The organism is Burkholderia sp. 4NA327C6, from assembly GCF_005502655.1.
GTDB lineage: Bacteria > Pseudomonadota > Gammaproteobacteria > Burkholderiales > Burkholderiaceae > Burkholderia > Burkholderia contaminans.
Genome location: NZ_SCNZ01000006.1, coordinates 57,672 through 113,604, shown reverse-complemented (window position 1 = coordinate 113,604; position 55,933 = coordinate 57,672). Strand labels below are relative to the sequence as shown.

General features: G+C 66.2%; 54 protein-coding genes and 3 tRNA genes (2 of these 57 only partly in view). 24 read left to right on the top strand and 33 right to left on the bottom strand.

What is annotated here, in order from left to right; translation table 11 throughout:
• From FFS49_RS08365 to ssuD, 5 genes are all read right to left on the bottom strand, one after another.
• On the bottom strand, positions 1–153 hold the 5' portion of the coding sequence (locus FFS49_RS08365; RefSeq protein ID WP_027787628.1) for a hypothetical protein. It extends 45 nt beyond the left edge of the window; the window shows 153 of its 198 coding nt (coding positions 1–153); the start codon lies at positions 151–153; the stop codon falls past the left edge of the window.
• Positions 154–295: 142 nt separating this feature from the next.
• Positions 296–511: a TOBE domain-containing protein gene (locus FFS49_RS08360; RefSeq protein WP_006476104.1), complete on the bottom strand. Its 216-nt coding sequence runs from the start codon at positions 509–511 to the stop codon at positions 296–298.
• 57 nt (positions 512–568) lie between these two features.
• Positions 569–1,528 carry an ATP-binding cassette domain-containing protein gene (locus FFS49_RS08355; RefSeq protein WP_105816347.1) on the bottom strand — a complete coding sequence of 320 codons (960 nt, stop codon included), beginning with the start codon at positions 1,526–1,528 and terminating at the stop codon, positions 569–571.
• Positions 1,525–2,337: an aliphatic sulfonate ABC transporter permease SsuC gene (ssuC, locus tag FFS49_RS08350; protein WP_046545546.1), complete on the bottom strand. Its 813-nt coding sequence runs from the start codon at positions 2,335–2,337 to the stop codon at positions 1,525–1,527. Before ssuC ends, FFS49_RS08355 begins: the two co-directional genes overlap by 4 nt.
• 17 nt (positions 2,338–2,354) lie before the next feature.
• Complete coding sequence (gene ssuD / locus FFS49_RS08345) at positions 2,355–3,512, bottom strand: FMNH2-dependent alkanesulfonate monooxygenase (protein ID WP_105816346.1); 1,158 nt, start codon at positions 3,510–3,512, stop codon at positions 2,355–2,357.
• Positions 3,513–3,853: 341 nt separating this feature from the next.
• Here ssuD and FFS49_RS08340 point away from each other — a divergent pair, with 341 nt between their 5' ends.
• Positions 3,854–4,282, top strand: a complete 429-nt coding sequence (locus FFS49_RS08340; RefSeq protein ID WP_105816345.1) for a hypothetical protein — start codon at positions 3,854–3,856, stop codon at positions 4,280–4,282.
• Between the two features lie 119 nt (positions 4,283–4,401).
• On the opposite strand, the gene FFS49_RS08335 is transcribed toward FFS49_RS08340, so the two are convergent.
• The 3 genes from FFS49_RS08335 to FFS49_RS08325 are packed head-to-tail and all read right to left on the bottom strand — an operon-like array spanning position 4,402 to position 6,427.
• On the bottom strand, positions 4,402–5,556 hold the full coding sequence (locus FFS49_RS08335) for an enoyl-CoA hydratase/isomerase family protein (RefSeq protein ID WP_105816344.1): 1,155 nt from the start codon (positions 5,554–5,556) through the stop codon (positions 4,402–4,404).
• 31 nt (positions 5,557–5,587) lie between these two features.
• Positions 5,588–5,926: a multidrug efflux SMR transporter gene (locus FFS49_RS08330; RefSeq protein WP_039358831.1), complete on the bottom strand. Its 339-nt coding sequence runs from the start codon at positions 5,924–5,926 to the stop codon at positions 5,588–5,590.
• 3 nt (positions 5,927–5,929) lie between these two features.
• Positions 5,930–6,427, bottom strand: a complete 498-nt coding sequence (locus FFS49_RS08325) for a heme-degrading domain-containing protein (RefSeq protein ID WP_011351856.1) — start codon at positions 6,425–6,427, stop codon at positions 5,930–5,932.
• 197 nt (positions 6,428–6,624) lie between these two features.
• On the opposite strand from FFS49_RS08325, the gene FFS49_RS08320 reads away from it, so the two are divergent.
• From FFS49_RS08320 to FFS49_RS08290, 7 genes are all read left to right on the top strand, one after another.
• Positions 6,625–6,701: transfer RNA gene (locus FFS49_RS08320), tRNA-Met, on the top strand.
• 161 nt (positions 6,702–6,862) lie between these two features.
• Positions 6,863–7,408 (top strand): NUDIX hydrolase, encoded by a 546-nt coding sequence (locus FFS49_RS08315; protein ID WP_071334400.1) that lies wholly within the window; start codon positions 6,863–6,865, stop codon positions 7,406–7,408.
• Between the two features lie 11 nt (positions 7,409–7,419).
• The gene (aat, locus tag FFS49_RS08310; RefSeq protein WP_046545543.1) at positions 7,420–8,184 is read left to right on the top strand and encodes a leucyl/phenylalanyl-tRNA--protein transferase; all 765 of its coding nucleotides are present in this window, start codon (positions 7,420–7,422) and stop codon (positions 8,182–8,184) included.
• A 33-nt stretch (positions 8,185–8,217) separates the two neighbouring features.
• Positions 8,218–9,048, top strand: coding sequence for an arginyltransferase (locus FFS49_RS08305; RefSeq protein ID WP_039358841.1), 831 nt, complete (start codon positions 8,218–8,220; stop codon positions 9,046–9,048).
• A 98-nt stretch (positions 9,049–9,146) separates the two neighbouring features.
• Positions 9,147–10,184, top strand: coding sequence for a quinone-dependent dihydroorotate dehydrogenase (locus tag FFS49_RS08300; RefSeq protein WP_039358844.1), 1,038 nt, complete (start codon positions 9,147–9,149; stop codon positions 10,182–10,184).
• Positions 10,185–10,283: 99 nt separating this feature from the next.
• Entirely contained in the window at positions 10,284–11,078 is a 795-nt protein-coding gene (locus FFS49_RS08295) for a cystine ABC transporter substrate-binding protein (protein ID WP_105816343.1), read from the top strand.
• Positions 11,079–11,200: 122 nt separating this feature from the next.
• On the top strand, positions 11,201–11,893 hold the full coding sequence (locus FFS49_RS08290) for an amino acid ABC transporter permease (RefSeq protein WP_039358850.1): 693 nt from the start codon (positions 11,201–11,203) through the stop codon (positions 11,891–11,893).
• Positions 11,894–11,944: 51 nt separating this feature from the next.
• Here FFS49_RS08290 and FFS49_RS08285 read toward each other — a convergent pair whose 3' ends face one another.
• The 6 genes from FFS49_RS08285 to rnr all read right to left on the bottom strand — a co-directional run bounded on the left by FFS49_RS08285 (position 11,945) and on the right by rnr (position 19,146).
• The gene (locus tag FFS49_RS08285) at positions 11,945–12,931 is read right to left on the bottom strand and encodes a Gfo/Idh/MocA family oxidoreductase (RefSeq protein ID WP_105816342.1); all 987 of its coding nucleotides are present in this window, start codon (positions 12,929–12,931) and stop codon (positions 11,945–11,947) included.
• Between the two features lie 101 nt (positions 12,932–13,032).
• Positions 13,033–13,749, bottom strand: a complete 717-nt coding sequence (locus FFS49_RS08280; protein WP_039358856.1) for an FCD domain-containing protein — start codon at positions 13,747–13,749, stop codon at positions 13,033–13,035.
• A 279-nt stretch (positions 13,750–14,028) separates the two neighbouring features.
• Positions 14,029–14,724 carry a ribose-5-phosphate isomerase RpiA gene (gene rpiA / locus FFS49_RS08275; protein ID WP_105816341.1) on the bottom strand — a complete coding sequence of 232 codons (696 nt, stop codon included), beginning with the start codon at positions 14,722–14,724 and terminating at the stop codon, positions 14,029–14,031.
• A 91-nt stretch (positions 14,725–14,815) separates the two neighbouring features.
• Positions 14,816–15,688 (bottom strand): N-acetylmuramoyl-L-alanine amidase, encoded by an 873-nt coding sequence (locus FFS49_RS08270; protein WP_105816340.1) that lies wholly within the window; start codon positions 15,686–15,688, stop codon positions 14,816–14,818.
• Positions 15,689–15,785: 97 nt separating this feature from the next.
• The gene (gene rlmB / locus FFS49_RS08265) at positions 15,786–16,529 is read right to left on the bottom strand and encodes a 23S rRNA (guanosine(2251)-2'-O)-methyltransferase RlmB (protein ID WP_039358863.1); all 744 of its coding nucleotides are present in this window, start codon (positions 16,527–16,529) and stop codon (positions 15,786–15,788) included.
• A 148-nt stretch (positions 16,530–16,677) separates the two neighbouring features.
• The gene (gene rnr / locus FFS49_RS08260) at positions 16,678–19,146 is read right to left on the bottom strand and encodes a ribonuclease R (protein WP_039358866.1); all 2,469 of its coding nucleotides are present in this window, start codon (positions 19,144–19,146) and stop codon (positions 16,678–16,680) included.
• 249 nt (positions 19,147–19,395) lie between these two features.
• On the opposite strand from rnr, the gene FFS49_RS08255 reads away from it, so the two are divergent.
• The 3 genes from FFS49_RS08255 to FFS49_RS08245 all read left to right on the top strand — a co-directional run bounded on the left by FFS49_RS08255 (position 19,396) and on the right by FFS49_RS08245 (position 20,874).
• Positions 19,396–19,482 (top strand) — tRNA-Leu (locus tag FFS49_RS08255).
• A 205-nt stretch (positions 19,483–19,687) separates the two neighbouring features.
• Positions 19,688–20,677, top strand: a complete 990-nt coding sequence (locus tag FFS49_RS08250; protein WP_071334395.1) for an aliphatic sulfonate ABC transporter substrate-binding protein — start codon at positions 19,688–19,690, stop codon at positions 20,675–20,677.
• 110 nt (positions 20,678–20,787) lie between these two features.
• Positions 20,788–20,874: transfer RNA gene (locus tag FFS49_RS08245), tRNA-Leu, on the top strand.
• 64 nt (positions 20,875–20,938) lie between these two features.
• Here FFS49_RS08245 and FFS49_RS08240 read toward each other — a convergent pair.
• Positions 20,939–21,442 carry an Ohr family peroxiredoxin gene (locus FFS49_RS08240; RefSeq protein ID WP_071334394.1) on the bottom strand — a complete coding sequence of 168 codons (504 nt, stop codon included), beginning with the start codon at positions 21,440–21,442 and terminating at the stop codon, positions 20,939–20,941.
• A 358-nt stretch (positions 21,443–21,800) separates the two neighbouring features.
• Here FFS49_RS08240 and FFS49_RS08235 point away from each other — a divergent pair, with 358 nt between their 5' ends.
• The 5 genes from FFS49_RS08235 to FFS49_RS08215 all read left to right on the top strand — a co-directional run bounded on the left by FFS49_RS08235 (position 21,801) and on the right by FFS49_RS08215 (position 27,756).
• Positions 21,801–23,048 (top strand): ROK family protein, encoded by a 1,248-nt coding sequence (locus FFS49_RS08235; protein ID WP_105816339.1) that lies wholly within the window; start codon positions 21,801–21,803, stop codon positions 23,046–23,048.
• Positions 23,035–24,588: a sugar ABC transporter ATP-binding protein gene (locus FFS49_RS08230; RefSeq protein WP_039358896.1), complete on the top strand. Its 1,554-nt coding sequence runs from the start codon at positions 23,035–23,037 to the stop codon at positions 24,586–24,588. The genes FFS49_RS08235 and FFS49_RS08230 overlap by 14 nt, the downstream gene beginning before the upstream one ends.
• Before the next feature lie 43 nt (positions 24,589–24,631).
• Positions 24,632–25,669, top strand: coding sequence for a ribose ABC transporter permease (locus FFS49_RS08225; RefSeq protein WP_039358899.1), 1,038 nt, complete (start codon positions 24,632–24,634; stop codon positions 25,667–25,669).
• An 82-nt stretch (positions 25,670–25,751) separates the two neighbouring features.
• Entirely contained in the window at positions 25,752–26,696 is a 945-nt protein-coding gene (locus FFS49_RS08220) for an ABC transporter substrate-binding protein (RefSeq protein ID WP_071334393.1), read from the top strand.
• A gap of 124 nt (positions 26,697–26,820) precedes the next feature.
• On the top strand, positions 26,821–27,756 hold the full coding sequence (locus tag FFS49_RS08215; protein ID WP_039359040.1) for a carbohydrate kinase: 936 nt from the start codon (positions 26,821–26,823) through the stop codon (positions 27,754–27,756).
• Between the two features lie 22 nt (positions 27,757–27,778).
• On the opposite strand, the gene FFS49_RS08210 is transcribed toward FFS49_RS08215, so the two are convergent.
• The 3 genes from FFS49_RS08210 to FFS49_RS08200 all read right to left on the bottom strand — a co-directional run bounded on the left by FFS49_RS08210 (position 27,779) and on the right by FFS49_RS08200 (position 30,822).
• A complete protein-coding gene (locus FFS49_RS08210; RefSeq protein ID WP_105816338.1) occupies positions 27,779–29,509 on the bottom strand; it encodes a SulP family inorganic anion transporter in 1,731 nt (576 codons plus the stop codon).
• 7 nt (positions 29,510–29,516) lie between these two features.
• Entirely contained in the window at positions 29,517–30,143 is a 627-nt protein-coding gene (locus tag FFS49_RS08205) for a ParB-like protein (RefSeq protein ID WP_039358907.1), read from the bottom strand.
• Between the two features lie 136 nt (positions 30,144–30,279).
• Complete coding sequence (locus FFS49_RS08200) at positions 30,280–30,822, bottom strand: GNAT family N-acetyltransferase (protein WP_105816386.1); 543 nt, start codon at positions 30,820–30,822, stop codon at positions 30,280–30,282.
• Positions 30,823–31,103: 281 nt separating this feature from the next.
• Between FFS49_RS08200 and FFS49_RS08195 the strand changes: the two genes are divergently transcribed.
• The 4 genes from FFS49_RS08195 (at position 31,104) to FFS49_RS08180 (ending at position 36,219) form a co-directional block, all read left to right on the top strand.
• Positions 31,104–32,324, top strand: coding sequence for an MFS transporter (locus FFS49_RS08195; RefSeq protein WP_039359046.1), 1,221 nt, complete (start codon positions 31,104–31,106; stop codon positions 32,322–32,324).
• A gap of 215 nt (positions 32,325–32,539) precedes the next feature.
• Positions 32,540–33,361, top strand: coding sequence for a TetR/AcrR family transcriptional regulator (locus tag FFS49_RS08190; RefSeq protein WP_039358910.1), 822 nt, complete (start codon positions 32,540–32,542; stop codon positions 33,359–33,361).
• 156 nt (positions 33,362–33,517) lie between these two features.
• A complete protein-coding gene (locus tag FFS49_RS08185; protein WP_039358913.1) occupies positions 33,518–35,272 on the top strand; it encodes an AMP-binding protein in 1,755 nt (584 codons plus the stop codon).
• Between the two features lie 29 nt (positions 35,273–35,301).
• Positions 35,302–36,219, top strand: a complete 918-nt coding sequence (locus FFS49_RS08180; RefSeq protein WP_105816337.1) for a DUF1571 domain-containing protein — start codon at positions 35,302–35,304, stop codon at positions 36,217–36,219.
• 27 nt (positions 36,220–36,246) lie between these two features.
• Here the strand turns inward: FFS49_RS08180 and FFS49_RS08175 are convergent, their stop codons facing one another.
• Complete coding sequence (locus tag FFS49_RS08175; protein ID WP_105816336.1) at positions 36,247–36,531, bottom strand: PXPV repeat protein; 285 nt, start codon at positions 36,529–36,531, stop codon at positions 36,247–36,249.
• A 295-nt stretch (positions 36,532–36,826) separates the two neighbouring features.
• On the opposite strand from FFS49_RS08175, the gene hfq reads away from it, so the two are divergent.
• Positions 36,827–37,378, top strand: coding sequence for an RNA chaperone Hfq (gene hfq, locus FFS49_RS08170; protein ID WP_046545522.1), 552 nt, complete (start codon positions 36,827–36,829; stop codon positions 37,376–37,378).
• 77 nt (positions 37,379–37,455) lie between these two features.
• On the opposite strand, the gene FFS49_RS08165 is transcribed toward hfq, so the two are convergent.
• From FFS49_RS08165 to FFS49_RS08100, 14 genes are all read right to left on the bottom strand, one after another.
• Complete coding sequence (locus FFS49_RS08165) at positions 37,456–38,157, bottom strand: DUF2968 domain-containing protein (protein WP_071334389.1); 702 nt, start codon at positions 38,155–38,157, stop codon at positions 37,456–37,458.
• A 54-nt stretch (positions 38,158–38,211) separates the two neighbouring features.
• Positions 38,212–39,603 carry a sigma-54 dependent transcriptional regulator gene (locus FFS49_RS08160; RefSeq protein ID WP_105816335.1) on the bottom strand — a complete coding sequence of 464 codons (1,392 nt, stop codon included), beginning with the start codon at positions 39,601–39,603 and terminating at the stop codon, positions 38,212–38,214.
• Positions 39,604–39,620: 17 nt separating this feature from the next.
• Positions 39,621–41,495 (bottom strand): TadG family pilus assembly protein, encoded by a 1,875-nt coding sequence (locus tag FFS49_RS08155; protein ID WP_105816334.1) that lies wholly within the window; start codon positions 41,493–41,495, stop codon positions 39,621–39,623.
• Between the two features lie 11 nt (positions 41,496–41,506).
• Positions 41,507–41,836: a DUF3613 domain-containing protein gene (locus FFS49_RS08150; RefSeq protein WP_047850983.1), complete on the bottom strand. Its 330-nt coding sequence runs from the start codon at positions 41,834–41,836 to the stop codon at positions 41,507–41,509.
• A gap of 23 nt (positions 41,837–41,859) precedes the next feature.
• Complete coding sequence (locus tag FFS49_RS08145; protein WP_105816333.1) at positions 41,860–42,741, bottom strand: pilus assembly protein; 882 nt, start codon at positions 42,739–42,741, stop codon at positions 41,860–41,862.
• A gap of 23 nt (positions 42,742–42,764) precedes the next feature.
• On the bottom strand, positions 42,765–43,775 hold the full coding sequence (locus FFS49_RS08140) for a type II secretion system F family protein (protein WP_105816332.1): 1,011 nt from the start codon (positions 43,773–43,775) through the stop codon (positions 42,765–42,767).
• A 4-nt stretch (positions 43,776–43,779) separates the two neighbouring features.
• Positions 43,780–44,775: a type II secretion system F family protein gene (locus FFS49_RS08135; protein ID WP_171026739.1), complete on the bottom strand. Its 996-nt coding sequence runs from the start codon at positions 44,773–44,775 to the stop codon at positions 43,780–43,782.
• Positions 44,768–46,135: a CpaF family protein gene (locus FFS49_RS08130; protein ID WP_105816331.1), complete on the bottom strand. Its 1,368-nt coding sequence runs from the start codon at positions 46,133–46,135 to the stop codon at positions 44,768–44,770. Before FFS49_RS08130 ends, FFS49_RS08135 begins: the two co-directional genes overlap by 8 nt.
• 3 nt (positions 46,136–46,138) lie before the next feature.
• Positions 46,139–47,419 (bottom strand): fimbrial protein, encoded by a 1,281-nt coding sequence (locus FFS49_RS08125; RefSeq protein ID WP_105816330.1) that lies wholly within the window; start codon positions 47,417–47,419, stop codon positions 46,139–46,141.
• A 45-nt stretch (positions 47,420–47,464) separates the two neighbouring features.
• Positions 47,465–48,799: a type II and III secretion system protein family protein gene (locus FFS49_RS08120; protein WP_105816384.1), complete on the bottom strand. Its 1,335-nt coding sequence runs from the start codon at positions 48,797–48,799 to the stop codon at positions 47,465–47,467.
• 66 nt (positions 48,800–48,865) lie between these two features.
• Positions 48,866–49,780 (bottom strand): Flp pilus assembly protein CpaB, encoded by a 915-nt coding sequence (gene cpaB, locus FFS49_RS08115; RefSeq protein ID WP_105816329.1) that lies wholly within the window; start codon positions 49,778–49,780, stop codon positions 48,866–48,868.
• 85 nt (positions 49,781–49,865) lie between these two features.
• On the bottom strand, positions 49,866–50,336 hold the full coding sequence (locus tag FFS49_RS08110; protein ID WP_105816328.1) for a TadE/TadG family type IV pilus assembly protein: 471 nt from the start codon (positions 50,334–50,336) through the stop codon (positions 49,866–49,868).
• The gene (locus tag FFS49_RS08105; RefSeq protein WP_105816327.1) at positions 50,333–50,833 is read right to left on the bottom strand and encodes a prepilin peptidase; all 501 of its coding nucleotides are present in this window, start codon (positions 50,831–50,833) and stop codon (positions 50,333–50,335) included. The genes FFS49_RS08110 and FFS49_RS08105 overlap by 4 nt, the downstream gene beginning before the upstream one ends.
• A gap of 82 nt (positions 50,834–50,915) precedes the next feature.
• Entirely contained in the window at positions 50,916–51,086 is a 171-nt protein-coding gene (locus tag FFS49_RS08100) for a Flp family type IVb pilin (RefSeq protein WP_046545508.1), read from the bottom strand.
• Positions 51,087–51,763: 677 nt separating this feature from the next.
• Between FFS49_RS08100 and FFS49_RS08090 the strand changes: the two genes are divergently transcribed.
• The 3 genes from FFS49_RS08090 to FFS49_RS08080 all read left to right on the top strand — a co-directional run.
• The gene (locus FFS49_RS08090; protein WP_137910194.1) at positions 51,764–53,431 is read left to right on the top strand and encodes a collagen-like triple helix repeat-containing protein; all 1,668 of its coding nucleotides are present in this window, start codon (positions 51,764–51,766) and stop codon (positions 53,429–53,431) included.
• A 40-nt stretch (positions 53,432–53,471) separates the two neighbouring features.
• Positions 53,472–54,896: a collagen-like triple helix repeat-containing protein gene (locus FFS49_RS08085; protein WP_105816324.1), complete on the top strand. Its 1,425-nt coding sequence runs from the start codon at positions 53,472–53,474 to the stop codon at positions 54,894–54,896.
• Positions 54,897–55,040: 144 nt separating this feature from the next.
• Positions 55,041–55,933, top strand: partial view of a ShlB/FhaC/HecB family hemolysin secretion/activation protein gene (locus tag FFS49_RS08080; protein ID WP_105816323.1) — the 5' portion only. Its footprint extends 793 nt past the window's final position; only the first 893 of its 1,686 coding nucleotides appear in the window; the start codon lies at positions 55,041–55,043; its stop codon lies beyond the right edge, outside the window.

Genomic DNA, 55,933 nt, shown 5'->3' with positions numbered 1-55,933 from the left:
GTCGACCCGGTCTGCCGCCGCCTGGTAGATCAGCCCCTCGTTCAGCAACGCGTAGACGACGTCGTCGAACGCAGCGGGAACCGGCCGGCTTTCACCGAACTGGTCGATCCATTTCAGCGCCTCGATGGCTTCGGGGGAAAGGATGGGAGTCATGCGTTGCCCTCCGGCATCGGTGTCGCTCCATCCTAGCACTTCGTCCCGACGTCGAATACCAAGGCAAACGCGCTGCGCAAATGCCAAGCGGCGCCAACGGGCAGGTTGCCCGCGGCGCCGCGCCGGTTCAGGACACGCGGGCTCAGAGGCGCGCGATCGATACTTCGGTCGATTTCACGAGCGCGACGACTTCCGCGCCCACCTTCAGTTCGAGTTCGTCAACCGAACGGGTCGTGATCACCGACGTGACGATGCCGAACGGCGTCTCGACGTCGACCTCGGAGACCACCGATCCGCGAATGATCTCCTTGACCTTGCCCTTGAACTGGTTACGTACGTTGATTGCGGTGATGCTCATCAGGTTGATCGCTCCGAAGAAAAGGATCTCAGAACGGGCGGCTGCTGCCGCCCGGATTTAAACGGCCCAGCGGATCTGCCCGACCGGTCGAACGTTGTCTGCCTCATGCGGTGCGTCGTGGTCGGCCGCACCGGGCCCGCCGGCGAGTACGCGTTTCAGCACGCGATCCTCGAGCGCCGCAAACGCGGCCGACGCGCGGGCGCGCGGTCGGTCGAGCGGCACCGGCTGATCCAGCGCCACCCGCCCCTGCTCGATGAGCAGGATGCGATCGCCGAGCGCGACGGCCTCCTGCACGTCGTGCGTGACGAGGAGCGCGGTGAATCGATGCTCGCGCCACAACCGCTCGATCAGCGCGTGCATCTCGATGCGGGTCAGCGCGTCGAGCGCGCCGAGCGGCTCGTCGAGCAACAGCAGTTGGGGCCGGTGCACGAGCGCACGGGCCAGTGCGACACGCTGCCGCTGGCCGCCCGACAGTTGCGCGGGCCAGTCGTTCGCGCGTTCCAGCAGGCCGACTTCATCGAGAACCGCGCGTGCCTGGTCGCGCGCGCCGCGCCCGAGGCCCAGCATCACGTTCTGCAGCACGGTTTTCCACGGCAGCAGGCGCGCATCCTGGTACATGATTCGCGTATCGAGTTCGCCGCCGCCCTCGCCGCGCGCCTGAAGCATGCCGCTGCTCGGCTGCTCGAGTCCCGCAACGAGACGCAGCAGCGTCGATTTCCCGCAACCGCTGCGGCCGACGATCGCGACGAAACTGCCGCGCGCGATGCCGAGCTCGACGTTGTCGAGCACCGTGCGTGCCCCGAAGCGCTTGCTGACGCCCGACAGCGTCACGGCATCGTCGGGAGCCGGGCTGCCTGGCCGTCGCCGCGCGAGCGGAACGATGGATGCACTGCCGTCACGTTCAAGAACCGCTGCGTCACGCGCGTCGCCGTCCGCGACACGCGCCTGCGCCAGTTCGGCCTCGAGGTCTGCGCCGGCGAGCGGGCCGTAGGCGGCCGCCGAAGTCGTCGCATTCATGCCTTTGCTCCTGATTGATAAGCGGGGTGCCAGCGCAGCGTCACGCGTTCGAGCCATTTCGCCAGCACGTCGGCCAGCTTGCCGAGCACCGCGTACAGCAGGATGCCGACCACCACCACGTCGGTCTGCAGGAATTCACGCGCGTTCATCGTCATGTAGCCGATACCCGACTGCGCGGAGATCGTTTCCGCGACGATCAGCATCACCCACATCAGCCCGAGCGCAAAGCGCACACCGACGAGAATCGATGGCAACGCACCGGGCAGGATCACGTCGCGGTACAGCGCGAAGCCGCGTACGCCGTAGCTCTTCGCCATCTCGATCAGGTTCGCGTCGACCGAGCGGATCCCGTGATACGTGTTGATGTAGACCGGGAAGAACACCCCGAGCGCAACGAGGAACAGCTTCGCCTTCTCGTCGATGCCGAACCACAGGATCACGAGCGGAATCATCGCGAGCGCCGGGATGTTGCGGATCATCTGGATCGTCGAATCGAGCGCGACCTCGGCCGCCTTCGACAAGCCGGTCGCGAGCCCCAGCGCGAGGCCGACGCCGCCACCGATCGCGAAACCGAACAGCGCGCGCCAGGTGCTGACCTTAACGTTCGCCCACATTTCACCCGACGTCACGAGCGACCAGGCCGCGCGCACGACCGCCACGGGCTCGGGCAGCACGCGGGTCGACAGCCAGCCGATCCGCGCGCCGACTTCCCATGCCGCCAGCAGCGCGAGCGGCACGAGCCATGGCGCGACGCCGCGCCATGCGCGGGCGGCCAGGGCAGCGCCCGTCGCGGACGTTTTCGTTGTCATCGCAGGCCTCCTGTCGCTCAGCTCTGGGCCGCTTTCGGCAGATAGCTGTTGCCGACGATCTCGCCGAACGGGCCCGACAGCGGGCCGGTGGCCTTCGTCGCGCCGGTGCCCTTGATCAGCGGGAATACGAGTTCCGCGAAACGATACGACTCCTCCAGGTGCGGATAGCCGGACAGGATGAAGGTCTCGATGCCGAGATCCGCGTATTCGCGCATGCGCTCGGCGACCTGCTCCGGATTGCCGACGAGTGCGGTGCCCGCGCCGCCGCGCACGAGGCCGACGCCGGCCCACAGGTTCGGGTACACCTCGAGCGCCTCGCGGCCCCCACGCTTGCCGCCGTGCAGCGCGGCCATCCGGCGCTGGCCCTCGGAATCCATGTTCGCGAACGCCTTCTGCGCACGTGCGATGGTTTCGTCGTCGAGGCGGCTGATCAGGCGCTCGGCGTCGCGCCATGCTTCGTCCTCGGTCTCGCGCACGATCACGTGCAGACGAATGCCGAACTTGATCTTGCGGCCGCGCGCCGCGGCACGTGCGCGAATATCGGCGATCTTCTTCGCGACGGCCTCGGGCGGTTCGCCCCAGGTCAAGTAGGTGTCGATGTGGTCGGCCGCGATCTCGTGCGCAGCCGGTGACGAGCCGCCGAACCACAGCGGCGGATGCGGACGCTGCACGGGCGGATACAGTGCCTTGCCGCCCTTCGACTGCAGATGCTTGCCGATGTAGTCGAAACCGCCATTGTCGTGCGACGCGGACAGCAGCCCGCGCCAGATGTTCAGGAAGTCGTCGGTGATTTCATAACGCGTGTCGTGATCCGCGAACAGGCCGTCGCCTTCGAGCTCGGCGGCATCGCCGCCCGTCACGACGTTGATCAGCAGGCGGCCGCCCGACAGGCGGTCGAACGTCGCGGCCATCCGCGCCGACAGCCCCGGCGATGCGATGCCGGGACGGATCGCGACCAGGAATTTCAGGCGCTGCGTCGCCGGGATGAGGCTCGACGCAACGACCCACGCATCCTCGCAGGAACGACCGGTCGGCAGCAGCACGCCCTCGTAGCCGAGCGTGTCGGCGGCCACTGCGACCTGCTTGAAGTAGTCGTAATCCGCGGCGCGCGCACCTTCGGCCGTACCGAGATAGCGGCTATCGCCATGCGTGGGGATAAACCAGAACACATTCATCTGCTGCTCCTGCTTGACTGTCCTTGCCGGAATTTGGAAAAAACATCGCCCTGCTCGCGTCGCGGATGCGCGGCGCATGCATGGTGTGCGTTCGAATCGGGATGGTTCGCCGGTCAGGCCGTGCAGCGGGCGAGGACGCGATTGCACGGCTGTTTCTGGGAAATCAGTCTAGGGATCGGTGCAGGGCTTTGGAACGATTTTTTTTAGCTTAGGTTTTCCGCTTTCGTGATTAGCACGACGCTGGAGCGAATATCGCGGCGGGCGGGCCCTATAATGGCGCACCTATCCGAATAACTCCGCGCGCGCGGCCTCGGCCGTGCGCGCCTGCGGTGCACTCATCGATGCAGAAAGTCATCCTGCCATTCCTGTCCGGCTTCCTGGCCGCCCTGTTCTTCCGCGAAGCCACGCTCGCACTCCTTCATACGGCCGACCTGATCGCCGCAACCGGCTTCTCCACGCAGCCGTTCGCGCCGCTCGGCATTCCTGAATTTGTCGCGAATGCGCTGATCAGCGCGTGCTGCGCGATCCCGATGGCGTGGCTGCTGCGCGTGTCGCCGGAACGCGAGGCCTCGTGGATCGGCGCGCTGGTATTTGGCGGCATCGTGCTGACGGCCGCCCGCGTGTTCGCGATCGATCCGCTGCGCGGCATCTGGCCGACGGGCAACATGATGCCCGTGCTCGCGGCCGGCTTCGCGGCAAACGCGGTATGGGGCTTCGGCGCACTCGTGGTCATGCGCGCGTTCATGTCGGACAACGCAGGCGACGAATAACGCGTAGACAAGCGCTACGCCCTTCGACCACGAACCGGTCGACACCCATGAAAAAGGCCGCCTGCACATGCAGGCGGCCTTTTCGTTTCCAGCGCGCGCTTCGGTCAGTCCGACTGACGTCAGTCCTGCAGTTTCCGCAGCGGATGCGTGTCCGGCGTCCACGGGCTGTCGAACATCGCGAGCACGTCCGCGCGGTCGATATCGGCGGACGACTTGAAGCGCCAGGCCGGCTGGTGGTCCTTGTCGACGATCAGCGCGCGCACGCCTTCGATCACGTCGCCGCGCGCGAACGTCGAGCGCGTGAGATCGAGATCGCGCCGCAGGCAATCGGCCATCGTTGCGCCACGTGCACGTTCGACGACTTCCAGCGATACGGCCATCGACAGCGGCGACAGTTGTTCACGCATCGCATGGGTCGTCTTCTCGACCCATCCGTCGACGGCCGCGCAATCCGGCTCGGCGTCGAGCGACGCGAGGATCGCGCCGATGTCCGGGTGTGCGAAATGCCGGTCGATCCCTGCACGCGCGTCGGCCAGCGCCGACGTGTCAGGCGTCGGCACGACCTTGTGTGCGGCCGCCGCATCGGCCACGCACGCGACCGCCTGCTCGCCGCTGTCGATGTGCGCGGTACGCAGCGTGTCGAGCAGCGCCGGCAGCGCGGCATCAGGCAGATAGACGTCGGCGAGCTGCGCGTACAGCGCGCCGGCCGCGTCGAGCGTCGCGCCGGTCACGGCGAGATAGCGGCCGATCGCGCCGGGCGTGCGCGCGAGGAACCAGCTCATCCCGACGTCCGGGAACAGGCCGATACGCGTTTCCGGCATCGCCATCTTCGTCGAGTCGGTCACGACACGCAGGCCGCCCGTGTGCCGCGCCGCCTGCGAAATTCCCATGCCGCCCCCCATCACGACACCGTGCATCAGCGCGATATAGGGCTTCGGATACGTGAAGATCGTGTGGTTGAGCGTGTATTCCTCGACGAAGAACGTGTCGACCGCATCGCGGTCGCCGCGCTGCCACGCTTCGTGGAAGAAACGCACATCGCCGCCCGCGCAGAATGCGCGCGGATGCGGGCTGTGCACGACGATCGCGACGACTTCGGGATCGTCGCGCCACGCGTCGAGCGCCTGCTGCATCAGCCGGATCATGCCGACCGACAGCGCGTTCAGCGCCTTCGGCCGGTTCAGTTCGAGAAAGCCGATGCGGTTCGCGACAGTCGCGCGCACGTCGGGCTGAGTGGATTCGGCGGAAACGGCCGCGGAAGTCGATTCGGTCATGAGGGTCATCCGGCAAATGGCAGTCGCACGCTCAGTGCGCCTGCATCTTCGAGAACAGGTTCAACACCACGACGCCGGCGATGATCAGGCCAAGGCCGATCACGGCCGGCAGGTCCGGCACCTGGCGATAGAGCAGCATCGCAACGAGCGTGATCAGCACGATGCCGGCGCCCGACCAGACTGCATAGATGATGCCGACGGGCATCGTGCGCAACGTGATCGACAGGCAGTAGAACGCGATACCGTAGCCGGCGACGACCAGCAACGACGGCCAGAGGCGCGTGAAACCGTCCGCCGCGCGCAGCGCCGACGTGCCGATCACTTCCGCGACGATCGCGATCGCGAGCCATGCGTAACCGGGCAGTTGCATCGCTCAGCTCCTGGCGAGGGCCAGCACGGCGTAGTCGTGGCCGAGCTCGGCACACAGCGCCTCGACGACGAATTCGTGGTCCGCGCGCTGCGGCAGCCCCGACGCAGTGATCGAGCCGATCACGCCGGCACCGGCGACGGTCAGCGGAAACGAGCCGCCGTGCGGCGAATATTCGGCGATCGGCAGCCCGTGCTTGTCGGCGAGCGTCGCGCCGGCCTGCTGCATGCGCAGGCCGATGGCGTACGAGCTGCGGCGGAAATGCGCGACGACGTTGCGCTTGCGGCGTACCCAGTCGGCATTGTCGGGCGTGGCGCCAGCAAGCGCCGCATAGAACAGCGGCTGGCCGAACGTGACGATGTCGATCGCGATCGCATGGCCGCGCGACGTCGCGAGCGCGTGCATCCGGTTCCCGAGTGCCCACGCACGGGCCGGGTCGAAATGGGGAAATACAAGCGCCTGTTCCTGCGCGCCGATCGATTGCAGATCGTGAGCGATGTCCATGAATCCGTCGATACAGTAATGAGAGCGGCAACAGCGCCGAAGCGATCCCGCACGGCCCCGCTGGCGAAGAAACGAAAAAAACCGCTCGATTCTAGCGCACGCACCTGCCGTACCGGCCCCACAAGCAGCGACAAGAAATTGTCAGAAAACGCTTGCACGCATTCGGGTTACTCCTTATAATTCATTTCTTCGACGGACGCGGGGTGGAGCAGTCTGGCAGCTCGTCGGGCTCATAACCCGAAGGTCGTAGGTTCAAATCCTACCCCCGCAACCAACGTCCAGAATGATGCAAAAAGCCCGGCCCAGCGCCGGGCTTTTTGTTTTTCCGCCGCACACCCCTCCCTGCTTCGCGCGACACGCGGCCTGCACGCGCAGGCGTTCAAGAATGCCGCGCCCCGGTGATACACTCGCATCACCTCGTCCCTTCCACTCGACATGAAATTCTGCTCCGTCTGCGGTCACGAAGTCATCGCGCGCATTCCTCAGGGCGACAACCGCGAGCGCTTCGTCTGCGATCACTGCGGCACGATCCACTACCAGAATCCGCGCAACGTCGTCGGCACGGTCCCGGTCTGGGGCGACCAGATCCTGCTGTGCCGCCGCGCGATCGAACCGCGCTACGGGTTCTGGACGCTGCCCGCCGGCTTCATGGAAATGGGCGAGACGACGGCTGAAGCCGCCGCACGCGAGACGCTCGAGGAAGCCGGCGCGCGCGTCGAGGTGCAGAACCTGTTCACGCTGCTCAACGTGCCGCACGTGCACCAGGTCCACCTGTTCTACCTCGCGCGGCTCACCGATCCGGCGTTCGAGGCCGGCGAGGAAAGCCTCGAAGTGAAGCTGTTCGACGAAGCCGACATCCCGTGGGACGAAATCGCGTTCCCGACCGTCAGCCAGACCCTGCGATTCTTCTTCGCCGATCGCGCCGCGGGCGACTACGGCGTGCACACCGGCGATATCTTCCGCTCGCTGCGCAACGGCTGAGCCCCCGCCCCATGGTCCCCTGGCTCGGCCCGGACGATCCGTTTCCGCCCATCGAGCGCGCGCTCGGTCCCGCGACCGGCGCGCCGGGGCTGCTCGCCGCGAGTGCCGACCTGCTGCCCTCGCGCCTCATCGACGCGTACCTGCGCGGCATCTTCCCGTGGTATTCGGACGGCCAGCCCGTGCTGTGGTGGAGCCCCGACCCGCGCATGATCCTCGTGCCGGCCGAATTCAAGGTATCGCCTTCGCTGCGCAAGACGCTGAAGCGCGTGCTGCGCGAGCCCGAATGGGAAGTGCGCGTCGACCACGACTTTCCGGGTGTCATGCGCGCGTGCGCGCAGGCGCCGCGGCGCGGGCAGCGCGGCACGTGGATCACGGCCGAAATCATCGACGCGTACACGTCGCTCTACCGCTCCGGCAACGCGCACAGCATCGAGACGTGGCACGACGGGCGGCGCGTCGGCGGCCTGTACGGCGTGTCGTTCGGGCGGATGTTTTTCGGCGAATCGATGTATGCGGACGCGACCGATGCGTCGAAAATCGCGCTGGCCACGCTCGTCGCGCACCTTCGCGAGCAGGGGCTGGAAATGATAGACTGCCAGCAGAATACGTCGCATCTAGCGTCGCTCGGCGGCCGCGAGATCGCACGCAAGGCCTTTGTCGCTCACGTGCGCAGCGCGGTAGCCGAACCGCCGATTCCGTGGCAGTTCGACAAGCGCGTGCTCGCCGCGCTGACGGGCCGCGCCGGAACGGCGGCCCCCTCCGGAATCGAGCGCTAGCGCGGCACTCCCTCCCTGCAACGAGAGCTGCCCATGACTCACCCGACTGAGCTGCCGCTTTCACCGCTTTCGGCGCTGCAATTCTATGCAACGGCGCCCTATCCGTGCAGCTATCTGGACGGCCGCGTCGCGCGCTCGCAAGTCGCGACGCCGAGCCACCTGATCAACTCCGACATCTACACCGAGCTCGTGAAGGCCGGCTTCCGGCGCTCGGGCGTCTTCACGTATCGCCCGTACTGCGACGGCTGCCGAGCCTGCGTGCCGGTGCGCGTCCCCGTCGACGCATTCGCGCCGTCGCGCACGCAGCGCCGGATGTGGAAGCGGCACCGCTCGCTCGTCGCGACGGTTTCGCCGCTGCACTACGACGAAGAGCACTACGCGCTCTACATGCGCTACCAGTCCGCGCGCCACGCGGGCGGCGGCATGGATCGCGACAGCCGCGACCAGTACGAGCAATTCCTGCTGCAGAGCCGGATCAACTCGCGCCTCGTCGAATTCCGCGACCTCGACGCCCCGGGCGGCGAGCCCGGGAAGCTGCGCATGGTCAGCATGATCGACATCCTCGGCGACGGGCTGTCGTCCGTCTATACGTTCTTCGAGCCCGACGACCAGCACACAAGCTACGGCACCTACAACATCCTTTGGCAGATCGAGCAGGCGAAAAGCCTCGGCCTGCCCTACGTGTACCTCGGCTACTGGATCCGCGAGAGCCCGAAGATGGCCTACAAGGCGAACTTCCACCCGCTCGAAGGGCTGATCGACGGCCGCTGGAAGATACTCGATCCGGAACGGATCGACCTGCCGCCCGTCGACGCGGCGCTAGCCCGTGCGCCGTTGCCGGGCGGGCATTCCGGCTCGGGCTGACGCACGCCGCGGGGGTGACGAAGCGAAGCGCGCCCCTGCCGCCCAACTCCCGGTAAAATAGCGGGTTGTCATTCATTCCGGCTGTCCGCCCTATTCCCGTGTTCAGTTCCCTCTATCCGCTGGCCCGCGCATCCCTGTTCAAGATGGATGCGGAAGACGCTCACCACCTCACGCTGCGCGCGCTCGGCGCGGCCGGCCGCACGGGCCTTGCCTGCGCGCTGTCGGCCCGCGTGCCCGACGCACCGCGCACCGTGATGGGGCTCACGTTCCGCAACCCGGTCGGCCTCGCGGCCGGCCTCGACAAGGACGGCGCGGCCATCGACGGCCTTGCGGCGCTCGGCTTCGGCTTCATCGAGGTCGGTACGGTCACGCCGCGCCCGCAGCCCGGCAACCCGCGCCCGCGCATGTTCCGCCTGCCGCAGGCCGAAGCACTGATCAACCGGATGGGCTTCAACAACCACGGCGTCGACCAGTTCGTGAAGAACGTCCAGGCTGCCCGCTATCGCGGCATCCTCGGCCTGAATATCGGCAAGAACGCCGATACGCCGATCGAGCGCGCCGCCGAGGATTACCTGTACTGCCTCGAACGCGTGTACCCGTTCGCGAGCTACGTGACGATCAACATCTCGTCGCCGAACACGAAGAACCTGCGCCAGCTGCAGGGTGCGGGCGAGCTCGACGCGCTGCTCGCGGCGCTGAAGGACAAGCAGCAACGCCTCGCCGACCTGCACGGCAAGCTCGTGCCGCTCGCGCTGAAAATCGCACCCGATCTCGACGACGAACAGGTCAAGGAAATCGGCGACACGCTGCTGCGCCACAAGATCGAGGCGGTCATTGCCACCAACACGACGCTGTCGCGCGCGGCCGTCCAGGGACTGCCGCATGCCGACGAAGCCGGCGGCCTCTCCGGCCGCCCCGTGTTCGATGCGTCGAACGAAGTGATCCGCAAGCTGCACGCCGAAGTCGGCAGCGAAGTGCCGATCATCGGCGTCGGCGGCATTTTCTCGGGCGAGGATGCCCGGGCGAAGCTCGCGGCCGGCGCGGCGCTGGTGCAGCTCTACACGGGGTTCATCTACCGCGGCCCCGCGCTCGTCGCAGAATGCGTGAAGGCCGTCGCCCGCGACCGCACCGCGTAATATAGGCATAAACAAACGATATTTAGTGGTCGATTGCATTTTTGCTATCATCGGCCCGTTATCAGAATCAATGACCCGGACAGGGCAAGGAAACACACGATGAAGATTGCGCTGTTGAAGAAGCTGCTGGTTGCCGGCCTGATCGGCACGTCGTTCGCCGCCGCCACCGCGCATGCGGCCGACCTCCTCGACCAGGTGAAACAACGCGGCACGCTGCGAGTCGGCCTCGAAGGCACGTTCCCGCCGTTCAACTCGAAGAACCCGCAAGGCGAACTCGTCGGCTTCGACGTCGACATCGCGAAGGCCGTGGCCGCGAAGCTCGGCGTGAAGGCCGAATTCGTGACGACCGAATGGAGCGGCATCATCGCGGGCCTGCAGGCCGGCAAGTTCGACGTGATCGCCAACCAGGTCGGCATCACCGACAAGCGCAAGGAAACGCTCGACTTCTCGCCGGCGTACACGTACTCGTCCGCGCAACTGATCCAGCGCAAGGATGACACGCGTGACTTCAAGTCGCTTGAAGACCTGAAAGGCAAGAAGCTCGGCGTCGCGCTCGGCACGAACTACATGGACATGGCGAAGTCGGTGCCGGGCATCGACGTGAAGACGTACCCGGGCGCGCCCGAGTACCTGCGCGATCTCGCGGCCGGCCGTCTCGACGCGGCGCTCAACGACCGCCTGATGCTCGCGTACCTGACGAAGCACTCGCAACTGCCGCTGCGCCCGGGCGCGAACGTCGGTTCGGCGAACCCGTCGGGCATCCCGTTCAAGAAGGGCAACCCGAAGTTCCAGAAAGCGATCGACGATGCGATGGCGCAACTCGAGGCCGACGGCACCTTCACGAAGATCTCCGACAAGTGGTTCGGCATCGACGTGACGAAGCCGATCAAGTAAGCACGCCTGCATTTCCCGCCTGACGGCGGGCCGGAAAGGGCGGCATCCGTAACGATGCCGCCCTTTGTTTTATCGGTCCGGTTTATGATTGCGCTTTCGCGCACGCATTCGCTTCGTATTCCATGTCGACAACGTCCCTGCTCGTCCAATCGCTGCCGGTGCTCGCCCAGGGTGCCGTACTGACCGTCAAGTTCGCCGTGCTGTCGATGGTGTTCGGCCTGCTTGGCGCCGTCGTGCTCGCGATGATGGGCATCCGGCAAAGCGAAGCGCTCGACGGCTTCGAACGCATCTGGGTCAACGCGCTCGCGTGGCTGGCACGCGCGTACGTGAGCCTGATGCGCGGCACGCCGCTGCTCGTGCAGATCTTCGTCATCTACTACGGGCTGCCGAGCCTCGGCATCTCGCTCGATCCGACGCCCGCCGGCGTCATCGCGCTGTCTGCGAACGTCGCGGCTTACATGTCGGAAAGCATGCGCGGCGCGATCAACGGGATCGCGCGCGGCCAGTGGCTCGCCGCGTACAGCCTCGGGCTGTCGTGGGGGCAGACGCTGCGCTACGTGATCGGCCCGCAGGCGCTGCGCATCGCGGTGCCCAGCCTGTCGAACAGCCTGATCAGCCTGATCAAGGACACGTCGCTCGTGTCCGTGATCACCGTGACCGAACTGCTGCGCAGCGCGCAGGAAGTGATCGCGGCGACCTATCAGCCGCTGCCGCTCTACCTGGCCGCCGCCGCCGTGTACTGGATCCTGTGCCAGGTCCTCGAATGGGTGCAGCGCTGGTACGAAAAACGCCTGTCGCTGCCCACGCGGCACTGAGCGCACCCGTCCGCGGGGCCGCTCGCGCGTGTCCGGCTCCCGCCCTCCCGCTTACTCGCCCGAATAACGCACGCCGAGCGCCGCTCGCGCGGCATCGGTCATCGCGATCATCTGCCGCGAATGGTCGTGCGTCATGATCGGGCTTTCGGTCTTGCCCGAGCGCAGCAGGTCGCAGAAGTGAGCGGTCTCGTAGTTCAGCCCGCCGCCGTCGACCGGTGCGTCGAGTTCGACGGTGCGCCCATCCGCATACCGGATCGTCGCGCGCGCCGGGTTCCACCACTTCTCGTGAATCGTCACGTGGCCGCCGGGCGCGGCGATCAACGCGTCGCCGCGGCCCATCACGTCGAGCCCGCAAAAAATCTGCGCGATCCCGCCGTTCGCGTGCACGCTGTTCAGGCTCGCGAACAGGTCGACACCCGTTGCCCCGACTCGGCCGAGCGTCTGCACGTCGAGCGCCGCGCCGAGCCAGTCGACCGCGAGAAACGCCTCGTAGATCCCGATATCGAGCAGAGCGCCGCCCGCGCGATCGAGGCGATAGACGGAATGGTCGTCCGGTACCGACGACGACGCGCACCCTGCCCGCACGAGCCGGATCTCGCCGATCGGATCGTCATGCAGATGCGCGCGCAACTGACGGTACAGCGGGAAGAACGGCGGCTTCATCGCCTCCATGAAAAGCCGCCCGGCGTCGCGTGCCGCACGCAGCACGGTGTCGAGTTGCGCCGTGTTCAGCGTCGCGGGCTTTTCGCACAGCACGGCCTTGCCGGCAGCAAGCGCGGCCAGCGTGTACTGCGCGTGACTGTCATGGAGCGTCGCGATGTAGATCGCGTCGATATCGCTCGCGAGGAGTGCGTCGAGGCTTGCGGCAGGCGTACCGCCGTACGCTTCGCAAAAGTCTGCCGCGGCATCGGCGCGGCGGGCCCAGGCACCGGCGAGCGTGGCGCCCGGCACATGCGCGAGGCTTTGTGCGAAACGGCGCGCGATGCTGCCTGCGCCAATGATGCCGAAGCGCACCGTGCGTTGGTCGTTGTCGTTCATCCTGATCGTCCGTGTCGGTCGTATGACGGTAGCCGGCACGCTGCCGGCCGGCCGTCATGATAAACGGCCCGGCGGCACACGGATGAGCGACTCGCGCAGCGTCAGGCGCGCATGGGCACGTCGACGGAGAAATCGCGCGAGATCTCGTCGGCGCTGAAATCGATCAGCGCGAGCGAAGCGGCTTCGGCTTCGCGCGGATCGCGACGCTCGATCGCGTCGACCACACGTGCATGCGCCTTCACGACGATGTCGTGTGCACCTTCCTTCTGCACGACACGCGGATTCACGAGACGCACCGCACCGCGCACGATCGCCGCCATCTGCTGGAAGAACTGGTTGCCGCTCGCCTGCACGATCCGCGTATGCAGCAACTCGTCCGCCGTGTCGTAGCCGGCGTCGCCCGGCTGCAGCACCTTGAACGCATCGAACGCTTCGCGGATGCCCGCGATGTCGGCAGCCGTCGCACGCACCGCCGCCTGCGCGGTCGCACGCGGTTCGATCAGCATCCGGAATTCGATGACGTCGCGCATGAACTGCGGATCGGGTTTCGCCCGGAATCGCCAGCTCACCACGTCTTCGTCGATCATCCGCCAGTCGCGCATCGGCCGCACCCGCGTGCCGACTTTCGGACGCACGTCGAGCATGTCGCGTGCAAGCAACATCGATAGCGCTTCCCGCATCACGGTGCGACTCACATCGAACTCTTTCGACAGCACGTCCTGCGGCGGCAAGATGCCGCCGTACTTATCCTCGACGATACCCGAGACAAGCCCATCCATCACTTTGGCGACCAGTGACCGGTCTTTGCCCTGCTCCATGACACCTCCCCGTGCGTCGATTTGCGAACACCTGCTCCGCAGTTCCGCCGGCCCTGGTTACGACTGTTCTTATGATCTATAAGTTGATGAGTTCGAGGATATTTCGCTATCTGGTAAACACCTGACAGGGTTATCCCTCTTTTTGACGGGGTGATTTATACGGCTAAAAATAAGGCCCGGGAAGCGCATTGCGCCTACCGGGCCCCGATTTCCACAAGATTTAAACATTCAGTCCATTACGACGTGCGGCATTTCATTACGGACTGCTTGTCTTATCTTTCAATTAGCCGAATATACGATCGTTTCAACGCCGTTTTCCGTGCCAAGCAAGCACAGATTCGCACCGCGCTCGGCGAACAGGCCGACCGTCACGACGCCCGGCCATGCGTTCACCTGCGCTTCGAAACCGCGCGGATCGGCGATCTGCAGGCCCTTTACGTCGATGATCTCGTTGCCGTTGTCCGTGATGTACGGTGCACCGTCCTTCGTCACGCGCAGCACCGGCACGCCGCCGAGCGCGGTCACGCGCCGGCCGATCGCCGTGCGCGCCATCGGCACGACTTCGATCGGCAGCGGGAACGCGCCGAGCACCGGCACGCGCTTGCTGGCGTCCGCGATGCAGACGAACGTATCGGCCACCGACGCGACGATCTTCTCGCGCGTCAGCGCGCCGCCGCCGCCCTTGATCATCGCGCCGCTCGCGTCGATCTCGTCGGCGCCGTCGACGTACACCTGCAGCGAGTCGACCTCGTTCAGGTCGAACACCTTGATGCCGTGCGACTTCAGGCGTTCGGTCGTGGCGATGGAGCTCGACACGGCGCCGCGATAGCGCGCCTTGACGACGGCGAGCGCGTCGATGAAGCAGTTGGCGGTCGAGCCGGTGCCGACACCGATCACGGCGCCTTCCGGCACGTTCTGGATCACGTAATCAGCGGCGGCCTGGCCGACGAGGCGTTTGAGTTCGTCTTGAGTCATGGAGTGGTAATGCTGCGGAATTGCGGAAAACCGCCAGTTTACCGGACTCGGATGACGGCCCGCTCATTTCGGCGTGCCGGGCACCGCGGATTCAGGGCGCGCCCGCTGCGGACGCGTTGTCCGCCGGTTGCGTGCCGGCGAAGTACTTGTCGAGCAATGCCTGCGCAATCGCATCGGTTTCGGCATCCGGGTTGCCCGCATAGTCGGACGGCCTGAAATGCATCTGGAACGCCGCGAACACGCGTCGCGTGCGTGCGTCGAGCACGCCATCGGTGGCCACGTCGTAGCCGTAGCGCGCGAGCTTGAGCTGCAGTTCGCGCACGTCGACCGGCGCATGCGGATCACGACCGCCGAGCCGCGCAGTCACGGTCGCCTCGTCCGGCCACGCGCCGACGCCGGCCTCGGCCAGCGCATGCCACGGAAACAGCGGCCCCGGATCGATCTTGCGTTGCGGCGCGATGTCGCTGTGCCCGACCACGCGCGTCGGCGGAATCCCGTAGCGCGCGACGATATCCTTCGACAGCCGGGTCAGCGCCGCGACCTGTTCGGGCGGATAGGGCTGCCAGGTGCGGTTTTGCGGATCGAGCGGCCCGCGGTTCACGTTCTCGATGCCGATCGACACCGCATTCAGCTCGGTCGTGCCCTGCCACGCGCTGACGCCCGCGTGCCATGCGCGATTCGATTCCGGAACGAGCTGGTAGACCACCGGCATCCCGCGCTCGATGCGCGGCTGCGGCGGGATGACGTAATGCACGCTGACCGCATCGCCCGTCAGCGTGCGCAGCGATTTCGCCTCGTCGCTTTCGGTGTAATGCATCACGAGAAAGCGGACCCGCGCATCGGCGCCGCGCGCGTGCAGGCTCGTGTCGGCATAGTAGGTACCGCGTTCGACGAGCGACGGCGACGTACAGGCCGCCACCAGGCACAGCGCGGCGCAGGATACACCAATGCGTAACAGGGTCATCGGTCGCGAGCTCCGGAGAGCCGCGTGCCGCATCGGATCGCGGCACGCGTCGTTCGGGTCATTCAAGGCCCGCGCAGGGCGCGCGGGACGGGCTGCGTCAGCCCTTCACGCGCCGCTGGCGCACGGCTTCGTACAGGCACACGCCGCTTGCGACCGACACGTTCAGGCTTTCCACGCTGCCGGCCATCGGAATGCTCATCACTTCGTCGCAGGTGTCGCGCGTCAGCCGGCGCATGCCTTCGCCTTCCGCGCCCATCACGAGCGCGACGGGGCCGTCGAGCTTCGTTTCGTAGAGCGTCGCCGATGCCTCGTCCGACGTGCCGATGATCCACACGCCGGCGTCCTTCAGCTCGCGCAGCGCACGGGCGAGGTTCGTCACTGTGATGTACGGCACCGTATCCGCCGCGCCGCTCGCCACCTTGGCCGCAGTGGCGTTCAGGCCGACCGCACGGTCGCGCGGCGCGATCACCGCGTGCGCGCCGGCCGAATCGGCGACACGCAGGCACGCGCCGAGGTTGTGCGGATCGGTGACACCGTCGAGCACCAGCAGCAGCGCGGGGCCCTGGATGCCGTCGAGCAGCTCGGACAGGTTCTGCGCGAGCGGGATGTCCTCGACACGCGCCACGACGCCCTGGTGACGCTCGGTATGCGCGAGGCCCCACAGGCGCGTTTCATCGGCCGCGATCAGCCGCACGCCCGCTTCCTTCGCGGTGTGCAGGAAGTCCTGCATGCGGCGGTCGCGGCGCGTCTGGTCGTACAGCACCTCCGCAACCGTCGATGCATCGTGCCGCAAACGTGCGGTCACCGCATGAAAACCGTAAAGAACCTTCAGACGTGACATGACTGGAACAACCTTCGATCAAACGTGCGGCCGCGCGACGCGCGCAGCCGCGATCCATGGAAAAGGAAAGCGCCGCGTTGCCGGCGGATGACCGGTCACGCGGCGTCTCTCGATACTGCGGGGCGGGCGCTGGCGCCACCCCGAACGCTCAATACTTCTTGCGGGCGCGTGTCTTCTTCGCGGTCGGCTTCGCCGCCGCACCGCCACCGCTGCCACCCTTCTTACGCGCGGCGCGCACTTCCTTCACCGCGACACTCGGCGCACTCGCAGCCTTCTTGCGGCGCGGCGCCGGCTCCTCCACCTGCGGCAGCGTGCGTACACGCGGGCCGTTGCCGCGATCGACACCGCCGCCGGCGGAAGCCGGCGCGGGCGACGGACGCGGCGCCTTCACCGGCGTATCGCGCACGAGGCGGAAGTCGATCTTGCGTGCATCGAGATCGACGCGGCTCACCTGCACGCGCACGCGATCCGACAGGCGATAGCGGATGCCCGTGCGCTCACCGCGCAGCTCGTTCTTGATCTCGTCGTACTGGAAGTAGTCCGAGCCGAGTTCCGTGACGTGCACGAGCCCTTCGATGAAGAGCGTGTCGAGCTGCACGAAGATGCCGAACGACGTGACGCCGTTCACCATCCCGCCGTACTCCTCGCCGAGCTTGTCTCGCATGAAGTAGCACTTGAGCCAGGCCTCGACGTCACGCGAAGCTTCATCCGCGCGGCGCTCGTTCGCCGAGCAGTGCAGGCCGAGTTCTTCCCAGATCGCCGTGTTCGAGCGCGAGCGGCCGCGGGATTCGTCGTCGGCCTGCTGCATCGCGCGGGCGCGCGGCGACAGCGCGGTGTTCAGCTCGAAGCCTTCCGGCGCCTTCGGCACGTATTTCTTGCCGGACAGGATCGCGTAGATCGCGCGGTGCGTGAGCAAGTCCGGATAACGGCGGATCGGGCTCGTGAAGTGCGCGTATGCCTCGTAGGCGAGGCCGAAGTGACCAATGTTGTCCGGGCTGTAGACGGCCTGCTGCATCGAGCGCAGCAGCATCGGCTGCAGCATCTGCGCATCGGGCCGGTCGCGGATCTGCGCCATCAGCGCCGCGTAGTCGCTCGCATGCGGCTTGTCGCCGCCGCCGAGCGACAGGCCCATGCCGCGCAGGAACGCACGCAGGTTCTCGAGCTTCTCCGGCGTCGGCCCCGCGTGCACGCGGTACAGGCCCGGATGCTTGTTGCGCTTCAGGAAATCGGCCGCGCAGACGTTCGCGGCCAGCATGCATTCCTCGATCAGCTTGTGCGCATCGTTACGCTGACGCGGCACGATCTGCTCGATCTTGCCCTGCGAGTTGCAGACGATGTAGGTCTCGGTCGTGTCGAAGTCGATCGCGCCACGCTTCTGCCGTGCGGCGAACAGCGACTTGTAGACGCCGTACAGATCCTGCAGGTGCGGCAGCAGGTCCGCGCGGCGCGCAGCCTCCGGCCCCTTCGTGTTCGACAATACGGCGGCGACTTCGGTGTACGTCAGGCGCGCTGCCGAATGGATGACCGCCGGATAGAACTGGTACGCCTTGATTTCGCCGCGCGCGGTAATCACCATGTCGCATGCGAGCACGCAGCGGTCGACCTGCGGATTCAACGAGCAGAGGCCGTTCGACAGCTTCTCCGGCAGCATCGGAATCACGCGGCGCGGGAAGTAGACCGACGTGCTGCGCTCGAGCGCGTCGGCATCGAGCCCGCTGCCCGGCTGTACGTAGTGCGACACGTCGGCGATCGCGACGATCAGGCGGTAGCCGTCGCCGCGGCCGACCTTGACCGGCTCGCAGTAGACGGCGTCGTCGAAGTCGCGGGCATCCTCGCCGTCGATCGTCACGAGCGGCACGTCGCGCAGGTCGACGCGGAAACGCAGGTCGGTCGGCCGCACCTTGTCGGGCAGCGCGGCGGCTTCGTCGAGCGCCGGCTGGCTGAACTCGTGCGGCACGCCGTACTTGCGCACCGCGATTTCGATTTCCATGCCCGGATCGTCGATGTCGCCGAGCACCTCGACGACACGGCCGAGCGGCTGCGAATGGCGACTCGGGAAATCGGTCAGCTCGACGACGACGACCTGCCCGACCTTCGCCTTCTTCACGTTCTGCGTGATCAGGATGTCGTGGCCGATGCGCTTGTCTTCCGGTGCGACGATCAGCGCGCCGTTCTCGTTGAGCAGGCGGCCGATCACGCGCTTGTTCGCACGCTCGGTGACTTCGACGACATGCCCTTCCGGACGGCCGCGGCGATCGTAGCCGACGATCCGTGCGAGCACGCGATCGTTGTGCATCACCTTCTGCATTTCGCCGTTCGGCAAAAACAGGTCGTCCTGGCCGTCGTCGCGAATCACGAACCCGTAGCCGTCGCGATGGCCCTGCACGCGCCCGGCGACGAAGTTCGACGGATGGGTCAACTGGTAATGGCCGCGCTTGTCGAGGCGGATCTGGCCGTCGCGTTCCATCGCGGCGACACGCCGGAAGAACCCCTCGCGCTCCTGACGCTTGATCGACAGTGCTTCTGCGATGTCGTTGGCGGCCAGCGGCGCGTCGCTCGTACGCAGCACGCCGAGAATTTCTTCACGGCTCGGAATGGGGTACGGATATTTGCTCAAGGGTTTGTCGATGGTTGTTCTCGTTGCGTTGATTGATGGTGCACGGCATCAACATAGAGGTGTCCGTCAGACAGTTCTATATTGACGGCGGCGGGTCATTCTATCACCCGCCTGTGTCACCAAAAGACCGGAATGCCGCCAGCAGGCGCGGCGAAGCCCGGTTTGCGATGCATCGCAAAAAAGTGTTGACACGAATAATTGGGGCGCTATAATTTCGCTTCTTTGCAGCAAGCAGCTACTGCAAAACGTGCCCAGGTGGCGGAATTGGTAGACGCACTAGGTTCAGGTCCTAGCGGTGGCAACATCGTGGAGGTTCGAGTCCTCTCCTGGGCACCATCTGTTTTATAAAAAGGTCGGCTTCTAGCCGGCCTTTTTCATTTTCAGCGCCGCACATATTTTCAGCGCCGCACATCGCGGCGCCGGCCGTCGGCCCTTATGTCGGCCATTCCGATCGATAGCAGAATTAATCGTTTATCAATCGCCCTCCCCGTTGCTACGTTAGCCGCCTTGCTTTCAACGCATCCAACGAGGAGCACCACTCATGACGTCGATGAACCGCCGCGCGTTCGCGCGCGCGATACTGGCCGCAGGCCTCTCTGTCGCGGGCGTACGGGCACACGCGGAGAACGCGCCAGCCACGCTGCGCATCGGTTACCAGAAGTCGTCGACGCTCATCACGCTACTGAAGACGCGCGGCACGCTCGAGCAGGCGCTGACACCGCTCGGCCTGCGCGTGTCGTGGCATGAATTCGCGAGCGGATTGCCTCTGACCGAAGCGCTCAACGTGGGTGCCGTCGATTTCAGCGCCGACGTGGCCGACACGGTTCCGGTCTTCGCGCAGGCCGCGCATGCGCGTTTCGTGTACGTCGCGCAGGAAGCTCCTTCGCCGAAAGCGCAGGCGATCGTCGTGAAGCAGGACAGCGCGCTGCGCACGCTCGCCGACCTCAAAGGCAAGCGCATCGCGGTCACGAAGGCGGCTGGCAGCCACTACCTGCTGCTTGCCGCACTCGCACGCGCGAAGCTCACGCCCGCCGATGTGGCGATCCATTACCTGACGCCGGCGGACGGCCGTGCTGCATTCGAGCGCGGCAGCGTGGACACATGGATCACGTGGGATCCCTATGTCGCATCGGTCGACCGGAATCCCGACGTGCGAATTCTGGCCGACGGCGACGGACTCGCGTCGTACCAGCGCTACTACCTCGCCTCGAGCAGCTTCGCCGTCGCGCGACCCGACGTCGTTCAGATCCTGTTCGACCAGTTGTCTCAAGCCGGCACGTGGCTGCGCGACCACCCGCAGGAAGCCGCGAACACGCTCGCGCCCATCTGGGGACTCGACGCGGCAACGATCGCACGCGCGAATGCGCGACGCAGCTATCTCGTCCGCGCCGTGGTCGCGCAAAACTTCGGCGAACAACAGAAGATCGCCGACACCTTCCTCGCGGCCGGACTGCTGCCCGCTCGCGTCGATACGGGACAGGCTCAGCGCTGGAATTTCACGGCAAGGCGCGCGGAGCCGGTCGGCGCGTGAGGGCCTGCCACGCGAGGGGCGAATATTTTTATCACTTCGGATGAAATTGTGTTGACAGACTCCGCCGACACGCTACAATAGCGGTCTTCGCACTGCAGCAAGCGAAACGTGCCCAGGTGGCGGAATTGGTAGACGCACTAGGTTCAGGTCCTAGCGGTGGCAACATCGTGGAGGTTCGAGTCCTCTCCTGGGCACCATCTGTTTTATAAAAAGGTCGGCTTCTAGCCGGCCTTTTTTCATTTCCGGTTCCGGAAGCGCAACTCACCCTGCTCCCATCACGCGCACCGAGTGCCGAATGCCATCTCTTGCCATCTTCGCGTACGGACATACCGCTTCGGTTTCCGCGACCAATATGCGCACGTCATCGAGATCGACACCCGGCATGCGGACCTCGACCTCCAGTTCGAGCGCAAACAGGCCATCCGACGGATCGCGCTGAAACGTCGCGCTCGCCGAGATCGCCAGGTCCGTCGGCAAGCGAACCCGGCGCCTCATCGCAACCAGCGTCAGCGCACCGTGAAAACACGCCGCGAACCCGGCGGCAAACAACTGCTCCGGATTCGTTCCACCACCCGCGCCACCCAGTTCCACCGGCAAGCGCAACGGCAGATCAAGTTCGCCGGTTGCCGAGCGCGCATGCCCGGACGATCGGCCGTGCGCCGATTCGCCGCCGGTGACGACCACGGTCGTCGTGTAAAGCGGCAGCGGCTCGCTGCCGGTATATGGGTCGAGCAGCGACACCGAAGGCCGCGTCGTGCGTTGCATACATTTCTCCCGAAAGAAGACACGGCGCCAGACCGATTGCGCCATGCCGGATGTCCAATGAGCGATTCCGTGCCGTGCGAAGGAGCACCGTCGGGCTTCACCTCGTGCGGGCTACGCCGACACGTGCAATCCCGCGGGCAATCGTGACGCGTATGCGCATCCCGGTCCATCAGACGAATTCCAAATTTCCCGATTTCAGCGTGTTCGCGATTGGCCCCCGATTCTCCTGGCGACACCAAGTCCTCGTCACCCTCAACCGGGATTTCCCTAGGCTGACAGGGCGCCGCTCACGCGGTTAAATAAATCAACGTGATTTATTTAATGCGCCACCGAATGGCGCACCATGGAAGGAGACGCCATGAGAAGCCCGCACTTCGGCCAGGGAAGCAACTCGGCCAACGTGCGCCGTTACAACGAGCGCCTGCTGCTGAAGACGCTGCGCCGCGTGGGCAGCGCGTCGAAGGCCGACCTCGCGCGCCTCGCGAACATGACGGGCACGGCGGTCGGCAGCATCATCGATTCGCTCGCCGATGCGAAGCTGATCGAATTCGCGGGCCGCACCGAAGGCCAGCGCGGCCAGCCGGCGTCACTGATCCGCCTCGACCCGAGCGGCGCGTTCGGCATCGGCGTCCATCTGGACCGCATGCGCATCGAAACGGCACTCGTCAACTTCGCCGGCGACGTGCTCGGCCGCCGCTCGCACGACACGCTGCTGCCGCCGCCCGCCGACGTGCTCGAAATCGTCCGCCACGACATCGACGCGATGCAGGCGCTGCTCCCCGACCACGAGCGCGCCCGCCTGACCGGCGTCGGCGTCGCCCAGCCTTACAACCTCGGCGCGTGGATGCGCGAGCTCGGCCTCGCACCCGACACGTTCCGCGCGTGGGAGGACGTCGATTTCGCGGCCGACCTCGGCCGCACGCTGTCGCTTCCGGTATTCGGCGAAAACGATGGCAACGCGGCCGCGATCGCCGAACTGTTCTACGGATACGGCCGGCAGTGCGACGACTTCGTCTACCTGTTCATCGGGCCGGCGATCGGCGGCGGCATCGCGATCGACGGCGATTGCCTGCGCGGCGTGACCGGCAATGCGGGCGACATCGCGGTCATCCCCGTGCCGCCGAGCCGGCTGGCCTCCGCGCCGCCGCCGCGCGGCCCGTGGGACATCCTGCTCGCGCGTGCATCGCTGCATGCGCTCGTACGCCATCTGCGCCATCACGGCGAGACGGTCGACAACCGGGCCGATCTCGAAGCGTGCATCGCTCGCGGCCTGCCCGCCGTCGACGAATGGATCGACGATTGCGTCGACGCGCTGGCGCCGGCATTGCGCGCGGTGCTGTGCGTGGTCGATGCGCCGGTGGTCGTGCTCGACGCCGATACCGACGCGGGCCTGCTCGACGCGGTCACGACGCGCCTGCGCGCGGCGCTCGTGGCCACCGCGCCCGAAGCGCGCGGCACGCCGGTGCTCGTACGCGGCACGTTCGGCGCCGATGCCGGTGCGATCGGTGCGGCCACGCTGCCGATGTTCTTCAACTTCTCCCCGCGGGCCGGCATCCTCAAGGGCGCCCGCACCGACTCGCAGGAGGTCAACCATGTCGCGATCTGAGTCGCCCCGCCCGTTGCTCGAGATGCGCGGGATCAGCAAGACGTTCCCGGCCGTGCGCGCGCTCGACAACGTCAGCCTGACCGTCTATCCCGGCGAGATCCACTCGCTGATGGGCGAAAACGGCGCCGGCAAATCGACGCTGATGAAAATCCTGTCGGGCGCATACCGCGCCGACGCCGGCGGCGAGATCCTGATCGACGGCGCCCGCATCGACATCGACGGCCCGCTTGCCGCGCGCGATGCGGGCGTCGCGGTGATCTACCAGGAACTGTGCCTGTCGCCGAACCTGAGCGTCGCGGAAAACATCTACATCGGCCGCGAACTGCGGCGCGGCAACCGGCGCTGGGGCACGATCGACCGCGCGGCGATGGCGCGCGGCTGCGAGGACGTGCTCGCGCGCCTCGGTGCATCGTTCGGCCCCGACACACTCGTCGGTACGCTGTCGATCGCGGAGCAGCAACTCGTCGAGATCGCGCGTGCCGTGCACACCCGCGCACGCATCCTCGTGATGGACGAGCCGACCACGCCGCTGTCGTCGCGCGAAACCGAGCACCTGTTCCGCCTGATCCGCCAGTTGCGCGAGGAAGGTCTCGCGATCATCTACATCAGCCACCGGATGGCGGAAATCTACGAGCTGTCCGACCGGGTGTCGGTGCTGCGCGACGGCACGTACGTCGGCACGCTCGAACGCGCATCGCTGTCGGCCGAGCGCCTCGTCGCGATGATGGTCGGGCGCGACATCTCCGGCTTCTACAAGAAGGAACATGCACCGTACGACCCCGGCCACCTGCTGCTGTCGGTGCGCGACATCGCCGACGGCGCGCGCGTGCGCGGCTGCAGCCTCGACCTGCACGCCGGCGAAGTGCTCGGCATCGCGGGGCTCGTCGGTGCAGGCCGCACCGAACTCGCGCGGCTGATCTTCGGCGCCGAACCACGAGTGCGCGGCGACGTGAAGGTGGGCGAACGCACGTTCGGCGCACACTCGCCGCGCGACGCAATCGACGCGGGCCTCGTCTACCTGACCGAAGACCGCAAGCGCCAGGGCCTGTTCCTCGACATGAGCGTGCGCGACAACATCAACATCTCGGTCTGTAACCGAGACGCGCGGCTCGGTGCACTCGATCTCGCGCGCGGCGCCGAACGCGCGCAGGACGCGATTGCGTCGCTGTCGATCCGCGTGCCGAACGCGAACGTCAACGTCGGCGCGCTGTCGGGCGGCAACCAGCAGAAAGTGCTGCTGTCGCGCCTGCTCGAGACGAAGCCGCGCGTGCTGATCCTCGACGAACCGACGCGCGGCGTCGACATCGGCGCGAAATCCGAGATCTACCGGATCATCAACGAACTGGCCCGGGCCGGCGTGGGTGTCATCGTGATCTCGAGCGAACTGCCGGAGATCATCGGTGTCGCGGACCGCGTGCTCGTGATGCGCGAAGGGGAAATCGCCGGAGAGCTCGGCGGATATACGCCCACTCCCATCACGCAGGAAGCCATCATCGCGCTCGCCACCGGCTCGCAAGCCGAGCTCGCCGACGCGCACTGAGCCGCGCCCTTTTTCATTTCCTTCTTACACTCAGGTTACCGAAATGATCAACCCGACCAAGCAGCGGAACCTCGCTTCCGCGACGGCCCAGCCGGTGGCCACCCGTACGCCGCTATTGCGCGGCGCCGATCAACGCGCCCGCATGCAGTCGCTGATCCGCACCGCCGGCATGCTGCCGGTGCTGCTGGTTCTGTGCATCGGCTTCGGCTTTCTGACCGACGGCTTCTTCACGCTGCAGAACCTGTCGATCGTCACGCAGCAGGCGTCGATCAACATCGTGCTCGCCGCCGGCATGACCTTCGTGATCCTGACGGGCGGCATCGATCTGTCGGTCGGCTCGGTGCTCGCCGCCGCGGCCGTCGCGGCACTGCTCGCGTCGACCATCCCCGGCTGGGGCTGGCTCGGCGTGCCGTTCGCGCTCCTCGTCGGCCTCGTGTTCGGCGCGATCAACGGCGGCCTGATCTCGTTCCTGCGCCTGCCGCCGTTCATCGTCACGCTCGGCGCGATGACGGCCGTGCGCGGCGTCGCACGCCTGATCGGGAACGACACGACCGTGTTCAATCCGCAACTGCCGTTCGCGTTCATCGGCAACGGCACGATCCTCGGCGTGCCGTGGCTCGTCGTGATCGCGTGCGCGGTGATCGCGATCTCGTGGTTCATCCTGCGCCGCACGGTGCTCGGGATGCGCATCTATTCGGTCGGCGGCAATCCGGAAGCCGCCCGCCTGTCGGGCATCAACGTGCGGGCGATCCAGCTGTTCGTGTACGCGGCGTCGGGGCTGCTCGCCGGCCTCGGCGCGGTGATGTCGGCCGCGCGGCTCTATGCGGCCAACGGCCTGCAGCTCGGCCAGTCGTACGAACTCGACGCGATCGCCGCGGTGATCCTCGGCGGCACGAGCTTCGTCGGCGGCGTCGGGTCGATCGTCGGCACGCTGATCGGTGCGCTGATCATCGCGGTACTGACCAACGGGCTCGTGCTGCTCGGCGTGTCCGACATCTGGCAGTACATCATCAAGGGGCTCGTGATCATCGGCGCCGTCGCGCTCGACCGCTACCGCCAGCGTGATTCGGCCCGTACCTGAGCCCCTGCCCGTCCATTCAACCCGGCGGCGCAGGCCGATCCCTGCGCCCGCCCGCCAAGCAACTTCACGGAGACACAACGACATGTTCAAGCACAAAGCCGCCCTGACCGCCGTCGCCTGCGCACTCGCCTTCGGCGCTTCCGCCGCGCACGCGGCCGACAAGCCGCTCAAATCGATCGGCGTCACGGTCGGGTCGCTCGGCAACCCGTACTTCGTCACGATCGTCAAGGGCGCCGAGGCGCGCGCCAAGCAGATCAACCCGAATGCGAAAGTCACGGCCGTATCGGCCGACTACGACCTGAACAAGCAGTTCACGCAGATCGACAACTTCATCTCCGCACACGTCGACATGATCCTGCTCAACGCAACCGATCCGAAGGCGATCGAGCCGGCGGTGAAGAAGGCGCAGGCGGCCGGCATCACGGTCGTTGCGGTCGACGTCGCGGCGGCCGGCGCGAACGCGACCGTGCAGACCAACAACGTGAAGGCCGGCGAGCTGGCATGCGACTACATCGCGAAGAAGCTCAACGGCAAGGGCAACGTGATCATCGAGAACGGCCCGCAGGTGTCGGCCGTGATCGATCGCGTCAACGGCTGCAAGACCGTGCTCGCGAAAAGCGCCGGCATCAAGGTGCTGTCGAGTGACCAGGACGGCAAGGGCTCGCGTGAAGGCGGGATGAACGCGATGCAGGGCTACCTGACGCGCTTTCCGAAGCTCGACGCGGTGTTCACGATCAACGACCCGCAGGCGATCGGCAGCGATCTCGCCGCGAAACAGCTGAACCGCCCGAACATCGTGATCACGTCGGTCGACGGCGCACCCGATATCGAGGTCGCGCTCAAGTCGAATACGCTCGTGCAGGCGTCGTCGAGCCAGGACCCGTGGGCGATGGCGCAGCAGGCCGTCAACGTCGGCTACGGCATCATGAACGGCCAGAAGCCGGCCAACCCGATGATCCTGATCGAGCCGACGCTCATCACGCGCGACAACGTGAAGAGCTACAAGGGCTGGAGCACCCCGCGCTGATCGCGCCCAACTGCGCAACCGGGCGGTGTCGGGCCGCGTCGCAGCACGCGACGGCCCGCACTGCCCGCCTTTTCAGATCAACCGCTGCATCGCCGCGCATACCACCGCGGCACAAGGTTTCGACATGACGACGACGTTTCCCCGCCTGATCGTATTCGGCGAAGCATTGACCGATTTCATCCGCGACGACGCGCAGCACTGGCACAGCGTCGCCGGCGGCTCATGCTGGAACGTCGCGCGCGTCGGTGCGCGACTCGGCGTGCCGACGGCCTTCGCCGGCACGGTCAGCCGCGACACCTTCGGTGACGAGCTGATGCGCAAGAGCGCCGACGCGGGGCTCGACCCGCGCTTCATCCGGCAGGTCGATCGCGCGCCGCTGCTCGCGATGGTCGTGTCGAAGCAACCGCCCCATTACTTCTTCATCGGCGAGAACAGCGCCGATCTCGCGTTCGATCCGGCGGACCTGCCCGCCGGCGCACTCGACGCAGCCGAGATCGTGCACGTCGGCTCGCTCGGTGTCGTGCGCGAGCCGCTCGCGTCGCGCCTGATCGAGGTTGCGCAAGCGGCGCGGGCGGCCGGCAAGCGGATCTCGTTCGACCCGAACTTCCGCGCACCGATGGCCGCGCCGTCGTATCGCGACACACTGCGCCGACTGGCCGGGCTCGCCGACTGGATCAAGGTGTCCGACGAGGATCTGCGCGGGCTCTTTCCCGAACTCGATGAAGCCGCCGCGCTCGCGCAATTGCGCGCATGGGCGCCGGACGCCGCGATGCTCGTCACGCGCGGGGCATCCGGCATGCAGCTCCTGCATCGCGACATCGTGCTGTTCCAGCCCGCGTTCCCGACCGAAGTGGCCGACACCGTCGGCTGCGGCGATGCGAGCATCGGCGGCTGGCTCGCGAGCCAGCTCGCGCGTCCCGACGCATCACTCGCCGAACATCTGCGCTACGCAGCCGCGTGCGCGGCGGTCGCCTGTGCGCATGCAGGCGCCTATGCGCCGACGGCGGCCGAAGTGACCGCCATGATCGATCGCTCCGCCGACGCCGTGGTTTCGCCATAGCGCGCGCCGGCGCGCCGCCTCGTCACGCGGCGGTCGTGCCGCCGCTGCCGTTCGGCGGCATCCCGGCCTGCAGCAGTTGCAGGCTCTCGTCGACGCTCAGTTCGGACATCGCATCGTCGTGCAGCGTATCGTCCGCCGCTCGGCGCAGCGCGTGCAGCGCGTGCACCTTGAGCCGCACGATCGCGAGCCGCAACCCGCGCGCCGTGCATTCTGCCGCGAACGTGCGTAACGACTCGATCGTCGTACTGTCGATGTCCGGCGTTTCCTCGAGGCTCAGCATCACGGTATGCGCGTCCGGCGCGGCCTTCATCAGCGCACGCACGCGGTTCAGCATCCGGTCCGCATTCGCGAAGAACAGTTGCGCTTCGGGCCGCACGATCAGCACGCCAGGCACCGGCTTCGCGTCGGCATGGCTCGCCACGTCGACGAAATCGTGACTGTCGCGCAGCCTGCCGAGCACGCTGACATTCGGCTCGGACAGCTTGCGCAGCGTCAGCAGCAGACTCACGCCGATGGCCGCGAGCAGGCCGTGCAGCACGCCGAGCACCAGCACCGCGAGCAGCGCGGCGATCACGACGAGCCGGTCGCGGTGCCAGGCCCAGTACGGCCGGAATACCGACGGATGCAGCGAGTGGCTGACCGCGAAGACCACGATCGCCGCGAGCACGGGCTCCGGCGTGCGCGCGAGCTGCGGCAGCAGCAGCCAGACGATCAGTGCGACCACGCCCGCCGCCCACAGGCCGGCAAAGCGCGACTGCGCACCGGCCGCTTCGTTCGCCGAGGTCGCCGAATAGCCCGCACCGACCGGCATCCCGTGCAGCAGGCCCGACACGAGGTTCGCGCAGCCGAGCGCGACGAGGTCGCGGTTCGGCGACACGCTGTCGCCGTGCTTCAGCGCGAAGTTGCGGATCGACCCGTACGATTCCGCGTACAGGATCAGCATCAGCGCGAACGCAAGCTCGATGGTCTGCATCCACGCGTTGCGGTCGAGGGTCGGCAGGCCGAACTCGATATGCTTGAAATCGATGTGGCCGACGATCGCGATCCCGTATCGCTGCCAGTCGATCGCATAGCCGGCTGCGATCGACAGCACGATCACGACGAGTGTCGCGGGCACGCGTGAGCTCCGCCCGAGCGCGAACAGCAACGCCAGTGCAATTGCGCCGACTACGACGCTCGCGAGATTCGCATGCGGCGCGCCGGTGATCAGGTCGAGCGCGACATGCGGCGCATCGCTGTGCTGCACGGAGATCGCGAGGATCTTCGGCAACTGCTTGACGACGATCGTCAGCGCGAGGCCGAACGTGAAGCCGCGCAACACCGGCCGTGCGACGAAGTCCGACATGCCGCCGAGCCGCGCGGCGCCCGCCAGGATGAACAGCACGCCCGTCATCGCGACGAGCGCCGCCGCGAGCGCGAGCTGCGCCGCAAGCGCCATCCCCGACTCCGCGAGCACCGTCGCCGCGAGCACGGCGGCCGACGACGACGTCGACGACACGATCGCGAAGCGGCTGCTGCCGGTGAGCGCATAGACGACGAGCCCCGACAGCAACGCGATGAGACCGGCCTGCGGCGGCAGGTTCGCGAGCCCCGCGTACGCGACCGCCTCGGGGATCAGCAGCCCCGCGATCGACAGGCCGGCCAGCGCATCGAGACCGATGCGTCGCGTGGCCGGCGGCGAGGCCGCGTCGAGCGCGGCGAAATGGTCGGCATGCTGCGGGCCGGCGTCGGGGCGGATCGGGGCGGTCGTCATGAGGCGGTCAGGGCTTGACGGCGATGACGCCCGACCAGCCGGGCAGATAGCGTGCATCCTGCTCATGCGCGCGATGCAGTGCGATATCGAGCGCCTTCGCGAAGTTCTTGCGGATCTGGTCGAGCGACACGTGCTGGCGCAGGTAGTCGGCCCACAGGAATTCGCTGAACGGCGTCGCATCCTTCGCATAGCCGCCCGCCGTGCGCAGTTCACCGGCGAGGCTCCGGTACGGATCGTCCACGAGCCCCGTCAGCGCCTTCGGCAGATTCGCATAGTCGCGACGCGTGCCGTCCGCGCCGAACGGATGCACCCACTGGTTGTGCTCCATCATCCGCCAGAAGATCGTGTCGTCGAGCCACGACAGGTCCTTCAGCAGCATCGCGTTCACGCGTGCCTCGCCTTCCTCGATCAGCGCGAGGCCGAGGTGGTGGTGGTCGGTGATGTAGTGCAGCCCGCCCGGGCCAATCACGGCCGGGAACCAGTGCGATTCGATCGCGGCCTTGCGCGCGCGCTTGTTGAGCGCTTTCCAGTGCTTGCGCTTCGCCTTCACTTCGCGATAGCCGACCGTCATCTGCGTGGGACGCAGTTCTTCAAGCTTGACGGGAATCAGGTGAACATCGTTGCCGAGAGCCATGGTCGTACCCCATGTTGCGAAATTCCGGCAACGATACTCCTGATCGCGCGAGCCGTTAATACGTCATGACCTCGATATGCCTCCGGTTGACGATCTCTGACAACCGCCCGATGGCCCGCCCACGCTCGGCGCCGTGCTATGCGCGCAGATCGTTGCGTTCGAGACGATGTCGAATGTAAGGAATGCCGTCGTGCACGACGCTCACGCGACGCATCCCGAGCTTGCGTGCGACATTCAGCGAGCCGCTGTTGGCTTCCGCGATATCGGCGATCACGCGCGGCAGGCGCACGGTGTCGAATGCGTGACGCACGACGGCCGCCGCGGCTTCGCTCGCGATGCCGCGCCCCCATGTCGAACGCACCAGCCGCCAGCCGATCTCGACGTCGTGCGCGCCGTCCGCATAGTCGGGAATCAGCAGGATCCAGCCGACGAACGCATCGGGCGCGGTCTTCTCGAAGATCGACCAGTAGCCGAGGCCCGGCGGATAGTCGCACGTGATCCGGTGCGTGACGAAGCGCCGATGCTCGACGGGATCGTGCCACGGCCCCGCGATGTGCCGCGTGACCTCGGGATCGCGATCCATCGCGAGGCACGCGTCGAGATCGGCCAGCACGCGCGGACGCAACCACAGCCGCGCAGTCTCGAGCACGGGCAGCGTGGCGGCGGAACGTTCGGTCATCGGGACTCCTGATTCGGTGACGATGCGCATCGGGCGCATTACAAAATAAATACAAACAGCCTTCCGGAAGGATACAGATGCCTGTCGCCGGTTTCATGCGACGGCATTGCCATTTCCGAAACAGTTCATTTCCTAGGGATTATTCCCGATTCGACGTTATCGCGCCCCACATCGTCCGGTACCGCGGCCTACACTCGATCCATGCCCCCGCACCGCGCGCAAGCCGGGCCGGCATCCGCATGCACAACGTGAGCGCGCAAGCCAACGAGGAGACCTCGGACATGAGCTGGACCCGCGAGCAACGCAACGTCACGATCGCCGCCTACCTGGGCTGGACGCTCGATGCGTTCGATTTCTTCCTGATGGTCTTCGTGCTGAAGGACATCGCCGCCGAATTCGGATCGACGATTCCCGCCGTCGCGTTCGCGCTCACCCTGACGCTCGCGATGCGCCCGCTTGGCGCCCTGATCTTCGGCCGGCTCGCCGATCGCTTCGGCCGTCGCCCCACGCTGATGGTCAACATCGCTTGCTACTCGCTGCTCGAGCTCGCGTCGGGTTTCGCGCCGAGCCTGACCGCGCTGCTCGTGCTGCGCGCGTTGTTCGGCGTCGCGATGGGCGGCGAATGGGGTGTCGGCTCCGCACTGACGATGGAAACCGTGCCGACCCATGCGCGCGGCTTCGTGTCGGGGCTGCTGCAGGCCGGCTATCCGAGCGGCTACCTGCTCGCGTCCGTCGTGTTCGGCCTGTTCTACCAGTACATCGGCTGGCGCGGAATGTTCATGGTCGGCGTGCTGCCCGCGCTGCTCGTGCTGTACGTGCGCTCGCACGTGCCCGAATCGCCGGCATGGAAGCAGATGGAAAAGCGCCCGCGCCCGAGCCTCGGCAGCACACTGAAGCAGAACTGGAAGCTCACGATCTACGCGATCGTGCTGATGACCGCATTCAACTTCTTCTCGCACGGCACGCAGGATCTCTATCCGACGTTCCTGCGCGAACAGCATCACTTCGATCCGCATACCGTGTCGTGGATCACGATCGTGCTGAACATCGGTGCGATCGTCGGCGGCCTGTCGTTCGGCGCGATCTCGGAACGGATCGGACGCCGCCGCGCCATCTTCATCGCCGCGTTGATCGCCCTGCCCGTGCTGCCGCTGTGGGCGTTCTCGAGCGGCCCGGTCGCCCTCGCCGCGGGGGCATTCCTGATGCAGATCTCGGTGCAGGGTGCGTGGGGCGTGATCCCGGTTCACCTGAACGAGATCTCGCCCGACGAGATCCGCGCGACCTTCCCCGGCGTCGTCTACCAGCTCGGCAACCTGCTCGCGTCGGGCAACGCAACGATGCAGGCCTCGCTCGCCGTTTCGAACCACAACAATTACGGCTTCGCGCTCGCGCTCGTGGCCGGCATCGTCGCCGTCGTGATCGCCGTGCTGATCCTGTTCAGCCGCGAGCGGCGCGGCATCGACATGACGCAATCGGTCAATACGCGTAGCACGGTCGCCTGACCCCGCGCATTGCCGCACCGCATCATCGCGCGTGCCCCGTCCGGTCGAGGGCACGCGCGAGACTTTCCGCATTCGCACATCGAACTAGAGGAATTTGTCCAGATTCCCCGCTTGCCCGCTCGGTCCGCGATTTTTTATCTTAATAAAAACGACTGTTTGAATCAGACAAACAAATCACCAGTTCGCGGCCGGGCGACCGGCATGGGAGGCGGGACATGGCAGTAAGTCAGGAGGGACGGCCATCCGCGGGACGGCCGTCCGGGGCACGGTCATCCGGCACGCGGCAGACCGGCGGGACGAAGGCACGCATTCTCGATGCGGCCGAGGATCTCTTCATCGAACATGGCTTCGAGGCGATGTCGATGCGCCAGATCACCTCGCGCGCGGCGGTCAACCTCGCCGCGGTCAACTACCACTTCGGCAGCAAGGAAGCGCTGATCCACGCGATGCTGTCGCGCCGGCTCGACCAGCTCAACCAGGAACGCCTCGGCATCCTCGACCGCTTCGATGCGCAACTCGGCACCCACATCACCTGCGAACACGTGCTCGGCGCGATGTTCATTCCCGCGCTGAAAGCGTCGCGCGATCCAGAACGCGGCGGCCCCGGCTTCCTGCGCCTGATCGGCCGTGCGTACACCGATCCGTCGCCGTTCGTGCGCAACTTCCTGACCGCGCACTACGCGAGCGTCGCGGGTCGCTTCTTCGACGCGTTCCAGCGCGCGTTGCCGCACCTGCCGCGCACGGAGCTCGGCTGGCGCCTGCACTTCGCGATCGGCGCGCTGTCCGGTGCGCTCGCGGGTGCCGAAACGGAAAGCCTGATCGACGAGTTCTCGCAAGGCCGCACGATGAACGACGTGCAGATGATCGCGCGACTGTCGTCGCTGATCGTCGCCGCACTGAAAGCGCCGATGCCGGACAGCGCGCAACTGTCGATCTTCGCGGCCGTGCTCGACGATGCGGGGGCCAGCGAAGCGTTCGGGCTGCCGCAGTCGGCCCCGACCTCCGTCGGCGCGGCGACGCTGCATTCCACGAACTGAGCGCGCGAGGCCACGCGCGGCTTCCTGTTCACGATTTGATTGAAACGCGCGGTCGTGCGAGGTGTCGAGGCGCCCCGTCGATCGACCGTGCGGCATGGGGCGAGGGCCGGCGCCGAAGCGCCCGCCCTCGCCGAGAGCAAAGACCGGAGACACGTCATGTCATCTTCCGCAGCAACCGCAGCGGCCCAGGTTCCGCCGAACACCGACGGCATCTGGTACGCGTCATACCCGCCTGGCGTCCCGCACGACATCGACGTCACGCAATACGCGTCGCTCGTGCAGTTCTTCGACGAATGCACGAGCCGCTTCGCCGAGCGCGTCGCCTACGTGAGTGCAGGCGCCTCGATGACCTACCGCACGCTCGCGCAGAAAGTCGACGCGTTCGCGTCGTACCTGCAAAGCATCGGCATCAAGCCCGGCGACCGCGTCGCGATCATGCTGCCGAACACGTTCCAGTACCCGGTCGCGCTGTTCGGCACGCTGAAGGCCGGCGCGATCGTCGTCAACGTCAATCCGCTCTACACCGTGCGCGAACTCGCGCACCAGCTGAAGGACAGCGGCGCGCAGACGATCGTCGTGTTCGAGAACTTCGCGCGCACGCTGCAGGATGCGCTGCCGGAAACGCAGGTGAAGAACATCGTCGTCACCGCGCTCGGCGACCTGCTCGCCGACGGCTTCAACGCGAAAGGACGCCTGATCAATTTCGTGCTGAAGCACGTGAAGAAGCTCGTGCCGGCCTACCACCTGCCGCAGGCCGTCCGGTTGCGCTCCGCCCTCGCACTCGGGGCGCGCGGCAAGCCGCAGCCGGTGCAGATCACGCGCGACGACCTCGCGTTCCTGCAATACACGGGCGGCACGACCGGCGTCGCGAAAGGCGCGATGCTCACGCACGGCAACCTGATCGCGAACCTGCTGCAGGCGAAGGCCTGGATCGCCGACCAGGTCTCGGGCGACGTCGAAACCGTGCTCACGCCGCTGCCGCTGTATCACATCTATTCACTGACGGTGAACGCATTCATCTTCATGGGGCTCGGCGGGCGCAACATCCTGATCGCGAACCCGCGCGACATGACGATGGTGATGAAGATCATCCGCAACGAGACGTTCACCGGCATCACCGGCATCAACACGCTGTACAACGCGTTCCTCGACAACGAGGAATTCCGCAAGCGCGATTTCTCGAAGCTGAAGCTCGCGATGGCCGGCGGGATGGCGATGCAGCGCGCGGTCGCGGAGCGCTTCCAGCAGGTGACGGGCCGGCCGGTCGTCGAAGGCTACGGCCTGACCGAGTGCTCGCCGATCGTGACGATGAACCCCGTGGACCTGAACGACATGGCCGCGTTCAGCGGTTCGATCGGCCTGCCCGCGCCGTCCACCGTCGTGCGCTTTCGCCGCGAGGACGGCACCTGGGCGCCCGTCGGCGAACCGGGCGAGCTGTGCGTGCACGGTCCGCAGGTGATGCGCGGCTACTGGCAGCGCCCCGACGAGACGGCGAAGGTGATCGACGCCGACGGCTGGCTCGCCACCGGCGACATCGGCGTGATGGACGAGCGCGGCTTCATCCGCCTGATCGACCGCAAGAAGGACATGATCCTCGTGTCGGGCTTCAACGTGTATCCGAACGAGATCGAGGAAGTGCTGGTGATGCATCCGGGCATCAGCGAAGCCGCGGCGATCGGTATTCCTGACGAGGTACAGGGCGAACGGATCAAGGTGTTCGTCGTGCGCCGCGACCCGTCGCTGACGGTCGACGACGTGCTCGCGCACTGCCGCAAGAACCTGACCGGCTACAAGATGCCGAAATTCGTCGAATTCCGCGACGCGCTGCCGCAGACGAACGTCGGCAAGATCCTGCGCCGTGCGTTGCGCGACGAGGAACTCGCCAAAATCAAGGCCGCGAAGCAAGGCTGAACGATCCATCGCCCCGGGAGACGCCGTCGATGAACGAAGGAAAGAAGCGCCACGCGCGGCATGCCGCCGCCGTGGCAGCCGCGTGCATGCTGTCGCTCGCCCAGACCGGCCTGCACGCGCAGGAAGCGGCCAGCGCCGTGGGTGCGGCACAGGAGGTCGCCCTGCCGGCCGATCTCGCGAAAGTCGTACGCGAGCCGGTCGCGCAGCAGGCGCGCTGGCTGCGCACGGCCGCGCAGCGCGGCACGCTCGCTCAACTCGATGACGCCACGCTCACCGCGCTCTTCAAGGCACTCGATCCGCTCGCCGTGCCGCTCTATATCCGTAACGGTCCGAACGGCTATCCGTCCTACCAGTTCACGATGGTGCGCCAGGAACGCATCAGCGGAAAATGGTCCGATACGCCCGACCGCATGCTCGTGAAGACCACCCGCGAGCCGCTGCGCGTCTACGCGAAATGGCTCCCGGGCGGCGCGCATGCCGGACAGGAGACCATCTACGACACGACGCAGCGCAAGGACGAGATGTACGGCCACCTCGGCGGCCTGCTCGGCAAGATTCCACTGTGGACGGCCATCGACGGCGCACTCGCGCGCGCCCAGTCGAATCACCAGGTGAAGGATCTCGGCACCGAATTCATCACGAACCTGTACCTGACCGAGGGGAAGAAATACCTGGAAGCCGGCGTGCAGCGGCCGACCGATGTGGAAGCCCGAACGATCAACGGCGTACGGGTCGTTACGCTCACCTACGAAACACCGACCGGCCGGCCGCAGTTCTACGCGAAGAAGGAAGTCCTCGGGCTCGACCTGCATGCGCCCTATTTCAGGACCGTCGAGTCGTATGACAACGACGGCAAGATCTTCGAGCGGATCGTCATCGAGAAAATCGCGCCGGTGACGCTCGACGACACCGCATTCGACCCGAAAAACCCCGACTATGCGTTCTGATGCGTGCCGCCGGGGCTGGTCTCGGGCTCAATCGTCCTCGTCGTCGCCGTGGTGGCGGTGCCAATGCTTGTAATAATGCTTGCGCCACTTGCGATAGCGATCGTCGTCGTCTTCGCCGTCGTAGCCGTATCCGTAGCCCGGATAGGCGACGACAGCCGGCTGCGGCGCCACATAGACCGGCGCCGGCTCGACATAGACCGGCGCGACCGGTACACCGATGCCGACCGACAGGTCGACATGCCCCGCCATCGCACTGCCGGAAGCCAGCAACGCCACGCTCCCGACCCACCCTGCCCATTGCCTCTTGTTCATGTTCTGAATCCCTGATATGCCGGCCCGCCCGGCTCGCGCGACCAATGTAAGCGTCGCGCGCGAGCCAAGGTGATACGGCATTGCGAGAGTCGTAACGCGGCGTAACGAAACGGCATTAGCCGTTTGGCCGAATCGCGAAAATGCGCTGGAACGTCTATAGTGGGTTACGGTTCGACACAATCACGACTACGCGCTCCCCGATTGAACAGGGTAGAATCCCGCCAAACACCTTGTGGACGAACACGCCACACACACGCACAACATATTCTCTGACGCAGGCTCCTGCCGCACCTCAATGGCCAATCCCGCAGAATCCCATCCGCAAAACGACTTCATCAATTCGGCGCGCAAGGAACGTAAGCGCGTTGAAATCTATCTCGTCAACGGCATTCGTCTGACGGGGTGCATCGAGTCGTTCGACCAGTACCTGGTGATGCTGCGCACCCCCGTGGGTCTGCAAGGCATCTACAAGCGCGCGATTTCCACGATCCAGCTCGACACGGGCGGCTCGCGCCCGGGCGGCAGCGGCCCCCGCGGGCCGCGCACCGGCGGGCGCCCCGGCGGCCGTGAAGGCGGCGGTCACAGCCCGTACGGCTCGCACGGCGGCCCGCGTGAATCGCGCGGCGACGGCGGCTACGGCTCCCGCGAACCGCGTGAAGGTTACGGCTCGCGCGAGCCGCGCGAAGGCTACGGCGCCCCGCGCGAACCCCGTGAACCGCGCGAAAGCTATGGCGCACCGCGCGACACCGGCGACGCATCCGGCAACGCGTCCCCGTCGGATTCCCGCGGCGGCAACGGGCCGGTCATCGTGACGCGCCGCCGGCGAATCGTGCCGGACGGCCAGTAAAGCAAAAGGGCAAGCCAACCGGCTTGCCCTTTTTACTTGTGCGGCCGGCGCGGCATGTCGCCGCACCGCCGCCGGGTTCAGCGTGCCGTCGCCGGCAGGCCCGCATCGGCCTCACGCTGCAACGAACGCACCTGCTGCTGCAACGCACGCAGTTGCGACTGAAGCTCGGCCTGCTGCGCCTGCAATGCGGCCGTCTCGTTGCGTACGCTCTTCTGGCGATCCGCCACCGCCGCCTGCTGTTGGCGTGCGATCGAGATATCGGCCTGCAGACGCCGCGCGCGATCCTGCGTGACCTCGATCTGCTTGTCCATTTGTGCCTTCTGCGATTCCAGCTTTGCCGCCCGCAGTTCGTTCACGGCCAGCCGCTCCGCCTGGCGCGAGAAATCGCGATAGATCGCTTCCGCACGCGTTTCGTCGTAAGTCTTGATGACGCGCCAGAACGCCTTCTGCTGAAACAGCGCGACGAAGTACGCACCGTCCTTCACGTTGAACAGCAGGCTCGCACCGTAGCTGCCGTTGTAGCTCGTGCGCATTTCCGTCAGCGTGTGCGCCTGGATCTGGCGCTGCAGGTCGTCGACCGTGCTCGGCCCCGTCGACTCGCCCGCCTGCGGCTGCAGCGACGTCTGCGAATCGATCACCGGCATCGCCGCCACCGGCGCCGATGCCTGCTGTACGGCCGGCGAACCGCTGTCCGCCAGACTTTGCGCGTATGCGCCCTGCATGCCTCCCGCCAGGGCGAACAATACGCACGCCCTTCCCAACCCCGTCATATGGCTCATGAAGTTCTATTCCCGCCCGAGTCGTTGTAATTCAGCGCGATTTTATCTCATTAATTACTCACTTTCGCGGGTCTCGGGCTCCTCGTCGAAGATCTGGTATTTGCGCATTTTTTCCCACAGTACCTTGCGGCTGATGCCGAGCTGCTGCGCCGTATCCTGACGCCGCCAGCCGTTTGCGTCGAGCGCCGCGATGACGCGGTTGCGCTCGTTCATGTCCCACTTGCTGCGGTCGACGAACACCTCGGCCGCACTCTCCGCCGGGACCGGCTGGGCCGAACTGCGCGCGTGCGCGATCAACCGCTGCAGCCGTGCGGCATCCCACCCGCCCGTCTGCCGCACCGTCACGCCGACACGCTCGGCGAGGTTGCGCAGTTCACGCACGTTGCCGGGGAAATAGCTGTCCGCGACGGAATCCGTCAGCCAGTACGGCAGGTCGGACAACTGAGCGAGCCGCTCCTCGCCGACGACCTGCGCGACGAACGACTTGAACAGCGCGATCTTGTCGACGGCGCCGCGCTCTTCCAGCGACGGAATGCTGAGCTCGATCACCGCGAGCCGGTAGTAGAGATCGGCACGGAACAGGCCATCCTTCACGAGCTGCGGCAGCTTCTTGTTGCTCGCCGCGACCAGCCGGAAATCGACCTTGACCGGCGTCGTCGCGCCGACGCGAAGCACCGCGCCATCCTCGAGCACGCGCAGCAGCTTGACCTGCTGGTACAGCGGCAGATCGCCGACTTCGTCGAGAAACAGCGTACCGCCGCCCGCCTGCTCGAAATAGCCTTTATGCGCAACAACCGCGCCCGTGAACGATCCTTTCGCATGACCGAAGAACAGCGATTCGAACAGGCCGTCGGGAATCGCGCCGCAGTTCACGGGCACGAATTCGCCATGCCGGTAGCGCGAATGTTTTTCGTGCAGCAGCTGCGCGATGCGCTCCTTGCCGACGCCGGTTTCGCCGTGCAGCAACACGTTGGTGTCGCAATCGGCGAACGTATCGACTTCATGCAGCAGGGCCTGCATCGATTCCGAGTGCGCGACGAGTTCGGTCGGATGCGACGTTTCGGCCGTATGCGCCCGCAGCTGCGTGACGAGCTTGCCGATCATGCCGCGCAGTTCGGCACACGTGAAGTCGAGCGGCAGGATGTGCGAATACTCGGGCGGATACTGCGACGCGTCGTGATCGCGCGCCGCGCCGACCCAGACGACCGGCATGCCGATGTTGGCCTGCCAGTCACGCAGGAACGCGGCGCCGATTTCGATCATCGTCACGCTGATGATCGCCAGCGACGGCCGCAAGGCGGCGCGCTCGGGCGAGATCTCCGCGTTGTCGGCGCGGATCACTTCGACGTCGAAGCTCGCCATGCACCGGGCGACGCGGTCGACAATGTCCGCCTTGCCTTCCCAGACGTACAGGTCGAGCTCTTCGATTGCGGGCGTGGTTCTCATCGGGTGGTCTTGCTTCTCTAATTGCTGACTGTTTGCGCGACGCCGCAGGTCAGCGACATCTGATGCACCGTGGCGGCACCGAGCTGGACGCCGAGCAAGTCCAGCAACGGGTCGATGATACCGTCGAGCGCGGTCAAAAGCGGGCTCAGGACGGTGGTCAGTACCGACAGCAGCGATGAAAGGAAATCCGGTGTGATCGTGACCGAGACGAGCCCGAACAGGACACTCACGGTGGGCGTGATCTGCGCATGGCTCAGGCCTGCCAGCGCGTTACCTACCGCCGAACCCAGTGCGTTCGTATTGGTCGTCCAGTAATTCGATGGATCGCTTCCTCCGCGCCCGTAGAACGTATTGGTCGCCGGACTGGCAGCCAGATTCACGGACACGTTGGAGACGGTGGCGGACACCTCGACGGCACCCAACAGAACCAGGACGTCAAGCACCTTGGCCGGCGACGTGCAACTGTAGTTCGCCGGAAGGTTCAGCAGATTGCCGGCCGTGAGCGGCGGCTGGCCGATGCAGAGATTGGCGACACTCGGCTGCGCGGTGATCGTCGCGGAATTCGGCGACGTCAGGCAGTTGGTCGACAGCAGTGTCGCGCTGCCGGCGCCCAGCTGCACGTAAAGCGGCAGATACACGTTCGCGGACACCACGACCGGCAGCGGATTCACGCCCAGGTTGACGACGAGATACAGGCCGACCTGTGCGTTCGTCGCCACCGTCCGCCACGCGCCGTTCTTGTCCTTCCCGCCTTCGCCGACCGCAATGGTCGGCGGGCTGATGACCTGCGCCTGCAACTGGACGATCGAAACCGAGTTGCCGTTCGGCAGCGTCAGCGGCACGTTGGCGCCGATCACCACGCCCGGCTTGCCGGCCTGCGAGATCTGCGCCATCGCCATCACGAGATCGAGCACGTTCACGGTCGCGTCCGCCGCCGCCTGCGTGTTCGCAAGGCCCAGCGTCAGCAGCGACGTGGCGCCCTGTCCGGTCAGGCTGGCGACCTTGAGTGCCGTGTTGCTGAGCAGGCTCAGGTTGGCGAGGGTGGTCAGTGCGCCGGTTGCGCTTGTCTGCACCGTCGTACCCAGCGTAGTCGTCTTGTTGACGGCCGCCACCATCGCGTTGAGCAAGGTGCCGACCGACGCGTTGGCATTGACCAGTCCGCCGATCGTACCGTTGCCGACCGACAGCGACTGCAGCGCGACGGCGATGTCGCCGAGCTTGACGTTCGCACAGGCGAGCCCCTGATAGGACACGAGATTGAGGTTCAGCGGCGTGCCGCCCTGCCCCTGCAACAGCGAGCCCAGCAACGCGTTCACCAGGCCGGGGTTCCCGCTCGGCACGCCCGAGCAGCCGACGCCGCCCACCGCGGCCAGCGTCGCGCCGATCGAGAAGGTATCGATGTTGGTTGCCTTCGCGGTCGACGTGGCGGTCACGGTGCGGGTCGGCCCGAAGAAGAAATACGGCAGCGTCTTGGAGACCGTCACCCGCACGGCATTCAACTGCGTCGCGAGCGGCACCGTCGATTTCGACGAATAGAAGGAACTCGCCGTCCCGGTCGCCGACGGTGCCCAATAACCGCATTCGGCCGACAGCGACGTGGTGCCGCTGCCGTCCAGCGTGAAGCCGTTCGTCGTGGCGTTGCTCGTGGCCACGGAGGTCACGCTCGCACACGTGTCGTCCAGCTTCTGAACCGCGGCGAGCGCAGCAAGATCGGCCACGCGCTGCATGTCGCGGCGCGTGAAAAAGACGTTGCCGATATCGACCGAACCGAGAATCACCATCGACAGCAGGATCCACACTGCTGCCGTGACGACGACCGAACCCCGCTGCCGCCGCGGCGACGCGCGACCGGGTCCGGCCATCCGGTTCGATGCATGTCGAGCAATGCTCATCGCGGCTCCGCTCAATACGACTGCGATGAACTCTGCCCGCCGGACGATCCGTTGCCGCTCGAGCTGACCGGCGACCCCATCGATTCCGGAATCTTGTGCTTGAACGATTCGAGATAACGTTGATAGGACAGCGACGCGGTATCGCCCAGTACCGGCAACGCCGGTCCGGCCGCACGTCCGTCACGCTGGAACGCCAGCAGTGCGTTCGTTGCATGACCGATTTCCGACGCGTCGGGCGCCGGCTGATCGCTATACGCCGCGGTCGCGGCCCCCATGAGCACGAGAAGCGCGACACCCTGGCACACACGTGCCACGCGACCAGGATTCTTGTTGTTCGTCATGTCAGTTCCCCCCAATGCCTTTTTCATTGTGCAAACCGCTGCAGCAACGGCGCAGTCGGATCGAATCCCTGGATGTTCGCCACCGGGGACGGACGCTTCGCGACATCCGAGCCCGACACGTCGACCACGCTCCCCGAACCGATCGGCGTGGAAACCGGAGCCGGCACCTGGGACGCGCGACGCCACGTGCGTGCCGCCGCGGTGATTCTCGTCGCATCGTTGCGGATGTCGTTGCGAACGTCCGTCGACAGCTTCTGCTGCGCCATCAGCTTCTGCGCATCGTGGGTCCGGCCGGATGCGAGCAGGTACAGCACCAGGTTGCTGATGATCTTCGGGTTGCTCTGGTCGAGTTCGGCAGCCTTCATCAATGGAATGCGCGCTCCCTCGACATCGCCGCAGCGCAGCTTCGCGTAGGCGAGATCCGAAAGCGTCGACGCATCGGTCGGCGCCAGCACGGTGGCCTGCGACAGCGCCTGCGCGGCGCGCGGAAAATCGCCCGCGCCGCCGGCAATCAGCCCGAGACCGCGATAGCCGCGCGCGGCGAGCGTCGTGTTGAGCAACTGCGTATACACCGCGGCGCTCGCGGCGGGCTGGTCCGTCATGCGCAAGGCATCGGCGCGCAGCAGGATCGTCTGCGGCGATGCGCCGTACTGTTTTTCGTATGCGTCGATATGCGCCAGCGACGCGTAATACAGCCCTTGCGACTGCATCCGCTCGATCAGGCCGAGATACATGCCGGGCGTATCCGGCGCCGCCTGCTTCTGCGCCGCCGCGTCCATCAGCGCCGCGCGCTCGGCTTGCGGACCGACGCCGTACCCGCTTTCCTTGAACGCCGAGCATGCGCCGAGCAGGCCCACCATCGCCAGCACGCCGGCCACTTTCACGAATTCATCGATGCGTCTCATCTTGCTTCCTTGGCTTTCCGGCATCAGGGCTGCGCCTGGCTCAGCGCGCGCAACACCGAGATCATTCCCGGCCCGGCCGTCACGATCAGCAGCGCCGGCAGCAACGTCAGGATCATCACGCCCGTCATCTTCACCGTCAGCTTGCCGATCCGTTCGCGCAGCATCGCGCGGCGTGCCTCGCGCAACCGGTCACCGAACTGCTTGAGCGGCTCCTGTACCGCGCCGCCGTGTTTGTCGACCTGGATCAGCAGCCGCACGATCGCACGCAGATCCTCGTTCTCGAAACCGGACGACAGCCGCTGAAGCGATTGCTCGCGCGTCCGGCCGGCAGCGAATTGCCGCTGGGCGATTTCCATTTCCAGCGACAGCACGGGCATCATCCCCTTGAAGTCGTTCGTCACGACCTGGATGCTCTGGTCGAGCGACAATCCAACCCCCTGCAGCAAGCGAAGCATGTCGACCAGCAGCGGCAGTTCGTCGATCACGGATTGCCTGCGCTGTGCAGCACGACGTCGCAGGTAGAGCTTCGGCAACATGAAACCGGTGACGAGCGCGATGCCTCCGCCGGCCCGCCATTGCGCGCCGGTCAGCTGCGGGCCCATCAGCACGAGGAACAGCAACGGCACGACGATCGCGCAGGCGAGCCGCGCGCTCAGAAACAGCCCGCGGGTGCGCGTGTCGGCGTAGCCGCACTGCTCCAGCAGCAGCCGATCTTCGTCGGCGACGAGATACCGGCCCAGACGGGTATCGAGCAGGCGCGTCCCGACCATCGACAGGCGGTCCAGCCATTGCACGACGAACGACGGCCTGGCCCCCGCGTCCCGCCCGACCGGATTCGGCCGGGATTCATCGGACTGCTGGGCGGCCCGCGCACCCGTTGCCTCCAGCGTCGCGGTGCGCCGCTCGAGCGCACTGGACAGCGTGCGGTCGCTGCGCGTCTGCGCACCCGCGCGGCGCACCGCGAGCAGTGCCAGCAGCACGACGCCGAGTGCGCCGAGAGCCAGTGCGAGCGAACCGAGTTGATTGGCTGTCATGCCGTCACCTGAGTTTGGCCATGTGGTACAACCAGATCCCGCCCGCGAACTGCAGCATGAAGGCGATGAACAACAGCTGACGGCCGGTGTAGTCGTTCCACATCGACTGGAGATAGAGCGGATTCGTCGCGATCACGAAACTGCCGATCGCAATCGGCAACATGACCAGCACCCACGCGGACAACCGGGTCTCCGACGACATCGCAGCCAGCTCCCGCTCGGCCTGCTCGAGGTCGCGCATGAACGTCGACATCCGGTCGAGCATGACGTCAGCGCGCCCGCCGTACCGGACCGAGAGCCGCAGCACCGACCCGACCAGTTCGAACTCCTTGGTCTGATAGACGCTCGCGATATGCCCCATCGCACGGTCGATCTCGACCCCCGTGCGCAACATCCGCGATACGTGGTCCAGACACCCGCGCAACGGCGCCTCCGTCGTCAGCAGCGCAGCCTGGAACGCCGCCGGCACGCTGTTGCCGAGCGTGACGAGACGTACGATGCCGTCGAGGAACGACGGCAACTGGCGCACGATCGTCAGGCGCCGCCGCTGAATGCGGGACACGAGCCAGAACGCGAGCAGCGACGCGCCGCACACGAGCGCGGCGATGCAAGCGAGCCAGCCGCCCCGGTTACCGGCGACGAGCCCGACCGCGGCCAATCCCAGTAGCGCAAGAAGCGCCTTGCCGCGTGCATCCTCGATCCCCGCACGACTTGCCACATTGGCGAGGTATTCCGTCGCGTACTCGCGCCAGTGTGCCCAGCGCGAAGCCGGTGTGGCGGATTGCGCGCGCGCCGCGCCGGGCGCTGACGCGACGTGCGGCGCCGGCCGCGCGTCGCGCTGAATCGCCCCCGCCGCCCGCGCGGCCGGTTCGATGCGGCTATCGATGAAGCGCTGCACGTCGGCGCGGCCGCGTTTCGCCTCGCCATGCCGCCACAGCATCAACGCGGCAGCAACGCAAAGCAGCGCCATTGCAAGCGCGCCGGCCATCAGGCTATACATTGAAACCCCCGCCCCCGCGGCCGAATCCGCCACCGAAACCACCGCCGCCACCGCCACCGCCAAAGCCGGCGGCCTGCAGCGACTGACGGAAGCGTGCGAGCTTCGGCGAATGCGGATGAATGCCGAGCGACTCCCAGTTGTCGACCTCTTCGCCCTCGGGCGTCACGCGCGCCTCATAGCGATACAGCTCCTGGGTCGCGATGATGTTGTCCGACAGACCGGTCACTTCGGTGATCGAAAGAATCCGGCGCCGGCCGTTCGACAGCCGGCCGATCTGCACGATGAAGTCGATGGCATTCGCGATCTGCCGACGCAGGCTCGATTCCGTTCCCTGGAACCCCGCGAAACCGGCCAGCATCTCGAGGCGATACAGACACTCGCGCGGCGAACTCGCATGGACGGTGCCCATTGATCCGTCGTGCCCAGTATTCATCGCCTGCAGCATCTCGAGCACCTCGCCGCCGCGCACTTCGCCAACGATGATGCGATCCGGCCGCATCCGCAGCGTATTGCGCAGCAGGTCGCGGATCGTCACGACGCCGTTGCCGTCGAACCCGCCCGGGCGGCTTTCGAGACGCACGACATGGGGGTGATTCAGCGAAAGCTCGGCCGTGTCCTCGATCGTCACGACCCGCTCGTGCTCGGGAATGTGAAACGCGAGCGCATTGAGCAGCGACGTCTTGCCGGAGCTTGTGCCGCCCGACACGAGGATGTTGCAGCGCGCCTCGACCGCCGCTTCCAGCAGCGTACCGATTTCCGTATTGAACGTGCCGTTGGCGAGCAGGTCGGCCGGTTTCAGCGGGTCCTTGCGGAATTTCCGGATCGATACGACCGGCCCGTCGATCGACAGCGGCTCGATCACGACGTTGACGCGTCCGCCGTCCGGCAGCCGCGCGTCGACCATCGGGTTCGACTCATCGAGACGTCTGCCGATCGGCGCGAGAATGCGGCGCACGATCCGCAGCAGGTGCGCGTTGTCGGTGAAACGGATCGGCAGCTTCGCCAGGATGCCGTGGCGCGACACGTAGATGTCGTTGTAGCCGTTGATCAGGATGTCCTCGACGAGCGGATCGGCGAGCAGGTCCTCGATGGGACCGAACCCGGCGAGCTCTTTCGTCAGCGCCTCCGCAATCGCCCTGACCTCGGTCTCGTTCAGGGGGATGCGCCGCAGGCGCACGAAGCTGTCGATTTCCAGATCGACGAACTGGTTGATCGCCTGTCGCGACCAACGGCCGAATTCGGCGCCGAGTTCCTCGATGCGCGTCAGCAGATGCTCGTGCGCGGCATTCTTGATGTCGTGAAACTGCTGCGACTGGGAGAACGGCGCTGCGCCGTCGGCAAATTGGATGTCATGTGCCATCGCTTACGATCGCCTGGACGAAGGTTGAATGAAACGCTTCAGGGCGGACAAGCCCAATGCGCTGCGCTGGCCTGCGGAGACCGGGCCTGCCAGTCGATCTGCGAGCGGCTCGAGGGCACGCACATACGGATCGCGTTCGGCCGTATCGACGATCAGCCTCCCCTGGTTGGCCGCCTGGCCGATTGCCACACGACGCGCCGGCAGCGTCGCCAGGTGCGAAATGCCGAGCCGCTCTGCGATCTGGGCCGGCGTCAGGCTCAGCGTCGCGTCGTACTGGTTGACGACGAGACGAATCTTGCCGATGTCGACGCCCGCATCGCGCAGCCCTTCCAGCAGGTCGACCGCCGAGACGATCGACGCGACACCCTGGTCGCACACGAGCCACGCTTCGTCGGCCACCGCCGTGATCTGTGCAACGAATTCATGGTTCGTGAATCCGCCGAGATCGATGATCTGCTGATCGAAGAACGCGCGCAGCCGGTTCAACAGCCCGACGCACGCGGCGTACGACACGTCGCGCAGGTCGGCGAGATTGGGCGGCAATGTGGTCAGCGCGACGCCGCTCGCGTGGCGCGTCAACGCGGTATTGACGAACGTCCGGTCGATGCGCCGCAGGTTGCGCACGGCTTCGACGAAATGGAATTCGCAGCGTGTGTTGAGGAACAACGCACTGTCGCCCGCGGGAAGCCCGAGATCGACCAGCGCCGTCTGCCGCGCGTGAGGCGTGGCGACGCCGAATGCAGGCGTGCCGCCTTCCGGGTCGGCCGAACCCGTGCGCTTGTGCAGCCACACGGACAGATTCGCGGCGAGCGTGCTGACGCCCATCCCCGCGCGTGCGCCGAGCAACGCAACGACTTTGCCGTGCCGGTTGGCCGGTTCGGTGCCGGTATGCTCCAGCAACCCGCGGGTGATCCGCAATGCATCCTCTGCACTACCGGACACGTCGATGAAATCGCGGACACCGGCGCGCAGTGCGGCCAGCGCGCTTTCCGGTTCCGAGAGCATGCCGAGCGCGACGACCGGCAGGCCCGGATGGGCCAGCCGTACGGCAGCCGCGGCAGCGCTCGCCGCGCTGTGCGCATGGGAAAAATCGATGAAGACGATCGCAGGATTGAGCCCCGTGATGCGCTGGCTCAGCGCGCCCGGTTCGAGCGACAAGGCTTCCACCGTGCCGGCCGACACGAGTGTCTCGCCCAGCCAGCGGGCATGCTCGTCCTGCTGCGATGCGCACACGAAATAATCGGTCACGGCAGGCTCAGCCAACGACAGGGTTCTCGCGTTCATGTTGAACACCCTCGGTTACATATCGCGCGACATCTCGTCCCGCATTCATTTCGAAAATCCGGGCGCCGCATCGGGTGATGCGATACCGCCAAGATACGACCGCCACACCGGACCATCGCGCTGTTCGGACAGTTCGCCCGGCGTGGTCGGCAACGGCGCGCCCTTCGCGATCGGCGCAACGAGATGCGGCGTCACGATGATCACCAGTTCCTTGTCGTTCTGCTGATAGTTCAGCGACTTGAAGAAGGCGCCGATGATCGGCAGGTCGCCGAGGACCGGCACCTTGTTGATGTTCGACATCGTTTCGCGGTCGATCAGGCCGCCGATCACGAAGCTTTCCCCGTCGCCGAGTTCGACCGTGGTGTCGGCGCGGCGAGTCGTGATCGCCGGCACCGAGACGCTGTTGATCGTGACGCCATGCTGGAAGTCGAGCTGGCTCGATTCGGGCGCCACCTTGAGTGCGATGCGGCGCTGGCTCAGCACGGTCGGCGTCAGGGTCAGCCCGACGCCGTACTGCTTCCAGTCGATCGCCGTCGAGCCGAGCGCCTGCGGCACCGGCACGGGAATTTCGCCACCGGCGAGAAAGCTGGCGCTTTGCCCGGACAACGCCACGAGGGTCGGCTGCGCGAGCACGCGGGCCAGATTGTTCGCCTCGAGAATCGAAATATTGCCGAAGATGCCGCGACCCGCCGAATTCACCACCAGGTTGAACGCGGACGCGATCGGAATGCCGCCCGTCGCCTGGAATGCGCCCGTCCCCCCGCCGGTCACCGACTGGAGACTGCCCGGTGAAAATGCGCCGAAAGCGAATCCGTTGCTTTGCTTGAAGAAATTCAGCCCCGCTTCCTTCAGCACCGAACGGCTGAATTCGACGACCCGGACGTCGACTTGCACGACGTTCCGGTTGCCGATCGTCGAGGCATCGATCACCGCCGCATCCTTGCCGCCCATCCGCTTGCCGACGGCAACTGCCCGCTCGTGCGCGTCAAGCGAGGCTGCCGCGCCCGATACGACTGCCGCACCGCCATACGCCTTCACGGACGGCCCCGCGCCGTCCAGCACGGCCTGTGCGGCCGCATCGACGACGTTGACGTTCCACACGGTCGGCTCGTCGCGACCGCGCTCCCACAGCATCACATTCGTCGAACCCGGTGCCTTCGCAACCAGCAGCACATTGCCGGCGCGACTGCCCTTCATGACCAGCACGTCGACGACCGACGGATCGCCTACCGCGATCCGTTGCAGCGTGCGGCCGGCAGCGACTTGTCGCTGCGAGCCGACCGCCAGATCGATCGACCCGTTTGTGCCGGCGGCCCCGGCCAACACGGCGAAGGTCATGGCCCAGATGGCAATCGCGTATGCAATCAGTTTTCTTGTCATTGTGTCGGAGACCGTCATACGGCCTTCTCCCTTCCGTTACTGCTGTCGATGACCGTGTTTAGGTTGTCAATAAGCGACCGTTTCGGTTCGCCCACCCCGAATCACTTCAATGTTGCTCCCGCCTTCGCGCGCGACGATCGGTGCGCGCGGCGCCCGCGTCGCCGGCGCTTGCACGCGGGGCGTATTGCGGGCCCGCCCGCCCGAAAGTTCATCGAGCCACACGCCGGCAGCCGCCTGCCCGGAGGGCGTCAGGTCACCGGCAGTGCGGATCGCGACCGTCTGCGTCGCGACTTCGTCATCGCGCGGATTGCGCAGTGCAAGCGTCAGCCGGCCGCTTGCTTCCGCGAGCGTCAGCGCATCGACCTGTGCCGTCGGCACGGCAAGCACGGCGGTCCGTACCGCACCGCCCGGGCCGCCGCTGCCGTCACGATCGGGCGTCGCGTCGCCGAACGACAGGATCCGCAGCTTCGACATCAGCAATCGCGCCTGTGAATTGGGAATTTCCGAGCCCGTTTGCGCCATCCCCGAATTGTCGCGCCGCAAATTCAGGAACACGTCGACAAAGTTGCCGGGGCGCAACCGGTTTCCGACCGCGTTCGTCTCGTCGACCTTGATGGCCACCGCGCGTTCGCCGGGCGCCACCTGGTTCGCCAGCCCGGACGTCAAGCCGCCCTCGACGACCGGCGCGGCGGCAAGAATGTCGTTCGCAGGAATACGACCGACGGGCAGCGACGGATCGCTGAAGCCGCCGGTCGGCATCATGGGTGCCGAGGCCAGCTTCAGGGCATCGGCCGGAATCGGTTGACCGGCCGGCAACAGGCGCGTCGCAACGACCACCGGCACCGCCTGCACCGTCGCGACGGCGGGTGCCGCAGCCGGCGGATGGGCCGGCGCCCGACCGAGCATCCACGCATAGATCCCGAGCAGCACGGCGAGCGCAATCAGCAGCCCGGCGATGATCTTCGTCAAGTTGTTGCCCATGGTGAATGTCGAGTGCCGTAAATGTTGTTATGTCGATATGCGAACGCCGCTTGCACCCGTTACCGCGCGCTGCCCGGCGTCCGTTTCATAAAATGGTTGCCGGGTTGATCTGCACGGTTGCCGTGCCGGTCAACTGCGTCGGCGTAACGAGTCCGAGCAGGGGCAGCGACGGAACCAGCGGGTTGGTCTTGTACGGGTACGTCACCGTGACCGTCACGCAATACATGGTTGCGTCGTAACTGCATGCCCCCGACACCGGCGTCGGAATCTGAACGTTGGCCAGCCACGTCGTGAGCCCGATCGCCGTCGACTGTGCCGCCTTCGCCCGGTCCGCCAGTGCCTGCGTCCCCGATCCGTTGGACTCGTAGACATAATTCAGCGCCGTGCGCGCACCCTCGGTCGCAGCGAGCGTCAAGCCCTGCTGAACGGCGAAGATCAGCCCGTACGTCACGATCGCGTACATGATCAGGAAGAACAGCGGAAACACCAGCGCGAATTCGACCGCCGTCGCCCCCTGCTGGCGCCGCCACGACCGCGGCTGGCACTGTCGCTTCATTGTGCTCCCCCGGTAACGACGAGATAGGCCAGCCATATCGCTGCAGGAGCGACGAGACAGGCCGCATACGGCGTCGCCCGCCGCGCACCGAGCGCGAACGTCGGCGAACCGCGCGACCACAGCGCGCCCAGCGGCGTATGGGACAGCGTCATCAGCGCGAGGACATGGATACCGGCCACAAGGCTGGCGACAACCCACAGCCACGGCAGTATCGACAAACCGCACCACGCGCCGAGAACCGCGAACACCTTCACGTCCGCCGCGCCCATGACGCGAAATGCAAATAGCGGGAAAAAGCTCACGAATCCGACGAGCATGCCGATCAATGCCTGCTCGACTGAAATACCAAACGGATTTGCATTGACCAATGCACTGGCAAGCGCCGCCAGGAGTCCGACGACGACAAGCGCATTTCGAACAAGCCGAAATCGAATATCACCGGCGGCAACGAGCGTCGCCCAGGCAAAAAAAATGCTGGTGCTGAGAAGATGTGCCATATCGCGATCGACCGACCATGTCGACGTAAGGGCGAGCGGGCCGCGAAAACGGACCGCTCGCCACCCATCGAGCTACCGAAGATCAGCCGGTCGGCAACGTACTGGCAATCGTGGAGAACAGCGCCGAGATCTTGGTACCGATAGTAGTGACGCTACCGATGATCAAGGCTGCAATCAGACCCGCAATCAGACCATACTCGATCGCGGTAACCCCGTCTTCTTCCCGGAGGAAGCGAATCATCATTGCTTTCATTTTATTCCTCGTGCCTGTATTTACGTTCTTTGGCCTTTTATACGTATACGTCCCCGCATATCTGGCCGGTTGCCCCGCTCTGTTCGCCACATCTGCTGTAGCGACAATCGGGTGCACTTTCTTTATAGATTGCCCTGAGGGGCATGGCTCAACATTTGATGCAAGTTAACATTCGCGATAGCGACCCTCCTCGAACGTTGTGTACCGAACCGTACATTTGCTTACATCTGCTTCGGATTCTATATCCGATCCCATTTAAATTCCAACCTCTTTCAACGACACGGATCGAAAAAATAGCCAGGAGCACAACGTATTTGTACGGCGTTTCGGTACGACTTACACATAGGATTTACGATAGGTTAGATGTGCACACCTAATCCACCAGTAAAACAATTGCCTCGTCCACCACGCCTGCGCGGCCCCCACGTTACGGCGCACGCGTAACGCCAATGTTGTGACGTTACGTTACGAAACGCTCGAAACCGTTCTCATTCGTCTGTCCTTAAACAGATTCAACAATCTTTCAATTTCCATAACTTCCTTTTCCGACAAGGAATTGCGCCGTTTAAATCCTGTTGCCGAACCGGCGAGCATCGAAATGGCACGACAGTTGCAGAGTAGTCCTCGCACCACTCAACACAACGAAGTTCACAACACATTTCTAATGCGAGGACAAAATGGACATTAAGGTTATCCCCCATGGCGTGTTCCGGACGACTCTGATCGCGGCCACCGTTGCAGCCATGCTCTCCCTCTCCGCGTGCGGCGGTTCCGGCTCCATCAGCCAGGGCCTCGGCGGCGGCTCGAGCTCGGGCGGCGGCGATACGATCTCCACCTCCGGCACGAGCGGTACGTCGGGCTCGAGCGGCACTAGCGGTACCTCGGGCACCAGCGGTACGTCCGGTACGAGCGGTACGTCCGGCACCAGCGGCACCTCGGGCACGAGCGGCACCTCCGGCACCAGCGGTACGTCGGGCACGAGCGGCACCTCGGGAGTGTCGTCGAACGCAGTGGGAACTGTCCTCGCAAGCAGCAGCAACATCCTCACGGGCGTCGGTGGAACCGTCTCGGGCCTCGGCTCCGTCATCGCCAATCAGTCGCTGCCGGGTGTCAACCCGGCCACCACGCAAGCCGCAGGCGGCGTCGTGCAGAGCGTTGGCGGCGCCGTGACCGCACTCGGCAACGGCCTTGGCAACGGTCTCGGCCAGCTTGGCGCGACGAAGGATCCGCTCGGCACCACACTCGCCAGCACGGGCAGCGTGGTCAACCAGCTCGGCGGCGCGGTCACGCAGACGGGCAACCTGGTCTCGAGCCTCGGCAGCGGCCCGCTGACGCCGCTGGCACCGGTCACGGGCGCCGTCGGCGGCCTCGTGTCGACACTCGGCGGCGCCGTATCGAACGGCGGCACCACCCTCACCAACGCACTGTCGACCGGTCCGATCCAGCAGGTCACGCAGACGGTCAGCTCGGCCATCACGCCGATCACGACGATGGTCGGCCAGACGACCCAGACGATCGGCACCGCGACCGGCCTCGGCGCGCCCGTCAACACGCTCCTCGGCACGGTCGGCAATGGCCTGAACCAGGCTGGCGCCCTGCTCGCGTCGGCGGGCGGCAACCCTGTCACGACCGGCCTTGGCAACACGGTCTCGTCGACGGGCAACACCGTGAAGGCCGTCGGCGGTCTGCTCACGGGCGGCACCGGCGGCGTGACCAACCCGCTCGCACCGCTCACGGGTCTCCTCACGACGGTCACGGGTACGCTCGGCGGCGCAACGGGTGGCGCCAGCAGCCCGCTCGCCCCGGTTACCGGCCTCGTTTCCACGGTCACGGGCGCACTCGGCGGCGTAGCGGGTGGCGGCAGCGGCCCGCTCGCTCCGGTCACCGGTCTCGTCTCTACGGTCACGGGCGCGCTCGGCGGTGCAGCAGGCGGCAGCGGCGGCCCGCTCGCCCCGGTCACCGGCCTCGTCTCCACGGTCACGGGTGCGCTTGGCGGTGCAGCAGGCGGCAGCGGCGGCCCGCTCGCCCCGGTCACCGGCCTCGTCTCCACGGTCACGGGTGCGCTTGGCGGCGCAACGGGCGGCACGAGCGGTGGCCCGCTGGCCCCGGTCACGGGTCTCCTCGGTACGGTAACGGGCGCACTCGGCGGCGCAACGGGCGGTGCAGGCGGCAGCAGCCCGCTCGCCCCGGTGACGAACGTCGTGTCCACGGTAACCAGCGCGGTCGGCGCACCGGCATTGACCGGCGGTACGGGCGCCGTCACGAACTCGGGTTCGTCGTCGAATCTGCTCTCGCCCGTCACGTCGCTGATCGGCGGCCTGCTTGGCGGCACGCACGGCAAGTAAACCAACATCCATCAATCGACAAGACAGCGAGGAGTCCATCATGTCCCAGCAACGTTCTCTCACGACAGCCGCCCTGCGCCAGTGGCGCGCGCCCCTCACGGCCTTCGCCGCCGCCTGCCTGCTGGCCGCCTGCGGCGGCGGCGGCGTCAGCTCGCCGCCGACCAGCAGTAACAACAATAACAACCCGAGCACGAGCGGTACGCCAAGCACGAGCGGCACCAGCGGCACGTCCACCGGCACCAAGGGTGTGGTCAGCACGGTCGGCCAGACGGCCACCGACCTCGGCAGCACGGTGGGCAACATCAGCGTGCCGGGCCTCGGCGACGGCGTGACGAAGGGTGTCGGCAGCACGCTCTCCAGCACCGGCACGATCGTCGGTGCAGCCGCCGATGCGGTGAGCAACGGGCTGGGACAGATCGGTACGACCAAGGATCCGGTCGGCACGACTGTCGCGGGCCTCGGCAACGTGGTCGGCGCGACGAGCAACACGGTGTCCGGCCTGAGCTCGACGGTCAAGGCGCTCGGCACCGGCCAGCTCGCGCCCCTCGCGCCTGTCACGACGCCGGTCGGCACCGTGCTCGACACCGTGGCCAACGGCTTGACGGCCGCCGGCACGACGATCGGCTCGACGCTGTCGTCGGGCGCCGTGCAGCAGGTAACACAGCCGCTCAGCTCGGCAATCACGCCGCTCGTGATCACCGCGGGCCAGGTCACGCAACAGGTCGGCACGACGACCGGACTCGGCCAACCCGTCTCGGGCCTGCTCGGCCAGGTCGGCGGCGCGATCAGCTCGGCCGGCAAGCAGGTTGGCGGCACGTCGAGCCAGCCGCTCGTCGGCGACGTCGGTCAGCTCGTCACCGCGGTCGGCAACACCGTGACCAACGCGGGTGGCCTCGTCAACCCGAACGGCCCGAACGGCGCGGCACCGATCCCTGGCCTGATCACGAGCCTCGTCGGCGGCTCGACGGCGACCGTACAGAACGGCACGTCGTCGGGCTCCGGCTCGACGAATCCGCTCGGCGGACTGCTGTCGGGTCTCGGCTCGACGCCGCTCGGCTCGCTCACGGGTGCACTCGGCGGCGCGACCGGCGGTTCGGGCAGCAGCCCGCTCGCGCCCGTCACAGGCCTCGTCTCCACCGTCACCGGCGCACTGAGCGGCGCGGCGGGCGGCAGTGGCGGCCCGCTCGCCCCCGTCACGAATCTCGTGTCGACGGTCACGGGCACGCTCGGCGGCGCAACAGGTGGCGCAGGCAGTGCAAACCCTCTCGCGCCTGTCACCGGTTTGCTGAATACTGTCACCGGAGCCGTGGGCGGCGCAGCAGGATCGGGCGGATCGAGCCCGCTCGCACCGGTCACGTCGCTGGTTGGCAGCGTCACGGGTACGGCAACGTCGGGTGGCGGCTCGACGGGGCTGCTGGCACCGGTAACGGGATTGCTGGGTACGCTGGGTAGCGTTGGCAAGTAAGGAGGACGGTCGCACCTTCGCAGCCGGAGCGGATGGCGCGACCGTACAAATACAACCGGCATTGCGGCACGCGGCGCGCGGCACCCTGGTGTCGCGCGCCGGCATTACAAAGAAGATGAAGAGCAAGGCCAACGAGGAAAAACAATGAAATCCAGACTCGACAGATGGATGATGCTGCTCGCCATCGCGGCAGCAGGCACGGCACATGCACAAACGCGCGTCGGCGGTAACCCGCTCGACTCCCTGCCCCAGATCAACGCGCCGAAAACCGGCCCGAACGTGACCGTGCAGGTCGCACCGCAGGCGCCGCAGTTGCAGGAGCTGCTGTCGCGTCACCTGACGCCGGCCACATTCCAGGTCGAAGGCGTGAAGTCCGTGCCGTTCGAGGAAATCTCGCGTCGCTTCACCCCTCTCGTCGGCAAGGACATCACGATCGGCGAACTGATCGAAACCGCCAACGGCGTGACGAAGCTGTACCAGGATCGCGGCTTCGCGCTGTCGTTCGCGTTTGTCCCTGCGCAGACGTTCGAGAACGGCGTCGTGCGCATCACGGTGGTCGAAGGCTATGTGTCGGACGTCAAGGTCACCGGCAAGCCCGGTGCAATGGAATCGAAGATTCGCGCAATTGCCGCTCACATCACGGCCGACCGCCCCCTGCGCCGCGCGACGTTCGAGCGCTACGTGAACACATTCGGGCTGCTGCCAGGCCTTACGGTGAAGGCGAACGTCCCGCCGCCGCAAACCACCGACGGCGCGACGACGCTCGAGCTCGCGGTGGATCGCAAGCCGTTCAACGTCAGCACGGGGATCGACTTCAACCACCCGGGCGTCCAGGGTCTCATCACCGCGACCGAAAACGGCCTTACATCGTTCGGCGAGCAGTTGAGCATCTCGGCGCTCGCGCCGCCGGGACGCGACAAGCAGACCTACTTCGCGTTCAGCGGCGCGCTGCCGGTCGGCAGCAGCGGCCTGATCACGCGCCTCGATGCCAGCACGTATCGCGGCAAGCCGACTGACAACCCGGGGTTGCCGTCGAC

Coding starts and splice junctions, on each gene's coding strand:
- FFS49_RS08360 (WP_006476104.1), bottom strand. CDS start 511: ATGAGCATCACCGCAATCAACGTACGTAACCAGTTCAAGGGCAAGGTC.
- FFS49_RS08355 (WP_105816347.1), bottom strand. CDS start 1,528: ATGAATGCGACGACTTCGGCGGCCGCCTACGGCCCGCTCGCCGGCGCA.
- ssuC (WP_046545546.1), bottom strand. CDS start 2,337: ATGACAACGAAAACGTCCGCGACGGGCGCTGCCCTGGCCGCCCGCGCA.
- ssuD (WP_105816346.1), bottom strand. CDS start 3,512: ATGAATGTGTTCTGGTTTATCCCCACGCATGGCGATAGCCGCTATCTC.
- FFS49_RS08340 (WP_105816345.1), top strand. CDS start 3,854: ATGCAGAAAGTCATCCTGCCATTCCTGTCCGGCTTCCTGGCCGCCCTG.
- FFS49_RS08335 (WP_105816344.1), bottom strand. CDS start 5,556: ATGACCGAATCGACTTCCGCGGCCGTTTCCGCCGAATCCACTCAGCCC.
- FFS49_RS08330 (WP_039358831.1), bottom strand. CDS start 5,926: ATGCAACTGCCCGGTTACGCATGGCTCGCGATCGCGATCGTCGCGGAA.
- FFS49_RS08325 (WP_011351856.1), bottom strand. CDS start 6,427: ATGGACATCGCTCACGATCTGCAATCGATCGGCGCGCAGGAACAGGCG.
- FFS49_RS08315 (WP_071334400.1), top strand. CDS start 6,863: ATGAAATTCTGCTCCGTCTGCGGTCACGAAGTCATCGCGCGCATTCCT.
- aat (WP_046545543.1), top strand. CDS start 7,420: ATGGTCCCCTGGCTCGGCCCGGACGATCCGTTTCCGCCCATCGAGCGC.
- FFS49_RS08305 (WP_039358841.1), top strand. CDS start 8,218: ATGACTCACCCGACTGAGCTGCCGCTTTCACCGCTTTCGGCGCTGCAA.
- FFS49_RS08295 (WP_105816343.1), top strand. CDS start 10,284: ATGAAGATTGCGCTGTTGAAGAAGCTGCTGGTTGCCGGCCTGATCGGC.
- FFS49_RS08290 (WP_039358850.1), top strand. CDS start 11,201: ATGTCGACAACGTCCCTGCTCGTCCAATCGCTGCCGGTGCTCGCCCAG.
- FFS49_RS08285 (WP_105816342.1), bottom strand. CDS start 12,931: ATGAACGACAACGACCAACGCACGGTGCGCTTCGGCATCATTGGCGCA.
- FFS49_RS08280 (WP_039358856.1), bottom strand. CDS start 13,749: ATGGAGCAGGGCAAAGACCGGTCACTGGTCGCCAAAGTGATGGATGGG.
- rpiA (WP_105816341.1), bottom strand. CDS start 14,724: ATGACTCAAGACGAACTCAAACGCCTCGTCGGCCAGGCCGCCGCTGAT.
- FFS49_RS08270 (WP_105816340.1), bottom strand. CDS start 15,688: ATGACCCTGTTACGCATTGGTGTATCCTGCGCCGCGCTGTGCCTGGTG.
- rlmB (WP_039358863.1), bottom strand. CDS start 16,529: ATGTCACGTCTGAAGGTTCTTTACGGTTTTCATGCGGTGACCGCACGT.
- FFS49_RS08250 (WP_071334395.1), top strand. CDS start 19,688: ATGACGTCGATGAACCGCCGCGCGTTCGCGCGCGCGATACTGGCCGCA.
- FFS49_RS08240 (WP_071334394.1), bottom strand. CDS start 21,442: ATGCAACGCACGACGCGGCCTTCGGTGTCGCTGCTCGACCCATATACC.
- FFS49_RS08235 (WP_105816339.1), top strand. CDS start 21,801: ATGAGAAGCCCGCACTTCGGCCAGGGAAGCAACTCGGCCAACGTGCGC.
- FFS49_RS08230 (WP_039358896.1), top strand. CDS start 23,035: ATGTCGCGATCTGAGTCGCCCCGCCCGTTGCTCGAGATGCGCGGGATC.
- FFS49_RS08225 (WP_039358899.1), top strand. CDS start 24,632: ATGATCAACCCGACCAAGCAGCGGAACCTCGCTTCCGCGACGGCCCAG.
- FFS49_RS08220 (WP_071334393.1), top strand. CDS start 25,752: ATGTTCAAGCACAAAGCCGCCCTGACCGCCGTCGCCTGCGCACTCGCC.
- FFS49_RS08215 (WP_039359040.1), top strand. CDS start 26,821: ATGACGACGACGTTTCCCCGCCTGATCGTATTCGGCGAAGCATTGACC.
- FFS49_RS08210 (WP_105816338.1), bottom strand. CDS start 29,509: ATGACGACCGCCCCGATCCGCCCCGACGCCGGCCCGCAGCATGCCGAC.
- FFS49_RS08205 (WP_039358907.1), bottom strand. CDS start 30,143: ATGGCTCTCGGCAACGATGTTCACCTGATTCCCGTCAAGCTTGAAGAA.
- FFS49_RS08200 (WP_105816386.1), bottom strand. CDS start 30,822: ATGACCGAACGTTCCGCCGCCACGCTGCCCGTGCTCGAGACTGCGCGG.
- FFS49_RS08195 (WP_039359046.1), top strand. CDS start 31,104: ATGAGCTGGACCCGCGAGCAACGCAACGTCACGATCGCCGCCTACCTG.
- FFS49_RS08190 (WP_039358910.1), top strand. CDS start 32,540: ATGGCAGTAAGTCAGGAGGGACGGCCATCCGCGGGACGGCCGTCCGGG.
- FFS49_RS08185 (WP_039358913.1), top strand. CDS start 33,518: ATGTCATCTTCCGCAGCAACCGCAGCGGCCCAGGTTCCGCCGAACACC.
- FFS49_RS08180 (WP_105816337.1), top strand. CDS start 35,302: ATGAACGAAGGAAAGAAGCGCCACGCGCGGCATGCCGCCGCCGTGGCA.
- FFS49_RS08175 (WP_105816336.1), bottom strand. CDS start 36,531: ATGAACAAGAGGCAATGGGCAGGGTGGGTCGGGAGCGTGGCGTTGCTG.
- hfq (WP_046545522.1), top strand. CDS start 36,827: ATGGCCAATCCCGCAGAATCCCATCCGCAAAACGACTTCATCAATTCG.
- FFS49_RS08165 (WP_071334389.1), bottom strand. CDS start 38,157: ATGAGCCATATGACGGGGTTGGGAAGGGCGTGCGTATTGTTCGCCCTG.
- FFS49_RS08160 (WP_105816335.1), bottom strand. CDS start 39,603: ATGAGAACCACGCCCGCAATCGAAGAGCTCGACCTGTACGTCTGGGAA.
- FFS49_RS08155 (WP_105816334.1), bottom strand. CDS start 41,495: ATGAGCATTGCTCGACATGCATCGAACCGGATGGCCGGACCCGGTCGC.
- FFS49_RS08150 (WP_047850983.1), bottom strand. CDS start 41,836: ATGACGAACAACAAGAATCCTGGTCGCGTGGCACGTGTGTGCCAGGGT.
- FFS49_RS08145 (WP_105816333.1), bottom strand. CDS start 42,741: ATGAGACGCATCGATGAATTCGTGAAAGTGGCCGGCGTGCTGGCGATG.
- FFS49_RS08140 (WP_105816332.1), bottom strand. CDS start 43,775: ATGACAGCCAATCAACTCGGTTCGCTCGCACTGGCTCTCGGCGCACTC.
- FFS49_RS08135 (WP_171026739.1), bottom strand. CDS start 44,775: ATGTATAGCCTGATGGCCGGCGCGCTTGCAATGGCGCTGCTTTGCGTT.
- FFS49_RS08130 (WP_105816331.1), bottom strand. CDS start 46,135: ATGGCACATGACATCCAATTTGCCGACGGCGCAGCGCCGTTCTCCCAG.
- FFS49_RS08125 (WP_105816330.1), bottom strand. CDS start 47,419: ATGAACGCGAGAACCCTGTCGTTGGCTGAGCCTGCCGTGACCGATTAT.
- FFS49_RS08120 (WP_105816384.1), bottom strand. CDS start 48,799: ATGACAAGAAAACTGATTGCATACGCGATTGCCATCTGGGCCATGACC.
- cpaB (WP_105816329.1), bottom strand. CDS start 49,780: ATGGGCAACAACTTGACGAAGATCATCGCCGGGCTGCTGATTGCGCTC.
- FFS49_RS08110 (WP_105816328.1), bottom strand. CDS start 50,336: ATGAAGCGACAGTGCCAGCCGCGGTCGTGGCGGCGCCAGCAGGGGGCG.
- FFS49_RS08105 (WP_105816327.1), bottom strand. CDS start 50,833: ATGGCACATCTTCTCAGCACCAGCATTTTTTTTGCCTGGGCGACGCTC.
- FFS49_RS08100 (WP_046545508.1), bottom strand. CDS start 51,086: ATGAAAGCAATGATGATTCGCTTCCTCCGGGAAGAAGACGGGGTTACC.
- FFS49_RS08090 (WP_137910194.1), top strand. CDS start 51,764: ATGGACATTAAGGTTATCCCCCATGGCGTGTTCCGGACGACTCTGATC.
- FFS49_RS08085 (WP_105816324.1), top strand. CDS start 53,472: ATGTCCCAGCAACGTTCTCTCACGACAGCCGCCCTGCGCCAGTGGCGC.